The 57,076-nt window shown below is 68.8% G+C and carries 56 protein-coding genes (2 of these 56 cut by a window edge); 16 read left to right on the top strand and 40 right to left on the bottom strand.

All coding sequences use genetic code 11. The features are described 5' to 3' along the window. A protein-coding gene (gene lepA, locus LOK44_RS04660; protein WP_237568845.1) for a translation elongation factor 4 crosses the window boundary here: on the bottom strand, positions 1-580 show its 5' portion. 1,340 nt of this gene lie to the left of the window's left edge; 580 of the gene's 1,920 nt are visible here — the first part of the coding sequence; its start codon is at positions 578-580; the stop codon falls past the left edge of the window. A 49-nt stretch (positions 581-629) separates the two neighbouring features. On the opposite strand from lepA, the gene LOK44_RS04665 reads away from it, so the two are divergent. Beyond that, a complete protein-coding gene (locus LOK44_RS04665) occupies positions 630-1,235 on the top strand; it encodes a type II toxin-antitoxin system PemK/MazF family toxin (RefSeq protein ID WP_237568846.1) in 606 nt (201 codons plus the stop codon). A 72-nt stretch (positions 1,236-1,307) separates the two neighbouring features. Here LOK44_RS04665 and LOK44_RS04670 read toward each other — a convergent pair whose 3' ends face one another. After that, positions 1,308-1,913 (bottom strand): GNAT family N-acetyltransferase, encoded by a 606-nt coding sequence (locus LOK44_RS04670; RefSeq protein WP_237568847.1) that lies wholly within the window; start codon positions 1,911-1,913, stop codon positions 1,308-1,310. Between the two features lie 166 nt (positions 1,914-2,079). On the opposite strand from LOK44_RS04670, the gene LOK44_RS04675 reads away from it, so the two are divergent. From LOK44_RS04675 to LOK44_RS04690, 4 genes are read left to right on the top strand one after another with little or no spacing between them, the layout of a single operon-like run. Then, positions 2,080-3,081 carry a methionine ABC transporter ATP-binding protein gene (locus LOK44_RS04675; protein ID WP_237568848.1) on the top strand — a complete coding sequence of 334 codons (1,002 nt, stop codon included), beginning with the start codon at positions 2,080-2,082 and terminating at the stop codon, positions 3,079-3,081. After that, complete coding sequence (locus tag LOK44_RS04680) at positions 3,078-3,764, top strand: methionine ABC transporter permease (protein ID WP_237568849.1); 687 nt, start codon at positions 3,078-3,080, stop codon at positions 3,762-3,764. The genes LOK44_RS04675 and LOK44_RS04680 overlap by 4 nt, the downstream gene beginning before the upstream one ends. A gap of 34 nt (positions 3,765-3,798) precedes the next feature. Then, positions 3,799-4,728 (top strand): MetQ/NlpA family ABC transporter substrate-binding protein, encoded by a 930-nt coding sequence (locus LOK44_RS04685; protein WP_237568850.1) that lies wholly within the window; start codon positions 3,799-3,801, stop codon positions 4,726-4,728. Positions 4,729-4,760: 32 nt separating this feature from the next. Next, complete coding sequence (locus tag LOK44_RS04690) at positions 4,761-6,134, top strand: NtaA/DmoA family FMN-dependent monooxygenase (RefSeq protein WP_237568977.1); 1,374 nt, start codon at positions 4,761-4,763, stop codon at positions 6,132-6,134. On the opposite strand, the gene LOK44_RS04695 is transcribed toward LOK44_RS04690, so the two are convergent. After that, positions 6,121-6,549 (bottom strand): CBS domain-containing protein, encoded by a 429-nt coding sequence (locus LOK44_RS04695; RefSeq protein ID WP_237568851.1) that lies wholly within the window; start codon positions 6,547-6,549, stop codon positions 6,121-6,123. The genes LOK44_RS04690 and LOK44_RS04695 overlap by 14 nt on opposite strands. 149 nt (positions 6,550-6,698) lie before the next feature. Here LOK44_RS04695 and LOK44_RS04700 point away from each other — a divergent pair, with 149 nt between their 5' ends. Beyond that, complete coding sequence (locus tag LOK44_RS04700) at positions 6,699-7,577, top strand: ribonuclease Z (protein ID WP_237568852.1); 879 nt, start codon at positions 6,699-6,701, stop codon at positions 7,575-7,577. Here LOK44_RS04700 and LOK44_RS04705 read toward each other — a convergent pair. Genes LOK44_RS04705 through LOK44_RS04715 form a run of 3 tightly spaced genes read right to left on the bottom strand, consistent with a single transcriptional unit; the run spans position 7,561 to position 11,065 of the window. After that, positions 7,561-8,400 carry a transglutaminase family protein gene (locus LOK44_RS04705; protein WP_237568853.1) on the bottom strand — a complete coding sequence of 280 codons (840 nt, stop codon included), beginning with the start codon at positions 8,398-8,400 and terminating at the stop codon, positions 7,561-7,563. The genes LOK44_RS04700 and LOK44_RS04705 overlap by 17 nt on opposite strands. A 2-nt stretch (positions 8,401-8,402) precedes the next feature. Beyond that, positions 8,403-9,380 (bottom strand): alpha-E domain-containing protein, encoded by a 978-nt coding sequence (locus tag LOK44_RS04710; protein ID WP_237568854.1) that lies wholly within the window; start codon positions 9,378-9,380, stop codon positions 8,403-8,405. After that, complete coding sequence (locus tag LOK44_RS04715; RefSeq protein WP_237568855.1) at positions 9,380-11,065, bottom strand: circularly permuted type 2 ATP-grasp protein; 1,686 nt, start codon at positions 11,063-11,065, stop codon at positions 9,380-9,382. The genes LOK44_RS04710 and LOK44_RS04715 overlap by 1 nt, the downstream gene beginning before the upstream one ends. 139 nt (positions 11,066-11,204) lie before the next feature. On the opposite strand from LOK44_RS04715, the gene rpsT reads away from it, so the two are divergent. After that, a complete protein-coding gene (gene rpsT, locus LOK44_RS04720) occupies positions 11,205-11,465 on the top strand; it encodes a 30S ribosomal protein S20 (RefSeq protein WP_237568856.1) in 261 nt (86 codons plus the stop codon). Positions 11,466-11,488: 23 nt separating this feature from the next. On the opposite strand, the gene holA is transcribed toward rpsT, so the two are convergent. The 4 genes from holA to LOK44_RS04740 all read right to left on the bottom strand — a co-directional run bounded on the left by holA (position 11,489) and on the right by LOK44_RS04740 (position 15,315). Continuing rightward, on the bottom strand, positions 11,489-12,442 hold the full coding sequence (holA, locus tag LOK44_RS04725; protein WP_237568857.1) for a DNA polymerase III subunit delta: 954 nt from the start codon (positions 12,440-12,442) through the stop codon (positions 11,489-11,491). A gap of 12 nt (positions 12,443-12,454) precedes the next feature. Next, entirely contained in the window at positions 12,455-13,987 is a 1,533-nt protein-coding gene (locus LOK44_RS04730) for a ComEC/Rec2 family competence protein (protein WP_237568858.1), read from the bottom strand. An 11-nt stretch (positions 13,988-13,998) separates the two neighbouring features. After that, on the bottom strand, positions 13,999-14,802 hold the full coding sequence (locus LOK44_RS04735; RefSeq protein WP_237568859.1) for a ComEA family DNA-binding protein: 804 nt from the start codon (positions 14,800-14,802) through the stop codon (positions 13,999-14,001). A 111-nt stretch (positions 14,803-14,913) separates the two neighbouring features. Continuing rightward, a complete protein-coding gene (locus LOK44_RS04740; protein ID WP_237568860.1) occupies positions 14,914-15,315 on the bottom strand; it encodes a RidA family protein in 402 nt (133 codons plus the stop codon). 149 nt (positions 15,316-15,464) lie between these two features. On the opposite strand from LOK44_RS04740, the gene LOK44_RS04745 reads away from it, so the two are divergent. Further along, entirely contained in the window at positions 15,465-16,514 is a 1,050-nt protein-coding gene (locus LOK44_RS04745) for an NAD(P)H-dependent amine dehydrogenase family protein (RefSeq protein WP_237568861.1), read from the top strand. On the opposite strand, the gene LOK44_RS04750 is transcribed toward LOK44_RS04745, so the two are convergent. Genes LOK44_RS04750 through LOK44_RS04790 form a run of 9 tightly spaced genes read right to left on the bottom strand, consistent with a single transcriptional unit; the run spans position 16,511 to position 24,094 of the window. Beyond that, positions 16,511-17,119, bottom strand: coding sequence for a maleylpyruvate isomerase family mycothiol-dependent enzyme (locus tag LOK44_RS04750; RefSeq protein ID WP_237568978.1), 609 nt, complete (start codon positions 17,117-17,119; stop codon positions 16,511-16,513). The two genes, LOK44_RS04745 and LOK44_RS04750, sit on opposite strands and share 4 nt — an antisense overlap. An 18-nt stretch (positions 17,120-17,137) precedes the next feature. Further along, complete coding sequence (locus tag LOK44_RS04755; protein ID WP_237568862.1) at positions 17,138-17,974, bottom strand: DegV family protein; 837 nt, start codon at positions 17,972-17,974, stop codon at positions 17,138-17,140. Between the two features lie 2 nt (positions 17,975-17,976). Further along, a complete protein-coding gene (gene octT, locus LOK44_RS04760) occupies positions 17,977-18,759 on the bottom strand; it encodes a diglucosylglycerate octanoyltransferase (RefSeq protein ID WP_237568863.1) in 783 nt (260 codons plus the stop codon). Continuing rightward, the gene (gpgP, locus tag LOK44_RS04765; protein WP_237568864.1) at positions 18,749-19,417 is read right to left on the bottom strand and encodes a glucosyl-3-phosphoglycerate phosphatase; all 669 of its coding nucleotides are present in this window, start codon (positions 19,415-19,417) and stop codon (positions 18,749-18,751) included. Before gpgP ends, octT begins: the two co-directional genes overlap by 11 nt. After that, entirely contained in the window at positions 19,414-19,806 is a 393-nt protein-coding gene (rsfS, locus tag LOK44_RS04770; protein WP_237568865.1) for a ribosome silencing factor, read from the bottom strand. The genes gpgP and rsfS overlap by 4 nt, the downstream gene beginning before the upstream one ends. Beyond that, positions 19,803-20,438 (bottom strand): nicotinate-nucleotide adenylyltransferase, encoded by a 636-nt coding sequence (nadD, locus tag LOK44_RS04775; protein WP_308192708.1) that lies wholly within the window; start codon positions 20,436-20,438, stop codon positions 19,803-19,805. Before nadD ends, rsfS begins: the two co-directional genes overlap by 4 nt. Before the next feature lie 53 nt (positions 20,439-20,491). Next, positions 20,492-21,934, bottom strand: coding sequence for a vWA domain-containing protein (locus LOK44_RS04780; protein ID WP_237568866.1), 1,443 nt, complete (start codon positions 21,932-21,934; stop codon positions 20,492-20,494). Between the two features lie 11 nt (positions 21,935-21,945). Beyond that, positions 21,946-22,833 (bottom strand): AAA family ATPase, encoded by an 888-nt coding sequence (locus LOK44_RS04785; RefSeq protein ID WP_237568867.1) that lies wholly within the window; start codon positions 22,831-22,833, stop codon positions 21,946-21,948. Positions 22,834-22,846: 13 nt separating this feature from the next. Then, entirely contained in the window at positions 22,847-24,094 is a 1,248-nt protein-coding gene (locus tag LOK44_RS04790) for a glutamate-5-semialdehyde dehydrogenase (RefSeq protein ID WP_237568868.1), read from the bottom strand. 57 nt (positions 24,095-24,151) lie between these two features. On the opposite strand from LOK44_RS04790, the gene LOK44_RS04795 reads away from it, so the two are divergent. Both LOK44_RS04795 and LOK44_RS04800 read left to right on the top strand, forming a co-directional pair. Beyond that, positions 24,152-25,054 (top strand): ribokinase, encoded by a 903-nt coding sequence (locus tag LOK44_RS04795; protein WP_308192709.1) that lies wholly within the window; start codon positions 24,152-24,154, stop codon positions 25,052-25,054. Further along, entirely contained in the window at positions 25,051-25,878 is an 828-nt protein-coding gene (locus LOK44_RS04800) for an enoyl-CoA hydratase/isomerase family protein (protein ID WP_237568869.1), read from the top strand. Before LOK44_RS04795 ends, LOK44_RS04800 begins: the two co-directional genes overlap by 4 nt. A gap of 6 nt (positions 25,879-25,884) precedes the next feature. On the opposite strand, the gene LOK44_RS04805 is transcribed toward LOK44_RS04800, so the two are convergent. Both LOK44_RS04805 and LOK44_RS04810 read right to left on the bottom strand, forming a co-directional pair. Further along, positions 25,885-26,691 carry a GntR family transcriptional regulator gene (locus tag LOK44_RS04805; protein WP_237568870.1) on the bottom strand — a complete coding sequence of 269 codons (807 nt, stop codon included), beginning with the start codon at positions 26,689-26,691 and terminating at the stop codon, positions 25,885-25,887. Between the two features lie 19 nt (positions 26,692-26,710). After that, positions 26,711-28,753, bottom strand: a complete 2,043-nt coding sequence (locus LOK44_RS04810) for an NAD(+) synthase (protein WP_237568871.1) — start codon at positions 28,751-28,753, stop codon at positions 26,711-26,713. A 54-nt stretch (positions 28,754-28,807) separates the two neighbouring features. Here LOK44_RS04810 and LOK44_RS04815 point away from each other — a divergent pair, with 54 nt between their 5' ends. Next, on the top strand, positions 28,808-29,638 hold the full coding sequence (locus LOK44_RS04815) for an NAD-dependent protein deacetylase (RefSeq protein WP_237568872.1): 831 nt from the start codon (positions 28,808-28,810) through the stop codon (positions 29,636-29,638). Here the strand turns inward: LOK44_RS04815 and LOK44_RS04820 are convergent. Next, positions 29,635-30,900 carry a cytochrome P450 gene (locus LOK44_RS04820; RefSeq protein ID WP_237568873.1) on the bottom strand — a complete coding sequence of 422 codons (1,266 nt, stop codon included), beginning with the start codon at positions 30,898-30,900 and terminating at the stop codon, positions 29,635-29,637. The two genes, LOK44_RS04815 and LOK44_RS04820, sit on opposite strands and share 4 nt — an antisense overlap. Positions 30,901-30,966: 66 nt before the next feature. On the opposite strand from LOK44_RS04820, the gene LOK44_RS04825 reads away from it, so the two are divergent. After that, positions 30,967-31,596, top strand: coding sequence for a TetR/AcrR family transcriptional regulator (locus tag LOK44_RS04825; protein ID WP_237568874.1), 630 nt, complete (start codon positions 30,967-30,969; stop codon positions 31,594-31,596). Here LOK44_RS04825 and proB read toward each other — a convergent pair. The 11 genes from proB to LOK44_RS04880 form a co-directional block, all read right to left on the bottom strand. Beyond that, positions 31,593-32,726, bottom strand: a complete 1,134-nt coding sequence (gene proB / locus LOK44_RS04830) for a glutamate 5-kinase (RefSeq protein ID WP_237568981.1) — start codon at positions 32,724-32,726, stop codon at positions 31,593-31,595. The two genes, LOK44_RS04825 and proB, sit on opposite strands and share 4 nt — an antisense overlap. 5 nt (positions 32,727-32,731) lie before the next feature. Further along, complete coding sequence (gene obgE, locus LOK44_RS04835; protein ID WP_237568875.1) at positions 32,732-34,180, bottom strand: GTPase ObgE; 1,449 nt, start codon at positions 34,178-34,180, stop codon at positions 32,732-32,734. A gap of 93 nt (positions 34,181-34,273) precedes the next feature. After that, positions 34,274-34,564, bottom strand: a complete 291-nt coding sequence (gene rpmA, locus LOK44_RS04840) for a 50S ribosomal protein L27 (protein WP_237568876.1) — start codon at positions 34,562-34,564, stop codon at positions 34,274-34,276. Positions 34,565-34,611: 47 nt separating this feature from the next. Further along, positions 34,612-34,923, bottom strand: coding sequence for a 50S ribosomal protein L21 (gene rplU, locus LOK44_RS04845; protein ID WP_163924351.1), 312 nt, complete (start codon positions 34,921-34,923; stop codon positions 34,612-34,614). Positions 34,924-35,106: 183 nt separating this feature from the next. After that, positions 35,107-37,938, bottom strand: coding sequence for a ribonuclease E (rne, locus tag LOK44_RS04850; protein ID WP_237568877.1), 2,832 nt, complete (start codon positions 37,936-37,938; stop codon positions 35,107-35,109). A 305-nt stretch (positions 37,939-38,243) separates the two neighbouring features. Continuing rightward, positions 38,244-38,654, bottom strand: a complete 411-nt coding sequence (ndk, locus tag LOK44_RS04855) for a nucleoside-diphosphate kinase (protein WP_163924349.1) — start codon at positions 38,652-38,654, stop codon at positions 38,244-38,246. A gap of 16 nt (positions 38,655-38,670) precedes the next feature. Continuing rightward, the gene (locus LOK44_RS04860; protein ID WP_237568878.1) at positions 38,671-39,069 is read right to left on the bottom strand and encodes a DUF4233 domain-containing protein; all 399 of its coding nucleotides are present in this window, start codon (positions 39,067-39,069) and stop codon (positions 38,671-38,673) included. Continuing rightward, positions 39,066-40,487 (bottom strand): bifunctional tetrahydrofolate synthase/dihydrofolate synthase, encoded by a 1,422-nt coding sequence (gene folC, locus LOK44_RS04865; RefSeq protein ID WP_237568879.1) that lies wholly within the window; start codon positions 40,485-40,487, stop codon positions 39,066-39,068. The genes LOK44_RS04860 and folC overlap by 4 nt, the downstream gene beginning before the upstream one ends. Then, a complete protein-coding gene (locus tag LOK44_RS04870) occupies positions 40,484-43,150 on the bottom strand; it encodes a valine--tRNA ligase (protein WP_237568880.1) in 2,667 nt (888 codons plus the stop codon). Before LOK44_RS04870 ends, folC begins: the two co-directional genes overlap by 4 nt. A gap of 60 nt (positions 43,151-43,210) precedes the next feature. Continuing rightward, positions 43,211-44,467, bottom strand: coding sequence for a saccharopine dehydrogenase family protein (locus LOK44_RS04875; protein ID WP_237568881.1), 1,257 nt, complete (start codon positions 44,465-44,467; stop codon positions 43,211-43,213). Between the two features lie 45 nt (positions 44,468-44,512). After that, positions 44,513-46,525, bottom strand: coding sequence for a S9 family peptidase (locus tag LOK44_RS04880; protein WP_237568882.1), 2,013 nt, complete (start codon positions 46,523-46,525; stop codon positions 44,513-44,515). Positions 46,526-46,609: 84 nt separating this feature from the next. Here LOK44_RS04880 and LOK44_RS04885 point away from each other — a divergent pair, with 84 nt between their 5' ends. From LOK44_RS04885 to LOK44_RS04900, 4 genes are read left to right on the top strand one after another with little or no spacing between them, the layout of a single operon-like run. After that, a complete protein-coding gene (locus tag LOK44_RS04885; protein WP_237568883.1) occupies positions 46,610-46,987 on the top strand; it encodes a winged helix-turn-helix transcriptional regulator in 378 nt (125 codons plus the stop codon). Then, positions 46,984-47,514 (top strand): PaaI family thioesterase, encoded by a 531-nt coding sequence (locus LOK44_RS04890; protein WP_237568884.1) that lies wholly within the window; start codon positions 46,984-46,986, stop codon positions 47,512-47,514. Before LOK44_RS04885 ends, LOK44_RS04890 begins: the two co-directional genes overlap by 4 nt. A gap of 19 nt (positions 47,515-47,533) precedes the next feature. Next, on the top strand, positions 47,534-48,694 hold the full coding sequence (locus LOK44_RS04895; protein ID WP_237568885.1) for an FAD-dependent oxidoreductase: 1,161 nt from the start codon (positions 47,534-47,536) through the stop codon (positions 48,692-48,694). After that, positions 48,691-49,263: a VOC family protein gene (locus LOK44_RS04900; RefSeq protein ID WP_237568886.1), complete on the top strand. Its 573-nt coding sequence runs from the start codon at positions 48,691-48,693 to the stop codon at positions 49,261-49,263. The genes LOK44_RS04895 and LOK44_RS04900 overlap by 4 nt, the downstream gene beginning before the upstream one ends. On the opposite strand, the gene LOK44_RS04905 is transcribed toward LOK44_RS04900, so the two are convergent. The 7 genes from LOK44_RS04905 to LOK44_RS04935 form a co-directional block, all read right to left on the bottom strand. Then, positions 49,251-49,766 carry a transglycosylase family protein gene (locus LOK44_RS04905; RefSeq protein ID WP_237568887.1) on the bottom strand — a complete coding sequence of 172 codons (516 nt, stop codon included), beginning with the start codon at positions 49,764-49,766 and terminating at the stop codon, positions 49,251-49,253. The two genes, LOK44_RS04900 and LOK44_RS04905, sit on opposite strands and share 13 nt — an antisense overlap. Before the next feature lie 230 nt (positions 49,767-49,996). Next, on the bottom strand, positions 49,997-50,320 hold the full coding sequence (locus tag LOK44_RS04910) for a transglycosylase family protein (protein WP_237568982.1): 324 nt from the start codon (positions 50,318-50,320) through the stop codon (positions 49,997-49,999). Between the two features lie 1,057 nt (positions 50,321-51,377). Beyond that, the gene (gene mobA / locus LOK44_RS04915; protein WP_237568983.1) at positions 51,378-51,899 is read right to left on the bottom strand and encodes a molybdenum cofactor guanylyltransferase; all 522 of its coding nucleotides are present in this window, start codon (positions 51,897-51,899) and stop codon (positions 51,378-51,380) included. A 64-nt stretch (positions 51,900-51,963) separates the two neighbouring features. Then, positions 51,964-53,046, bottom strand: a complete 1,083-nt coding sequence (locus tag LOK44_RS04920; protein ID WP_237568888.1) for a 2-oxoacid:ferredoxin oxidoreductase subunit beta — start codon at positions 53,044-53,046, stop codon at positions 51,964-51,966. After that, positions 53,043-54,986, bottom strand: coding sequence for a 2-oxoacid:acceptor oxidoreductase subunit alpha (locus tag LOK44_RS04925; RefSeq protein WP_237568889.1), 1,944 nt, complete (start codon positions 54,984-54,986; stop codon positions 53,043-53,045). Before LOK44_RS04925 ends, LOK44_RS04920 begins: the two co-directional genes overlap by 4 nt. Before the next feature lie 327 nt (positions 54,987-55,313). Continuing rightward, complete coding sequence (locus LOK44_RS04930; RefSeq protein WP_372481172.1) at positions 55,314-56,162, bottom strand: PfkB family carbohydrate kinase; 849 nt, start codon at positions 56,160-56,162, stop codon at positions 55,314-55,316. 92 nt (positions 56,163-56,254) lie between these two features. Continuing rightward, positions 56,255-57,076 carry the 3' portion of a LacI family DNA-binding transcriptional regulator gene (locus LOK44_RS04935; protein WP_237568890.1) on the bottom strand. The gene runs 180 nt beyond the window's last position, so only the last 822 of its 1,002 coding nucleotides appear in the window; the start codon falls outside the window, past its right edge; its stop codon occupies positions 56,255-56,257.

The following is a 57,076-nucleotide window of genomic DNA, read 5'->3' on the forward strand; positions in this document are numbered from 1 at the left end:
CGTCCTCGGGCTCGCAGCCGATGATGTGGGCGATCTCGCCGGCGTAGCGGTCCGGGTCGGCGGCAGGCAGATCGATCTTGTTCAGCACCGGGATGATGGTCAGGCCTCGGTCCAGCGCCAGGTAGAGGTTCGCCAGCGTCTGCGCCTCGATGCCCTGCGCGGCGTCGACCAGCAGAACCGCTCCCTCGCAGGCCTCGAGCGCACGCGACACCTCGTAGGTGAAGTCGACGTGCCCCGGCGTGTCGATCAGGTGGAGGACGAACTCCTCGACTGATCCGTCCGCTCGGGTGACGGTCCACGGCAGCCGCACGTTCTGCGCCTTGATCGTGATGCCGCGCTCACGCTCGATGTCCATGCGGTCCAGGTACTGGGCCCGCATGTCGCGGTCGGCGACGACGCCGGTGATGCCCAGCATCCGGTCGGCCAGCGTGGACTTGCCGTGGTCGATGTGGGCGATGATGCAGAAGTTCCGGATCTGCGCCGGCGCAGTGAACGTCTTGTCGGCGAAACTGCTGATGGGAATCTCCTGGTGGCGGTACGTGCGCAGCACCTGCTGCGTCCCACCAGGGTATCGAGCCACCGCGCCATCGACACAATCGCGCCATTGGGAAGTCACCTATGCTCGTTTCATGGCGTCGCTCGGAAAGACGTTTCAGCGCATCGCGGAGCAATTGGTGTTCAGCGAGGCGCCGAAGCTCGTCCGTCAGTTGCAGAAGTCCGACAGCCTGCCGCGCAGCATTCAGCAGGGCATCAAGATGGGCGTCGACGCGGGTATCAGCGTTCTCGCGGCCAATCAGGCAGCCCGGACACAGCCGGCGCTGACCACCGGCCGCCCGGTGACCAAGAACAGCGTCCCGACCGCGCACCGGGCCCGCAGGGTGGTCTACGCCCCCAACCTCGACGGCCAGGCCGATCCCGGCGAGATCGTGTGGACGTGGGTCGCCTACGAGGAGGACCCGACGCGCGGCAAGGACCGGCCGGTGCTGGTCGTAGGTCGCGATCGGACGACGCTGCTCGGTCTGATGCTGTCCAGCCAGGACCGGCACGCCATCGACCGGGAGTGGATGGCGATCGGCACGGGCAGCTGGGACCCCGAGGGACGCGCCAGCTGGGTCCGCCTGGACCGGGTGCTCGACGTGCCCGAGGAAGGCATCCGCCGCGAGGGTGCCGTGCTCGACCGCGAGCGCTTCGACCTGGTCGCCACCCGCCTACGCGCCGAGTACTCCTGGTCCTGAGGGCTCACCTCCCCCGGCGAGCGTGCGTGTCTGCGGGCGACACGCCGCGGCCAGACCCGAGTTCACGCACGCTCAGCGCGGCCGACGCCACATCGGGATCAAGGTCGGGCCGTCGGGCAGCGTGATCTCGCCGGTCACCTCGAATCCGAATCGCTGGTAGTACGGCACGTTGTCGGGATTGCTCGACTCGAGGTAGGCCGGGGCGTACTCCGCATCGCAGCGGTCCAGGCGCGAGCGCATCAGCGCATTGCCGTAGCCCTTGCCGCGCACGGCGGGATCGCTACCGATGACCGCGAGATACCAGTGCGGCTCCTCCGGATGAGCCTTCATCATCAACTCCTCCGCCGCCATGCCTCGCGACATGGACGGACCGAACGCGAGCAGCAGGCTCGGCATCGCACGCAGCTGTTCGACGCGCGTCTGCCGCCACTGCCCCGGCGGATCCCACATCGCAGCACCGCCGATGCCGGAACCGTCCGACGCGACCTCCACACCGCCACGGGACAGGTGATGATGCTTGGTCAACGCAGCGAACAGCCGGTGCAACTTCCGCTTGCGGGCGTTGGCGTTCGGCAGCATCCACTGCATCACCGGGTCGTCGTAGAAGGCCTTGCCCAACGTCGTCGACAGCGCGGGAACGTCGGCCCGTGATGCCGGCCTCACCTTCGGTTCGGTCACGTACACACCATCCCACGACCCGCGCAGGGGCGACGGCTACTGACCGAAACAGGTTGTGGGATGGCGGCATAGCCTTCCTTCCGATCATCGCGATCCGTACCCTGTCGGCCCCGCCGGCGCGTGCGTAGGTTCAGCGTCTGAGTGACCGCCGAACCAGAAAGCCTTCATGATCGAGATAGAGAACCTGACCAAGCGGTTCGGTGAGCGAACGGTCCTCGACGACGTCTCACTGTCGGTACGCGCGGGCGAGATCCTCGCGGTCGTCGGCCCGAGCGGTGCAGGCAAGAGCACGCTGTCGCGCTGCGTCAGCTTCCTCGAGCGACCGACGAGCGGCACCGTGCGCGTGGACGGCAAGGACTTCACCCGACTCGAGCGCGACGAACTCGTCGCAGCACGCCGCAGCATCGGCGTCATCTTCCAGACGGCGCCGTTGCTCCGTCGCCGCACGGTCGCGGAGAACGTCGCGCTGCCCCTCCAATACCTCGGTGCGACAGAGCATTCCGCCACCCGTCGGGTGTCCGAACTCCTCGATCGCGTCGGCCTCGCCGACCGCAGCGCGGACTATCCGGCACGACTATCGGGCGGTCAGAAACAGCGGGTCGGCATCGCCCGCGCACTGGCACTGGGACCGTCGATCCTGCTCTCCGACGAAGCGACGTCGGGGCTGGACCCCGCGACCACGACGTCGATCCTGGGGCTGCTCGGGCATCTGCGCGACGAGTACGGCCTGTCGATCATCCTCATCACCCACGAGATGGAAGTGGTCCGCGAGATCGCCGACTCCGTCGCCCGCATCGAGGACGGCCGCATCATCGAGAGCGGTTCGGTCACCGACGTCATCCTCGACCCCACGTCGTCGCTCGCGCGCGAGCTGCTTCCGGACCGCCCCCGTGTCCCGACCGACGTGCCCGGCGAGATCTGGGAGGTGTCCTACGCCTCGCGTGACGTTCCGCTGGACTGGTTGACGTCGATCCACACCGTCCCCGGCATCGCGGACGCCCACGTCGACGTCCTGTCCGCGAGCGTGGAGGCGATCCGCGGTGTCGCCGTCGGCCGCGCCGTCCTGTCGATCTCGCCCGCCGCGCCTTCGGGTTTCGCGGAGCACCTCGCGCAGCGCGGCCTGTTCGTTAGCACCTCCGGACGCGCGACGACGGACGTGGCGGCGTGACCCCCGTGATTCTCGCGGAGGACTTCAGCACCCCGTGGACCAACGTGCCTGCGCTGCTGTTGCCCGCCTACGGAGAAACGTGGGCGATGGTCGCCATCTCGATGACCCTGGTGGTGCTTCTCGGCACGCCGCTGGGCGTCACGTTGCACAACACGTCCGAACTCGGCCTGTACCCCGATTCGAGGGTCTTCGCCGTGCTCAACACGATCGTCAACGTCGGGCGCTCGCTGCCGTTCCTGATCCTGATGGCGGCGATCATCCCGGTGACGCGGTTCCTCGTCGGCACCACGATCGGCATCCCCGCGGCGATCGTGCCGATGACGGTCGCGGGCGTGCCGTTCTTCGCCCGGCTCGTGCAGAACGCCCTGCGGGAGGTGCGCTCGGACGTGACCGACATGGGGCAGGTCTCCGGCGGCACCACCCTTCAGGTGATCAGGACCGTGCAGCTGTCCGAGGCGCTGCCTGCCCTGGCCGGCGCGCTGACGGTGAACGTCATCGCCATGATCGAGTACTCGGCCATCGCGGGATCGATCGGCGCCGGCGGGATCGGAAACCTCGCGATCACCTACGGCTACAACCGATTCGACCACAACATCATGATCGCCACGGTGCTCGTCCTCATCGTCACCATCCAGATCGTGCAGTTCGTCGGCGACCGCGTCGTCACCGCACTGACCCGCTGACCCCGTCCACACCATCCCACCTGAAGGAACACCCATGACCGACCCGACGAGTCAGCCTCACGGCCTAGACATCGAACTCAAGAAGAAGAAGCGGTGGCCGTGGATCGCCGCTGCCGTCGCCGTGGTGGTGGCCATCGCGGGCGGCGTCTCCTACGCCACTCTCGCCAATCAGGACAAGCCATTCGGCACCACGCTCGACGTCGCCACGTGGAGTACCGACATCGCCGCCGAGAACCTGCTGTCCTACATCGCCACCAACGTCGCCCCCGATCACGGCATCACCATCAACCCCGTGAAGATCGACAACCTGATCGAGATCAATCGCGCAGTCGACGCGGGCAACGTCGCAGGCAACTTCTTCGAGCATCAGCCGTTCCTCAACGACGCCATCGCCGCCAACGGGTTCGAGCTGACGCTGGCGGCCCCGACCTTCACGTGGGATCAGGCGACGTACTCCAACGAGTACGACAGCTGGAACGAGGTGCCCCGCGGCGCCAAGATCGCCCTGCGCGACGACCCGGCGGGACAGGCGATCGCCCTGCTCGACCTGGCGCACGACAAGCAGATCACGCTGAAGCCGGGCAAGGACACGTTGGAGGGCCTCCCCCAGCTCAGTGACATCGCCTCCAATCCCAAGGACTATCAGTTCGTTCAGGTTCCCATCGGTCAACTGGCGCGCAGCCTCGCCGACGTCGACGCGATCGTCGTGCACATCTCCGACGTCTACGCGGCCGGGTTGACCGAGGACCAGATCCTCGCCCGCGAACCCGCTCCCAAGGGCAGCGAAGGCGGCCTCGTCGTCAGCAACAAGCACCTCGACGACCCGAACGTGCAGAAGCTGATCGCCACGTTCCAGGACCCGAGGATCGCCGAGTACCTGCAGACCACGGACAACGCCCTCATTCGCGACACGCTCGGCCCCATCGACGCCGGGCCAGATGCCACGCAGGGGAACGCGCCGTGACCAAGCGCCCGCTCTACTACTCGGCGTTCGTCATGAACACCGCATCGCATGTCCTGCACGGTCTTTGGCGCGCGCCGGAGGCCCGGAACCACGACTTCAACTCGCTGCGGCACTGGACGTCACTGGCGGCGCAAGTCGACGCGGCCGGCTACGACCTGCTGTTCTTCGCCGACGTGTTCGGTCTACGTCAGACGTGGAACGGCAACTGGCGCAAGGCGGTCGAAGGCGGCATCCAGATCCCCGTCAACGACCCGTCCGTGCTCGCGTCTGCGCTGGCCGCCGCGACCGATCATCTGGGCATCGTGTTCACCAGCTCGATCGTGCAAGACCACCCGTTCGACTTCGCCCGGCGGATGTCCTCACTGGATCACTACACCGACGGCCGGCTCGGCTGGAACATCGTGACCAGCTTCAACCAGAACATGTTCCGCAGCTTCGGACACGAGGGCACGCTGGCCCACGACGAACGCTACGAATGGGCCAACGAATACGTCGACGTCGTCTACAAGCTCTGGGAGGGTTCCTGGGACGACGACGCACTCGTGCAGGACAAGGCCGCAGGCATCCACTCCGACCCGGCGAAGATCCACAAGATCAACCACGTCGGCAAGCGCTACAGCGTCGAGGGCCCGCACTTCTCGTCACCCTCCCCGCAACGGACCCCGGTGCTGTTCCAGGCCGGGTCCTCACCGGCAGGGCAGCTGTTCTCGGCGCGCAACGCCGAGGGCGTCTACATCAGCAGCCCCAACCCCGCCGCCGCATACGGACTGACCACGGAGACCAGGGCCCTGGCGGTCGCCAACGGCCGCAACTCCGAGGACATCACGTTCGCTCAGGGGTTGTCGTTCGTCATCGGTGACACGCACGCCGAGGCGGTCCGCCGCAACGACGAGCTCAAGCGGTATCTCGACCTCGAGGGCATAGCACTGCACGCGCTCGGCGACGCCGGGGTCGACGGCGGCAGCCTGTCGCTCGATACCCCGATCAGCGAACTCGGCGAGTTCACCGGCATCAAGAGCTTCATCCGCTGGGCGTCGGAATCGTCGGGCAACGACGAGCCGACGATCCGCGACATGGCCTGGGTGCTCGAGGGCGCCAACCGCGTGGTCGGGACCGCCAAGGAAATCGCCGACCAACTCGAGGAATGGCGCGAAGCCGGTGTCGACGGCATCAACGTCTACCACGCCACGGTGCCGGGCTCGTTCGCCGAGACCGCCGACCGCCTCTTCCCGACGCTGCGCGAACGCGGTCTCATCTCGACCGACAAGTCGGGCACACTTCGCCACAAACTGCTCGGTCGCGGCGACCGGCTCCCCGACACCCACCCCGCCGCCGCCTACCGCGGCGCGTTCACCGACAACGACCTGCTCAATGGCGTGGAGTCCCGGGTCCTCACCCCTGGGTGATGTACGCCTCGAGCTGCTCCTGCTGGGCCTCGAGTTCCTCCATCCGCGTCTTGACCACGTCGCCGATGCTGACGATGCCGGTCAGGTGGCCGCCGTCCATCACGGGAACGTGGCGCACCCGATTGTTGGTCATCAGCCCGCTGACACCGTCCACCGAATCGGTAGGCGTGCAGGTGATGACGTCGGTCGACATGATGTCGGCGACGGCATGCTCGAGCAGCTCCGCGCCGTGTGCGTGCAGGTTGCGCACCACGTCGCGTTCGGACACGATGCCGATCGGACCATCAGGTCCGACCACCACCATGGCACCGACGTTGCGCGTGGCGAGACCGGTCAGCAACTCGGCGACGGTCATCTCCGGCGACACGGTCAAGACCCCGGCGCCCTTGTTCCTCAGCACGTCTGCGATTCGCATTCGAACCTCCCAAGGTGACGTGGATCACATCAGGTTAGGTCTTTCGGGTCCGGCAGGAAACCCCCAGCTCGAATCGCACCGGAACCGGCGGTAGCCGGCACCCGAATATTGCCCTCGGCGCCTTCTTCCCGGGAGTAGTTTCGAGCTTCATGATCGAGGTCACGCTGCTCGGGACCGGTAGTCCCATCCCGGACGCCAGGCGGGCGGGCCCGGCCACACTGGTCCGCGCGGGCGGACAGACGTTCCTGACCGACTGCGGTCGGGGTGTCCAGCAGCGACTCGCGGCGGCGGGAAGTAGCGCCGGCGCGCTGACCGCGCTACTGCTCACGCACCTGCACAGTGACCACATCGCCGACCTCGGCGACCTCATCATCACGCGGTGGATCACCACGTTCGACCCGGATGCCCCACCGTTCCCCATCATCGGGCCGCCGGGCACCGCCGAGGTCGTCGACGCGACGCTGGCAGCCTTCGGGCACGACATCGGCTACCGCATCGCCCACCACGCCGACATCACCGGACCACCGCGCCTCGACGTCCGCGAACACACTGGCGGTGTGGTGTGGGAGCGCGACGACGTGGTGGTGCGGGCCGCTCCGACCGACCATAGGCCCGTCGCCCCGACGATCGGGTTCCGCATCGAGCACGGCGGCGCGTCGGTGGTACTCGCCGGCGACACCGTGCCATGTCCGAGCCTCGATGAATTGGCCTCCGGCGCAGGCGCACTCGTCCACACCGTGATCCGCAAGGACCTCATCGGCGCACTGCCACAGCAGCGCATACGCGATATCTGCGACTACCACTCGTCGGTGGAAGAGGCTGGGGCGACGGCAGCCCGCGCCGGTGTGGGCGTCCTGATACTGACGCACTACGTGCCCGGGATCGCTCCCGGACAGGAAGAGGACTGGCGCGCACTTGCGGCGACCACGTTCAGCAGACAGATCGAACTCGGCGACGACCTGCACCGCGTCGAAGTGCACCCCGGCGTCTGCGGGCCGCACCCCGCCGACGTCACGCCAGCCGGGTGATCTCCACGATGACGTCGAGGTCGGTGGACCCCTCACCGGAGTAGATGCCCTTGAGCGGACTGACGTCGGCGTAGTCACGGCCGACGCCGACGCTGACGTACTGCTCGTTGATGTGCTTGTCGTTGGTGGGGTCGTAGTTCCACCACCCACCGGTCCACGCCTGGATCCACGCGTGGCTCTCGCCCTCGATGGTCTCCCCCACCGCGGCTTCGCGGTTGGGATGCAGATAGCCCGATACGTAGCGCGCGGGTATCCCCATGCTGCGCAACAGGATCAGGGTCAGGTGCGTGTAGTCCTGGCACACGCCCTTGCCCTCCCGTAGCGCGTCGAGGCCCGAGGAGTGCACACCGGTGGTCCCTGGGACGTAGGCAAGTTCGCCGTGCACCCAGTTCGCCGCGGCGACCACAGCCTCCCGCGGTGCGTGCTCCTTGGCGATCTTCTGCCCCACCCGCGCCAGGCGCTTGCTGTCGGGCGTGTACTCGGTGCCGGTGAGGATCTCGTCGAACCGGTCGATCACCGCCTCGGTCTGCAGGTCCTCCCACGTCACGTCGTCCTCGGGCATGACGCCCTCCTCGGTCTCGACGACCGACGACGAGGTCACCTCGAGTTCGGTGTGCGGAGCGTGCAGGTCGAACGTCGTCACCGCAGTGCCCCAGTAGTCGACGTACCGGTAGGACCGCGTGGCCGGAACCGTCTCGACGCGGTTCAGGATGACGTTCTGCCGGGAGTCCGACCGCGGGGTCAGCCGGGCCTCGTTGAACGACGCCGTCACCGGCGACTTGTAGGCATACCCGGTGGAATGGACGACTCGAAGACGCCACATGTCTAGACCTCGCCCTCTTCGATGACCAGTGCGCCGTCACGGCCTGCATCGCTCCACGCCACCCACGGGGCGGAGTGAAAGTACTCCAGCGCCAACGCTTCTCCGATGTCGGCGCACGTCTGCTGCAGGTCGCCCAACCGGGTCTCCAGTGACTCGAGCAGGACCCCGGGGCGCAGGAACTCCAGTTCGCTACGGGCGCGGCCGAGCAGCCGCTGGGCCTCGGCGGTCGCACCGACGCGGTTGAGCCTGCGGTGGTGCAACTCGTCGAGGCTGTGTTCGGCCAGCCGCAGCGAGTACATGACCGAGCGCGGGAACAGGCGGTCGAGCATCATGAACTCGACGACGCGACCGGCGTCGAGCACGCCGCGGTAGGTGCGCAGATAGGTGTCGTGTGCGCCTGCCGAACGCAGCACCGTCACCCAGGCCGGTGACGACGCGCTGTCGCCGACACGCGACAGCAGCAGCCGCACGATCATGTCGACGCGTTCGATCGCGCGGCCGAGCACCATGAATCGATAGCCGTCGTCGCGGGACAACGTCGAGTCGGCGAGCCCGGCGAACTGCGCCGCGCGTCCCTCGATGTAGGAGAGGAACTCGTGCGGTCCGAGACGCTTGGCCGCACGCTCCCGCTCGGGCAGGGCGTTGTAGGTGGTGTTGAGGCACTCCCAGATTTCGGTGGACGTGACTTCGCGTGCGCCGCGGGCATTCTCACGTGCCGCCGAGATCGAGTCGACGATCGAGCAGCCACCGTGGGTGTCGCGACTGAATGCCACCAGGTCGGTCAGCGACCAGAGGTCGAGTTCGGTGTCTGGGGGCTCGATGCCCAGCACCTTGAGCAGCGTCCGCGAGGCCTGGTCGGGGTCGACGCTGGAATCCTCCAGCAGCTGATGCACGGTGACGTCGAGGATGCGGGCGGTGTCGTCGGCTCGCTCGACGTAGCGGCCGATCCAGTAGAGCGATTCTGCGTTGCGCGCCAACATCAGTGCATCACCTGCTGCTGTTGCTGCTGCTGTTGATCCTGGGTGCCCATCGTCATCGACTGCTGCTGCGGCGGTGAGCCGTCGCCGTTCTTGTCGCCCTTGCCTGCCCTGGGTAGCGCGCGCACGACTTCGGCGGCCGCCAGCTCGCGGTCGGCGGCCGAGGTCCGCGACGCGAGCACCCAGGTGTCCTTCGAACCGCCGCCCTGGCTGGAGTTCACTACCAGCGACCCCTCGGGCAGCGCCACGCGGGTCAGCCCGCCGGGCAGCACCCACACGTCATCGCCGTCGTTGACCGCGAACGGCCGCAGGTCGACGTGCCGCGGGGCCAGCTGGTCGTCGATCTGCGTCGGCACGGTGGACAGCTGCACCACCGGCTGAGCGATCCAGCCGCGCGGCTCGCTACGGATCTTCTTGCAGATCGTTGCCAGCTCCTTCTCGGAGGCGTCCGGCCCGAACACGATTCCGTAGCCACCCGACCCCTCGACGGGCTTGATCACCAACTCGGCGACCCGGTCGAGGACCTCCTCGCGCTCCTCGTCGAGCCAGCAGCGGAACGTGTCGACGTTGGCGAGCAACGGCTTCTCGCCGAGGTAGTACTCGATGATCGTCGGCACGTAGGTGTAGACCAGCTTGTCGTCGCCCACCCCGTTGCCCACGGCACTGGAGATCACGACGTTGCCTGCTCGCGCCGCGTTCAGGATGCCTGCGACGCCGAGCACGGAGTCCGGCTTGAAGTGCATCGGGTCGAGGAATTCGTCATCGATGCGCCGGTAGATCACGTCGACCTGACGCTCTCCCTCGGTGGTGCGCATGTAGACGGTGTTGTCCCGGCAGAACAGGTCGCGGCCCTCGACGAGCTCGACACCCATCTGCCTGGCGAGCAGCGAATGCTCGAAGTACGCGGAGTTGTAGACGCCGGGCGTGAGCACCACCACGGTCGGATCGGCCTCGTTGGACGCCGCGGCGTTGCGCAGCGCACGCAGCAGATGTGACGCGTAGTCGCCGACCGAGCGGACCCGGTGCGTGGCGAACAGGTTCGGGAAGACCCTGGCCATCGTGCGCCGGTTCTCCATCACGTACGACACGCCTGACGGCGACCGCAGGTTGTCTTCGAGCACCCGGAAGGTGCCCTGCGCGTCGCGGACCAGGTCGATGCCCGCTACGTGGATGCGCACGCCGTTGGGCGGGACGATGCCCGCGGCCTCCCGGTGGAAGTGCTCGCAGGAGGTGATCAGCCTGCGGGGAATGACCCCGTCGCGGAGGATCTCCTGATCGCCGTAGATGTCGCTCAGGTACATCTCGAGCGCCTTGACGCGCTGCTTGATGCCGCGCTCGAGCTTCGACCACTCGGCCGCCGAGATCACCCGGGGCACTAGGTCGAGAGGGAACGGGCGCTCCTGACCGGACAGCGAGAAGGTGATGCCCTGGTCGATGAATGCACGGCCGAGGGCTTCGGCGCGGGCAGCGAGCTCCGATGCGTCCGACGGCGCGAGTTCGGCGAAGATCCCCTTGTAGGGCCCCCGCACGTTGCCCTGTGCGTCGAACATCTCGTCGAACGCCTGTGAGTAGTTACCGACGCTGTTGTATCCGTCGAAGACGCCGTCGTAGCGTTTGGACGCGCGCGAGTTCGAGCGTGTCGACCGACCGGTGTCTGCTGGCAATGTTCGGAGACTCACAGGTGACATGCTGCCCCAACTGCCCCGTCTCGGCTGACCACGGCCTTCACTTTGGGCATTTACCCCGCGCGCTGGTAATCTGAACCGTCGCTGCCCCGCAGGGCGCCCATACTTGACCATCCCGATACGTAATTCGAAGGACTGACGCGTGGCCAATATCAAGTCGCAGGAAAAGCGCATCCGCACCAACGAGCGTGCTCGGCTGCGCAATCAGTCGGTGAAGTCTGAACTTCGCACGGCTGTCCGCGGGTTCCGCGAGGCCGTCGACGCAGGTGAGAAGGACAAGGCCGGCGAGCTGCTGGCGTTCGCAACGCGCAAGCTCGACAAGGCCGCCAGCAAGGGTGTCATCCACAAGAACCAGGCCGCCAACAAGAAGTCGGCGCTGGCGATTGCGTTCAACAAGATCTGATCGAGTAGCTCCGTCGCGGGCGCTCAGTTCCCGCCGGCCAGTTCGGCGACCTTGCGAACCGCAGCCTCGAGGGCGTAGTCGGCATCTGCCGCTGCGCCCTTGACGTCTGCATTGAGGGTTGCGACCAGCCGCATCGCCTCGGCCACCGAGTCCCGGTCCCACCGACGCGCCTGCCGCTGCACCTTTTGCACCCGCCACGGCGGCATGCCCACTTCACCGGCCACCTGGTGCTGGTTCCCCGACAGCGGCGCGATGCGGGCGATCGAGTGAACCGCCTCGGCCAGCGCGTCGGCGAGCACCACGTGCGCTTCACCGCCCATCACCGCCCACCGCAGGGCCTCGGCCGCTCCCTCGACGTCGCCGGTGACCGCCATGTCGGCGATCACGTAGCCCTTCACCTCGGCCTTGCCGTTGTGGTAGCGGCGGACCGCGGCGACGTCCACCTCGCCACCGGTGTCGGCGACGAGTTGTGAGCACGTGGCCGCGAGTTCGCGCAGGTCGGATCCGACGGCGTCGAGCAGTGCGGTCACCACGTCGTCACCGACCTTGACCCGGTGCGTACGGAATTCCCGCTTGACGAAGTCGGCGCGCTCGGAGGGCTTCGCGAGCTTCGCGCAGGGATGCACCTCGGCGCCGAGCTTCTTCAGCTGATCGGCAAGCGCTTTGGCGCGGCCGCCACCGGTGTGCACCACGACCAGCACGGTGCCCGGCGGGAGATCGGCTGCCGCCCCGCCGATGAGTGTCACCGCCTCCTTGCCCGCGTCGGCGGCCGACTCGAGCACCAGGACGCGTTCGTCGGCGAACAGCGACGGACTGAGCAACTCCGCCAGCTCGTTCGGGCTGATCTCGCCAGCCCGCATGCGGTTCACCGGGACGTCGTGGGTGCCCGCGTCCTTGCGCGCGATGCGGAGCACGTCCGACACCGCCCGTTCGACGAGCAGTTCTTCGTCACCGAGAACGAGGTGCAGTTGCGTCACGCCACGATGGTGTCACGCCCTGCCGACGTCGCCCGCCGCCGCCCACGCCGTCGCGCCGACGGCGCACCACAGCAGGATCACCCGGCCCCATCGCCATCGCCACAGCACGATCGACGCGACCACCGTCGCCGCCACGAACACCACGCCCGCCAGACCCGACGGCACCGGAAGTGCCGCGCCGGGAACCGATGCGGCCCTTTCCGCGACCCGCAGCAGCCACCACAGCTGCGGCCCGGTGAACCGGATCAGCAGCCCCGCCGCGTCGGGCCAGGCGCTGCAGATCGCCGCTGCTGCCGTTCCGAGGACGGTGATCGGGGCGATGACGACCGTGACCGCGAGGTTGGCGAACACGGCGACGATGCTGAAGGCACCCGAGATCCCGGCTACCAGGGGCGCGGTGATCAGTTGTGCCGCAACGGCTACGCACACCGCGTCGGCGAGCGGCTTCGGCCACCGCCGCGCCACGAGTGCGGCCGACCAGGCCGGAGCGACGAGGACCAGCGCGGCAGTGGCCGACACCGACAGCGCGAAGCCGACGTCGACGGCCATCTCCGGCCAGCCGATCAGCACCACCAGGATGGTCGCTGCCAGCGCCGGAATCGCCTGCCGCCTGCGGTGCGAGACCACGGCCAGCAGCGTGACGGCGCCCATGATCGCCGCGCGCAGCACGCTGGCCGTGGGCTGCACCACCACGACGAAGGCCACCAGGGCGATCGAAGCCAAGGCGACGGCGATGCGCGGCCCCACCACCATGGCCGACAGCAGCACCGTGCCGCAGACGATGGTGACGTTGGCACCCGACACCGCGGTCAGGTGGGCGAGACCGGCGGTGCGGAAGTCGGCGACGGTCGTCTGCGCGACGGCCGAGGTGTCGCCGAGCGCCAACGCCGGCAACATGGCCGCCTGCTCGGGCGGCAGGACCGCGCGAGCCGTCTCGGCGAAGTCACGTCGCACCGCCGCGGCGATGCGGTGTACCGCACCGGCCTCGCCCAGGTGCGCCTCGCCGGTGGCCGACAGCACGGCCACGGTGAGGTCGCGACGGGCCGGCTTGCCGACGCGGGCACGGAAGTCGGCCGGGCGGCCCGCGGTCACGTCGCCGTAGCCGACCACCGAGGCGAACACCAGGACGCGGCCGGCTTGGGCATGGCCGTCGACGGCACGCAGCACCGCCCGGAACATCAACCGCGAACCCGCGACCACCCGGGGCGTCTCGACCGGTACCGCGGTCACCGAGACCGTGTCGCCGATCCGGTCCGCGATCGGGTGGTGCTCGACGTCGTCCACGCGCAGCGCGACCGAACAGGCGAATGCCGCGCCGATCACTCCGACCGCCGCCACGGCGGGCCACCAGGGGCGGGCCCGCTCGTCGGCGCTGTCGCGCAGGCGGATCGACGCCGACGCCGCCGCCGTCGTCGCGATCACCACGACGGCGGCCGCAGCCGCAACGTGCCACAAGATTCCCGTCGCCGTGGCCGCCCAGGCGGTCAGGGCCGCCGGTACCAGCCGGAGGTCGACCCCGGCCGCCACCACCCCGGGGCCAGTCACGATCGACGAGGTCACACATGGACCAGGTCACGCAGCTTCTCCAGCCGCGCCGGGCCGATGCCGTCGACCTCTCCGAGTTGCTCGATGCCCGTGAAGGGCCCGTTCGCGTCGCGCCAGGCGATGATCGCTGACGCCGTCACCGGCCCGACGCCGGGGAGTTCGTCGAGCTGCTCGACGGTTGCGGTGTTGAGGTTCACCGGACCGGGCGCGGCCTCGGGACCGCCCGCGGCCGCCGGGTCGGCGTCGCCCGGCGCGGACGCGATCGAGCTACCCATCGCCGGTGGCGCACCGGGCAGGCCCGCGATGCCGACGACGATCTGCTCGCCATCGGCCACCCGGCGCGCGACGTTCAGACCGAGGAGGTCCGCGCCGTCGAGAACGCCGCCCGCCGCGGCCAGCGCGTCGTCGACCCGGGCACCTGCGGTGAGCGTCACCAGCCCGGGCCGGTGCACCAGCCCGACCACGCTGACCACGACGGGTTGCTCCGCGGACGGCGACGACGGTGAGGCGGGTGCCGTCGAAACCATCTGCACGGGTGGAAGATTCGCCGACACGACCGGCGGCGGGTCGTTGCCTGCCAGCGTCAGCACCGTGACCACCACGGCGACGACGCCGACCACGGACAGACCGATGACACCGGTCCGCCCCGGATCGGCCCGCAGCGCGGTCAGCCACTGCGCTCGCCCGGTCGGCGGGGTGTCGGGCAGCCACCGCGCGAGCGACGTGTCTGGCGCGTCGTCCTCGGAGTCGTCGATGGACCCGTCGGTGCCGGACAGGCGGCGCTGCGCCCTGTCGGTGGGCTGTTCGGTACGCATGGCGTGACCGTAGGCGGGCCGCGCGACGCATCCCGGTCGTCAGAACCCGGAGAACGGGCCGCTCGTGGATGAACTCGGCACTGGGGACGAACCGTGGTTCTCCGAGGTCGGCTACCAGCCGTCGGACCGCCAGCACGTCCAGTCGATCTCGACGAGCGCGCCGACCGCGAGACCCGTGACGCCAACGCACGTGCGGGAGGGCAGCCTGTCCGGGAACCACGGCGCGTACGCGTCGTTGAACGCGGCATAGTCCGACCAGTCGAGCAGGTAGGCGCGGACCGAGACCACGTCGGACGCCGAGCCGCCGCACAATTCGGTCACGCGGAACAGATTGCGCATCACCTGGTCGGTCTGTGTCGCGACGTCCGATCCGACCACGGCGCCCGTGGAATCGGTGGGCATCTGCCCGGTGACGTAGAGGGTCTGGCCGGCGGCCGTGGCGTGGGCGAACGGCGCGACACCGGGCGGGACACCCTGATCGGGCGTGAAGGCGAACGAGCGGATAGCGGTCACGCCGCCGAACCCCGTCGCGGCAGGAAGTGCTGCATCGCACAGATCATGCCAGGGTGGCGGTCCCACGGTCGCGGGAACGTCGCTGGCGTATACATATTCACCGAGGTGTCTACTGAGCCGCCGTCGCCCGATCACCCGAGGAGTCGCGAATGTCCACCGACCGACCGCTGAAGGTGATCCAGTGGACCACCGGCAACATCGGCAGACGCTCCCTGCACGCAATCATCGGGCGCTCCGACATGGAACTGGTCGGCGTGTTCGCGCACGGCGCCGACAAGGTGGGCGTCGACGCCGCTGAACTGGCCGGGTGGCCGGAGCCGACGGGCGTGACGGCCACCAACGACGTCGACGCACTCCTCGCCCTCGGAGCCGACGCCTGCTGCTACAACCCGCTGTGGCCCAGCGTCGACGAGCTGGTCCGGCTCCTCGAGGCCGGGGTGAACGTGTGCTCGAGCGCGGCCTGGATCACCGGCGGCAAGCAGTCACCCGAGGATCTCGAACGCATCCGAAAGGCCTGCGAGACTGGGCGTTCCACGATATTCGGCAGCGGGGCGCATCCCGGCATGACGAACATGGTCGGCATGGTGCTCTCGGGGGCGTGCGAGGCCGTGGAGCACATCCGCATCACCGAGTCGGTGGACTGCTCGACCTACGAATCGGCAGGCACCCAGTCGGCGATGGGGTTCGGGCAGGATCCCGAGACGCCCGGCCTTGCCGAGAACGTGCGCCGCGAGAGCGAGGTGTTCGCCGAGTCCGCGGCCATGATGGCCGATGCGATCGGCGCCACGCTCGACCGCATCACCTTCGACGTGGAGTTCACCGCCGCCACCGGTGACAGCGACCTGGGCTTCATGCAGATCCCGGCGGGCACCGTCGGAGGCGTGTACGGCTACCACCGCGGATGGGTGGGCGAGAAGAACGTCGTCAGCGTCGGATTCAACTGGATCATGGGTGGCCACGTCACTCCGCCCAAGCCGCTCGAGCACGGCCACGTCATTCAGGTCTACGGCACGCCCAATATGCGTACCGTCCTGCACTGCCTGCCGCCCAAGGGCTGGACCGAGCCCGGCTTCATGGGCCTCGGCATGATCTACACCGCGCTGCCGGTGACCAACGCGGTCCCGGCCGTGGTGGCCGCGGCACCCGGCATCGTCACGCTCAAGGACCTGCCGCCGGTCACCGGTCGTTTCGTCGGCTAGAAGCGCGTCGACAGCGTCGACAGCCCGGCGCCGTCCAGGTCGCCTAGACCGTCGGCCCGTCCCGCCATCGTCATCAGCAGCGCCTCGCCAGGGCCATGAACCTCGGGGCCCTTGCCCGCGGCCCAGTCCAGGTCGGTGGCGACGAGTCGCACGCCCCTGGCGCGCCACGCGCCACGGATCAGCGGCGCGGTGCGCGCGAAGTCCAGTGCGACGCTCAGGCGATCGGCGGCGATGCCGCGCGGCATCCCGAGTGGACGCCGAATGTCCTGCTGGTGAATCATGTTGTCCGTCAATGCGATCCGCCCACCAAAGCCCGCACCCAGGCCGGATGGCGTGGCGTATCGGCGCACCATGGCGACCAGGTCGTCGGTCGAGCGGTCGGACAGGTGCGCAACGGCCAGTGCGTTGATGCGATCGACGACCAGGAGCCCGCGCAGGAACCGCGTCACCAGGGCCGCGGTGGACAGCCCCTCGTAGCTCATCGTGTGCGCGACCACGTCGCGCACCCGCCAATCCGGGCACAGGGTCGGCGCAAGCCACTGCTCGGCGGTCAGGCCGCCGAGGAAGTCGGCGAACTCCAGCCGCTCGTCGCGGGCCAGGCTCAGCGCGTCCACGGACGTCGCCTACCCGTCCACCGTCACGCACACGCCGACGGCGCCGCCGCCGACGTGCACGGCAAGGACCGGTCCCATGTCGGTGACGGTGAGCGACTCCACCTGCGGCAACCGGTCGGTCAGTGCCGCGCCGATGACGTCCGCGTCATCGTGGTTGTCGACGTGGTGCACGACGATCGACGCGCTGCGCTCCCCCACCACGTCGGCGACCGCGTCGACCAGCGCGGCGTGGGCCTTCGAGGTCGTGCGAATCCGTTGCAGAAGAACCAATCTGCCGTCGACGTCGAGATGAAGCAGCGGTTTGAGCGACAGTGCGGTCCCTAGCCAGGACGTGGCGGTGCCGATGCGGCCGCTGCGGCGGAGGTTGTCGAGACGGTGCACCACGATGAACGCGTGACCCCGGGGAACCGCTGAACGGGCGGCTTCCTCGACGGCGTCCAGGTTCGCACCGGTTCCGGCCGCCCGGGCCGCCGCCACCGCCACGAACCCGACGCACGCCGCAGCCGAACGCGAGTTCACCACGCGCACGGCCGATCCGAACTCGCGGGCGACGGTGCGCGCGGTGCTAAAGGTGCTCGACAGCGCAGCCGAGAGGTGCACGGCGACGACGCCGTCGCCCCCACTGGCGGCCAGCGCCTCCCGATAGGTCTCGGCGAGGTCCGCCGGAGATGCGCCCGACGTCGTCACGTGGCTGCGGTCGTGGATGTCGTTCGGAACCGGGTCGACGTCGTCGCGCATGTCGTCGCCGTCGAGCAGGACGTGCAGCGGCACCCGACGAATACCCCAGCGCTCCAGAACGTCTGGACCCATGCGAGCCGACGAATCGGTCACCACCACGACGGCCATGGTCAGTTCGCGCCCGCGACGGGCACACCGGCGTCCGCGAGTGCCTTCATCATGAGGTCGGCGACGTTGCGGTGGGCCTCGAAGTTCCAGTGGATGCCGTCGGGATTCCCGCGACCGCTCATCACCTCGTCGCCCACGGCGGCCTTGAGGTCTACCACCGGCACGTCGTGCTCGGCGGCCCACCCGGTGATCGCCGCGACCGTGCCGTCACGCCACCTGTGCGAGTTGCCGTAGGTCTCGGCGACGTGCACCGACGGAATGCACGCGACGAACGGTATTCCGGGGCGGTTGAAGTCGATCGCCGCGCGGGTCTGTTCGAGGTACTCGACGGACAGCTTCGGCGGCAGGGCCGGTCGTGCGACCGGGGAGAACCTCGGCTGCGCCCACCCGTAACCGTCTCGCACCCACCGCCGCAGCAGCGGTGGTCGGACGTAGCGGATCATCTCCCGCAGCGCCGTAGGAAGCGGGGACGGCAGCGAGTCCATGCCGCAGGTCGCGAAGATCACGGCACCGGCCCGCGGCAGCGCCGCCCACGACCGTGGGTCCTGAATCGCTGCCCACCACACGTCGCGGCAGGTCCAGCCGATGCGACCGATCAGCTCGACGTCCCAATCGAGTTGATCAGCAACGATGTTCGGCCAGATGCGCGGATCGTCGGAGGGCAGCCCGCCGGTCGGGCCGTAGTAGGACAGCGAGTCGCAGAACACGAGCAGGGTTGCCCGGCGGGCAGGAGCGGAGCGACCCGGGGAATCGTTCCGGGCTCCATCGGCCGGCTCAGAGGACATCGCTGGCGACCTGCGCCGAGGCGTTCCACACGTCGAGGCGCCAACGGACGTCCTCGAGCGGGGCGTCGTCGGAGGAGTGGCCGGACAGCTGTACCCAGCTCGCGTTGCCCATCCCACCCAGCACGGGCCAGTTGTCGACGGGCAGGCCGAGTATCGCCCCGGTGAGCGCCGCGATCAGGCCGCCGTGTGCCACCAGGACGACCGGTCGGTCGGGTTGGTCGACGCCCCACTCCGCCTGTCCGGCAGTGAGTTCGGCGATCAACGGCATGCTCCGCGCTGCCACGTCGACGCGGCTCTCGCCGCCGTGCGGGGCCCACCGCGCGTCGTCTCGCCACGCCAGCCGGGCGCCGGGAGCGATGGCGTCGACCTCGAGGTGGGTCATGCCCTGCCAGTCACCCAGGTGGGTCTCGCGCAGCCGGACGTCGGTGCTGACCGGCAATCCCGCTTGTTCACCGAGTGCGACCGCGGTGTCGAGAGCCCGCCGCAGGTCAGACGAGACGATCAGTAGGGGTTCGCGTTTGGCGAGCAGCTCGGCCGCGGCGACGGCCTGGGCGCGGCCCAGCTCGGAGAGATCGGTGTCGAGCTGGCCCTGCATGCGGCTGCCCGCGTTGTACTCGGTCTGGCCGTGGCGCAGCATGACCAGCCTGCGGACTCTCACTCCCGGTCCTCGGGCAGGGAGTCGCCGTGGCCGTCGAGGTCCACGGGAACCAGCGGGCAGTCACGCCACAACCGGTCCAGGGCGTAGAAGTTCCGCTCGTCCTGATGCTGGATGTGCACCACGATGTCGACGTAGTCCAGCAGCACCCACCGACCTTCGCGCGTGCCCTCGCGGCGGGCCGGCTTGAATCCGGCGGCGCGCATCTTCTCCTCGACCTCGTCGACGATGGCGTTGACCTGCCGATCGTTGGAGGCCGAGCCGATGACGAAGACGTCGGTGATGACGAGCTGTCCCGACACGTCGATGACGACGACGTCGTCGGCCAATTTGGACGACGCCGCCTGGGCGGCAACGGTGGCCATTTCGACGGCCTCGACAGACGCACTCACGATGGGGTCCTTCCAACAAGGGTGGGGGTTCGGTACAGGCCGCGTTTGGAGACGTACTGAACGACGCCGTCGGGCACCAGGTACCAGATGGGCCTGCCGGTCATCGCGCGGTCGCGGCACTCGCTCGACGAGATGGCCAGCGCAGGTACCTCGACGAGGTTCAGCGCCTCGCGCGGCAGCTCCTTCATCGCCGCCTCGATGTGCTCGCCGTCCAGGGTGTAGCCGGGGCGGCTGACGCCGACGAAGCGGGCCAGGGAGAACAGGTCCTCCCAGTTCTGCCAACTCAGGATCGAGCCGAGCGCGTCGGCGCCGGTGATGAAGTACAGGTCGGTGTCCGGGTGGGCCGCGGCCAGGTCGCGCAGCGTGTCCTTGGTGTAGGTCGGGCCGCCGCGGTCGATGTCGACCCGGCTGACCGAGAAACGGGGATTGGCTGCCGTTGCGATCACCGTCATGAGGTAGCGGTCCTCCGCGGCGGTGACCGAGCGGTCGCGCTTCTGCCACGGCTGCCCGGTCGGCACGAACACCACCTCGTCGAGGTCGAACAGATCGGCGACCTCGCTGGCCGCGACGAGGTGACCGTGGTGGATCGGGTCGAAGGTCCCGCCCATCACTCCCAGCCTGCGTCGAGTCACGAATAAGCAGCTTACGGGAGGCGCGGCGGGCGCCGCGGGTTCGGGCGAACGGCCTAGACGGGCAGCAGCTGGTCGATCACGCCGGCGAGCTGCTTGGCCGACCGGCACTCGTGCATCGTGATGACGCCCTCGTAGCGCGGCACCGCCGAGTCCCCGCTGCCCCACAGGTGCTTGGGCTCGGGGTTGAGCCAGTGGGCGTGCCTGCTGGCAGTCACCATGTGGGTCAGCAGGTCGACCTCCGGGTTGCGGTAGTTGTTGCGGCCGTCGCCGAGCACGAGCAGCGAGCTGCGCGGCGAGAGCACGTTCGGGTACTTGTCGAGGAACGATACGAACGCGTGGCCGTAGTCGGAGTGGCCGTCGCGGGTGTAGACGCCGGCCTCGCGGGTGATCCGCTGTACGGCCACTGCCAGGTCGGCCTCCGGGCCGAACAGTTCGGTGACCTCGTCGGTCGTGTCGATGAACGCGAAGACCCGCACGCGGGAGAACTGCTGGCGCAGCGCGCTGACGAGCATGAGCGTGAAGTGGCTGAACCCGGCGACCGAACCGGACACGTCGCACAGGACGACCAGTTCGGGGCGGGCGGGGCGCGGCTTCTTCAGCACGACGTCGATGGGCACGCCACCGGTCGACATCGACTTGCGCAGCGTCTTGCGCATGTCGATCTCGCCGGCGCGGGCACGACGCCGACGCGCGGCCAGCCGGCTGGCGAGCGTGCGTGCCAGCGGTGCGACCACTCGCCGCATCTGGCGCAGCTGCTCGCCGGACGCTCGGAGGAACTCCACGTTCTCGCTGAGCTGCGGGATGCCGTACATCTGGACGTGTTCGCGGCCCAGTTGTTCCGCCGTGCGACGCTTGGTCTCACCCTCCACCATGCGCCGCAGCTGCGAAACGCGCTTGGCGGCAAGGGCTTTGGCGATCTCCTGCTGTGTGGGCGTCGGGTCGTCGCCGTATCCCGCCAGCAAGCCGGCGAGCAGCCTGCCCTCGAGTTCGTCGAGCGCCATCGCCTTGAGCGCCTGGTACGACGAGTAGGACGGGCCGCGACTGGAGTTGTAGCGGCCGAACGACTCCACGATCTGCGCGATCATCGCGGCGAGGCGGTCGTCGACGTTGGCCAGATCGGGGTTGTCGGTGAGCATCTGCACCAGCGCGTCGCGCAGGCCCTCGATGTCCTGCGGCGGCGGGCCGTCCGACTCGTCGTCGGAGTCCTCGTCGTCGACCACCGTCCTGGCGCCCAACGCCGCGGGGAACCAGAGGTCGAACATCGCGTCGTAGGTCTCGCGGTGCTCCGCCCGCCGCATCACCGCGCACGCCAGCCCCTCCCGCAGCACCTCGCGGTCAACGAGGCCGAGCGTCGCCATCACGCGACCGGCGTCGACGGTCTCCGACGGCCCGACCGCAATGCCGACCCCGCGCAGCGCCTCGACGAACTCGACGAGGTGACCCGGAATGCCATGCGGGGCAAGCGGTTGTGGTGGTCGGGTGCGACGGGCGGCCATCGGGGCACTCCTCAGTTCAGCCGGAGTTCGCCGGATGCACGCTGTTGGTCGGACTGGTGTTTGAGGATGACGCCGAGCGTGGCGGCGATCATCGCATCGTCGATGGTGTCCATGCCAAGGGCGAGCACGGTGCGACCCCAGTCGATGGTCTCGGCGACCGACGGCACCTTCTTGAGCTGCATGCCGCGCAGTACGCCGATGATGCGCACCAGTTCCTCGGCGAGGCGCTCCGGCAGCTCGGGCACCCGGGACAGCAGGATGCGGCGTTCGAGGTCCGGGTCGGGGAAGTCGATGTGCAGGAACAGGCAGCGCCGCTTGAGCGCCTCGGAGAGTTCACGGGTGGCGTTGGACGTGAGAAGCACGAACGGCGGCCGCTCGGCCTTGATGGTGCCCAGCTCGGGCACCGTGACCGCGAAGTCCGACAACACCTCGAGAAGCAGGCCCTCGATCTCGATGTCCGCCTTGTCGGTCTCGTCGATCAGCAGCACGGTCGGATCGGTGCGCTTGATCGCCGTGAGCAGCGGACGGGTCAGCAGGAATTCCTCGCTGAACACGTCCATCTTGGTCTGGTCCCAATCACCCTGGCCGCCGGCGTTGCCCGCCTGGATGCGCAGGATCTGCTTGGCGTGGTTCCACTCGTACAGTGCGCGGGCCTCGTCGACGCCCTCGTAGCACTGCAGGCGAACGAGTTCCGAGCCCGTGCAGGCCGCCACCGCGCGGGCGAGTTCGGTCTTGCCGACACCCGCCGGGCCCTCGACGAGCAGCGGCTTGCCGAGCCGGTCGGCGAGGAAGACGGCCGTCGCCGTCGCCGTGTCGGGCAGGTACCCGGTCTCGGCGAGGCGGGTCGCCACGTCGTCGATGTCGGTGAACATCGGGACCGGTTGGGCAGAGGTGCTCATGTAGCTCCGTTCTTCAGGCGGGGCGGATGTGGCCGTCTCCCCACACCACCCACTTGGTCGAGGTCAGTTCTGGCAGGCCCATGGGCCCGCGGGCGTGCAGCTTCTGAGTGGAGATGCCGATCTCCGCGCCGAAGCCGAACTGCTCGCCATCGGTGAACGAGGTCGCCGCGTTGACCATCACGGCCGCGGCGTCGACCTCCCCGGTGAACCGTTCTGCCGCAGCGAGATCGGTCGTCACGATGGCCTCGGTGTGCCCGGTCCCGTATTCGTTGACGTGGGTGATGGCCGCGTCGATGCCGTCCACGACGGCGACCGCGATGTCCATCGACAGGAACTCGGCCCGCAGGTCGTCCTCGCTGGGGTCGTCGTGCACGGTGACGCCCGCGTTCCGGAGTGCGTCGAGCAGCCTTGGCACCGCGCGGTCGGCGATCGCGGCGTCGACGAGCAGCGTCTCGGCGGCATTGCACACGCTGGGCCTGCGGGTCTTGGAGTTCAACAGGATGCGCTCGGCGACGTCGAGGTCGGCCGCCGCGTGGACGTACACGTGGCAGTTCCCGACACCGGTCTCGATGGTCGGGACCAGCGCGTCGCGGACGACGGCGTCGATCAGTCCCGCGCCTCCGCGGGGGATGACGACGTCGACCAGGCCGCGGGCCTGAATGAGGTGGGTGACGGTGGCGCGGTCCTCGCTGGGCAGCAGCGCGACGGCGTCGGCGGGCAGACCCTCGGCCACCAGCGCGGCGCGCAGCGCGGTGACGAGCGCCTCGTTCGAGTGCCGAGCCGACGAACTGCCGCGCAGCAGAGCAGCATTGCCGGACTTCAGCGTGAGCCCAAACGCGTCGACGGTGACGTTCGGCCTGCCCTCGTAGACCATGCCGACGACGCCGAGGGGCACGCGCTGCTGGCGGATCCGCAGCCCGTTGGGCAGCGTGCGACCGCGCAGGACCTCCCCGACGGGATCGGGCAGTCCGGCCACCTGGCGCAGACCGGCCGCGATGCCGTCGACGCGCTGCGAGTTCAGTGCCAGCCGGTCCAGGATCGCCGCCGGAGTGCCTGCGGCGCGCGCGACGTCCAGATCGACCTCGTTGGCGGCGAGCACCTCGCCCACCGAAGCCAGCACCGAGTCCGCCGCGGCGTGCAGCGCCCGATCCTTGATCTCCGACGTCAGGGTGCCGAGGGTGCGCGCGGCGACTCTGGCGCGGCGCGCCGCGTCGTGGACCTGCTGGCGCAGGTCAGTGTCGGCGGGGGCATGCACGCTCATCAAGCCAGCGTATCGAGGTAACGCGGGTCCGGCCCGGTCGGGGTTACGGTATGGCCCGTGACAACGTCCGGCAACCGAGTGTGCGTGGTGGGCAGCGTCAACCTCGACCAGTCGATGCGCGTTCAGTCGCTGCCACGCCCCGGGGAGACCGTGCTGGCGGCGTCGACGACCTGGTCGCCGGGCGGCAAGGGCGGCAACCAGGCCGTCGCGGCGGCGCGCGCGGGCGCGTCCGTGGAGTTGGTCGCCGCGCTCGGCGACGACGACGCCGCAGACAAGCTGCGGGCCCACCTCAGCGGCAACGACGTGGGACTGGACGGCGTGCTCACCTTGCCGGGCGCCAGTGGTACCGCCGTGATCGTCGTCGACGACGGTGCCGAGAACCTGATCGTCGTCGCCCCCGGCGCCAACGCCCACCTGCACCTGTCCTCTCCTGCCGTCCGCGACGCGATCACCGCATCCGACGTGGTGCTGCTGTCGCTGGAGATCCCGGTGGACACCGTCCTGGCGGCGGCGCGGGTGGGCCGGGCAGGGGGCGCGGCGGTGATGGTCAACGCGTCGCCCGTCGGTGCACCGGCCGATCTCGAACGGTTGGCCTCCACCGTGGACGTCGTCATCGTCAACGACGCGGAGTCACGTGAGTGGCGCTGGCCCGTCGATCATCTCGTCGTGACGCGGGGAGCCGACGGCGCCGAGTACCGCACAACCCAGGCCCGCGTCACCGTTGCAGCACCCCAGGTCGAGGCGATCGACACCACGGGCGCCGGTGACGTCTTCGCCGGCGTGCTCGCCGCCGGCTGGCACCTCGGGCCGGAGGCGGCGCTGCGCCGGGCATGCGCTGCCGGCGCGCTCGCCACGCTGGTGCCAGGCGCTGGCGACTGCGCGCCGACCGAGGAGGCCATCGACGACGTGCTCGACAACACCGATCCCGAACCGCACGGCCCCGAACGAGGAGGAGCATGACCACCACCGACAACGCCCCCCGCCCGCCGGACGGCGACTGGCTGGGCACCCCCTTCCTGCGCTTCGAGAGGGATGGCCCGTTCGGGGTGGTGACGCTCGACCGGCCCGAGGCGCGCAACGCCATGACGCCTGCGATGTACTTCGGCATCCGCTACGCGGTCACCCACGTCGAGAACGACCCGGATCTGGCGGGCCTGCTGATCACTGGCACCGGCGACGTGTTCGCCCCCGGCGGCGACCTCGGCGGCGGTGACGGTGTCGACGACTGGATGTCCTTCGGACCGGCACTGTCGATGGACGTCACGCCGTTCGAGACGCTGCGGCAGTCGGTGAAGCCCGTGGTGTCGGCGGTCAACGGACTGTGCCAGGGCGGCGGCCTGCAGATCGCGATGTGCAGCGACATGGCGGTGGTGAGCGATCGGGCGACGTTCCGCGTACCGGAGCTCTACCGCGGGATCGCCGACACGTACTACAGCCAGATGCTGGCCCGGATGATCGGCCCGGTGCGTACCCGCGATCTGATGTTCACCGGTCGCACGCTCGACGCTCGCGAAGCAGTCGACTGGGGCATGGTGGCGCGGGTGGTGCCGCACGACGACCTGGGTGCTGCCGCGCGGGACGTCCTCGCGCAGTGCTGCCGAACGGCGCCCAAGGCGCGTCTGGTGGTGAAGTCGAGCCTGGACAACTACATGGGCCTGTTCGACCGGATCGGCATGAAGGCCTCCTACAGCGGACCGGAGGCCGTCGAGGGCTTCGTGGCGTTCAAGCAGCGCCGCGCCCCCGAGTGGGTGCACCCCGACCTGCGCACCGACGGCAGGCTGTAGCCCCGCTCAGACCCTTGGTCTGCGCACGTCGTGGGCGATCGCCATCCCGATGCCGGACTCGAAGTCGGCGGCGGACTGACTGAGCAGCACGCGACTCCGGTTGGGCGACAACGCGATCGACAGGAAGTGGTGCGGCCTTCCGGTCGCGTGCGCCACGGAGTTCACCCGAATGACCGCAGCGCCGATCGCGGTGTCGAGCAGCGTGGCGATCCTCGGTCCCGCCACCTCGGCGGTCAGTTCGTGGTCGACCCCGTCGACGCCCACGCCTGCGGCGTAGAGCAGTTGGTAGAGCGGCGCCCCGGCCAGAGCCGGCTCGGTCAGCGTCTCGGCGAGATGTTCCGGCAGCCACACCTCGGTGACCATGCACGGTTCCTGCGTAATGCGCTCACGGCGCAGCCGCAGCACCTGCAGCAGGCGGTCGGGTCCGCCGAGCCGCTCGGCGACGGCGGTGGGCGCCGCGCGGACACCGAACTCGAGGACTTCCACCTCGGTCTCGAACTCGATCTGCCGCAGCCCGTCCATGTACGAAGCCGCCGGATCGTGCGCGCGCGCCGTCGCGTTGTCCGCGACGAACGAACCGACGCCGTGCCTGCGTTCGATCAGACCCGCCTCGGCGAGGTCGGCCAGTGCCCGACGCACCGTGATCCGCGAGACACCGAATTGATTGCACAGCGACTGCTCGGTGGGCAGCGCCTCTCCCGACCCCACGGCGCCGCGAGCGATCTCGTCGTGCAACACCAGGTAGAGCTGGCGGTGTAGGGGCACGCCTGCAGACGCGCTGACGCGCGCCTCACCATTCCCGCCCCGACCCATCGCCGTGATCTTCGCATGCTCAGTGCTCGGGCACCTCGCGTTCGATCTCGTCGAGCCAGATCTTCGCCGACATGTCCGACGGGGCCCGCCAGTCGCCGCGCGGCGACAGCGATCCACCGGCGGACACCTTGGGGCCGTTCGGCAGCGCGGAGCGCTTGAACTGGCTGAACGAGTAGAACCGCTGCGCGAACACCTGCAGCCACCGCCGGATCTCCGAGAGCGGGTACTCGGGACGGTCGTCCTCGGGGTAACCGGCCGGCCAGTCACCGTGGTTCGCGTCGCTCCAGGCATGCCAGGCGAGGAAGGCGACCTTCGACGGCCGGAACCCGTAGCGCAGCACTTGGAACAGTGAAAAGTCCTGCAGGACATACGGTCCCACCTTGGCTTCGCTGCTCTGAATCTCCTCGTCCTCGCCAGCGGGCACCAGTTCGGGCGTGATCTCGGTGTCCAGCACGGACCGCAGCACGGCGTTCACCCGGTCGTCGAACTGGCCGGAGCTGCTCACCCACCGGATCAGGTGCTGGATCAGGGTCTTCGGCACGCCGCCGTTGACGTTGTAGTGGGACATCTGGTCGCCAACCCCGTAGGTGGACCAGCCCAGCGCCAGCTCGGAGAGGTCACCGGTGCCCAGCACGATGCCGCCGCGCTGGTTGGCCAACCGGAACAGGTAGTCGGTGCGCAAGCCAGCCTGGACGTTCTCGAACGTCACGTCGTAGACCTTCTCGCCCCTGGCGAACGGGTGGTCCATCTCGGTCAGCATCCGGGTGGCGGTCTCGCGGATGTCGATCTCGGCGAACGTCACCCCGAGCGCCTCGCTGAGTTCGATGGCATTGCCCTTGGTGCGATCGCCCGTCGCGAAGCCGGGCAGCGTGAACGCGAGGATGTCACTGCGCGGGCGACCCTCGCGGTCCATCGCCCTGGCCGCCACGATCAGGGCATGGGTCGAGTCGAGTCCGCCGGACACGCCGATCACGATCTTCGGGAAGTTCAGCGCCCGCAGCCGCTGCTCCAGACCGGCGACCTGAATGTTGTAGCCCTCGTAGCAATCCCGTTCCAGCCGTTCGGGATTCGACGGCACGAACGGGAACCGCTCCACGTCGCGGCGCAGACCGATGTCGCCGGTCGGCGGGTCGAGCACGAATTCGACCTTCCGGAACGCGTCGATCCGTGCACCGTGGTGGCGCCGGTTGTCGTCGAACGTCCCCATCCGCTGTCGCTCGGCCCGCAGCAGGTCGACGTCCACGTCCGCCACCGACCGCCGCACGTCCTTCGGGAACCGTTCGGATTCGGCGAGCAGCGTCCCGTTCTCGTAGATCATGGTCTGGCCGTCCCACGCCAGATCGGTGGTCGACTCGCCCTCCCCCGCCGCCGCGTACACGTAGGCCGCCAGACACCGCGACGACGCCGATTGGGCGTACATCTTGCGGTCGTCGGCCCGTCCGATGGTGATGGGGCTGCCCGACAGGTTCGCCAGCACCGTGGCCCCGGCCAGCGCAGCGTCGGCGCTCGGGGGAATCGGCACCCACATGTCCTCGCAGATCTCGACGTGCAGGACGAAGTTCGGCAGGTCGGCGGCGGCGAACAGCAGGTCGGGGCCGAACGGTACGTCGACGCCCGCCAACCGGATCACGTCGCTGACGTCGTCACCGGGCGCGAGTTGCCTGCGCTCGTAGAACTCGCGGTAGGTGGGCAGGTAGGACTTGGGCACCACGCCCAGCACCGTGCCGCGGTGGATGACGACGGCGGTGTTGTAGATGCGGTTGCGGTAGCGCAGTGGAGCCCCCACGACGAGTACGGGGAGCAACTCCGCCGAGCCTGCGACGATCTCCTGAATTGCCGCCTCGGCTGCGTCGAGGAGTGCCTGCTGCATCACGATGTCCTCGATCGAGTACCCGCACAGCGTCAACTCCGGGAACACGGCCAGACCCACGCCGTCCCCGTGACACTCACGCGCGATGCGCAGCACGGACTCGGCGTTGGCCGAGGGGTCGGCGATCGTCGTGTGATGGGTGCACGCGGCGACCCGCACGAACCCGTGACGGTAAGCGGAGTAGAAGCTCATGCCTCATTGTTGCCCGCGAACCGACGGAATCATGCACGGCCTATCCTGGACGGGGTGGAAGGCCCCGAACTGATCAGCCTGCTCGCGGGCCGACGCGTCGCCGTGCTCACCGGTGCCGGAATGTCCACCGACTCCGGCATCCCGGACTACCGTGGCCCCGATTCACCGCCGAGCAACCCGATGACCATCCGGCAGTTCACCTCCGACGCGGAGTTCCGGCAGCGGTACTGGGCGCGCAACCACATCGGGTGGCGGCACATGGCGGAGACGCTGCCCAATGCCGGTCACCGGGCCCTGGCGGAACTGGAGCGGGCGGGTGTCGTCTCCGGCGTCATCACTCAGAACGTCGACCTGCTGCACACCAAGGCAGGCAGCCGCAACGTGATCGACCTGCACGGCACCTACGCGCAGGTGGTGTGCCTCGCGTGCGGCTGCACGCTGTCGCGCGCCGACCTCGCCGAGCAGTTGGAGGCGCTCAACCCGGGCTTCATCGAACGAGCCGAACGGGTGGGCGGAATCGCCGTGGCGCCCGACGCCGACGCATTCGTCGACGACACGGCGTCGTTCCGGTTCGTCGACTGTCCCCGGTGCGGCGGCATGCTCAAACCCGACATCGTCTACTTCGGCGAGAGCGTGCCCAAACCCCGTGTCACGCGCGCGTACTCGATCGTCGATGACGCCGAGGCACTCCTGGTGGCAGGTTCCTCGCTGACCGTGTTCTCGGGATTGCGGTTCGTCCGGCATGCAGCCGCGGCAGGGAAGCCGATCGCCATCCTGAACCGGGGAGCGACCCGTGGTGACGCACTCGCCTCGGTGAAGGTCGAGGGCGGTTGCTCGGAGTTGCTCGCGCTGCTGTCCGACGAGCTGGTGACCGCCGCGCGTTAGAACGTGACCGGCATTGACCGGATCCCGTGAATGAAGTTGCCCTGCAGGTAGTCCGGCGCACCGGCGGCGATGGTGGGCAGCTGGGTGATCAGTTCGTGAAGCAGCGCTCGCAACTGCGCGCGGGCGACGTGTGCGCCGAGGCAGAAATGCCGTCCGCCGCCGCCGAAGCCGAGATGCGGGTTGGGCTTGCGGCCGAGGTTCAGCACATCGGGTGCGTCGAAGACCTCTGTGTCGAAGTTGCCCGAGGCGTAGAACATCACGACCTTCTCCCCCGCCGCGATCTGCCGGCCGCCCAGCTCGACGTCCACCCCGGCCGTGCGCCGGAAGGTCATCACCGGGGTCGCCCACCGGACGAACTCCTCGACGGCGCTGCCGATCCTGTCGTCGAAGTCCGCTGCCAGCCAAGTCCGTTGGTCGTCGAACTCGGTCAGCGCGCGTACGGCGTGACTGGCCGTCTGACGCGTGGTGTCGTTGCCTGCGACCGCGAGCAGGACGAAGAAGGCAGCCACCTCGGCGTCGGTGAGCCGATCGCCATCGACCTCGCTGTGGACAAGGGCACTGATCAGATCGTCGCCGGGGTTCGCGCGGCGATCGGCGGCCAGCGCACCCGCCACCTGATGCAGGTACATCTGAGCGCCGATCAGCACCTCGAGTGGGTTGCGCCCGGCGAGGTACACCGGGTCACCCCAGGAGACCATCGCGTCGGCGGCCTCTGCCACCTGAGCGCGTTCGGATTCCGGTATCCCGACCATGTCCGAGAGCGTGCGGATCGGAAGTTCCCTCGCGCAGTGTTCGACGAAGTCGGCGCCCGTGCCTGCGGCGCGCAGTTCGCCGACGACTGCCCGCGCGTTGTCGCCTATCGACTCCTCGATGCGCCGCACCTGACGCGGGGTGAACGCGGCGTGCACGACCTTGCGCAGCATGGTGTGCCGCGGCGCGTCCATGGCGAGGAAGGACTGCGAGGCCTCGAGCAGTTCCTCCGGCACGTTCTCGAACAGCACGCCCCTACCGGACAGGAACGCCTCGCTGTCGCGGCTGACGGTGACGATGTCGGCGTGCCGCGTGACGGCCCAGTAGCCAGGGTCGGCGGGATCGTGCATCAGCGCGTCCTCGACCGGCGGATGCCAGCTCACCGGGCGGTCGGTGCGCAGCACGGCGAAGGCCTTCTCGCGGTCGGCGGCGGTGGTCGACCAGAACGCCCGCGAGGACAGATCGATCGGGTCGTACGCGCGGGTAGGAGATGTGAGCGGCGACACAATCATGAGTCAGACAATAAGTCTGGACACTATGTCCAGTCGAGGTGTGGATGCCTCCGTTAACCTGGGGCGATGCCGTCCGTCACCCGCAAACCGCAGGCGAAGAGGCAGGAGCGACGCGAGCGCATCGAGCGTCAGCTGCTCGACGCCACCGACCGTTTGATGGGCAGCGGGGCGAGCTTCACCGAGCTGAGCGTCGACCGGCTGGCCACCGAGGCGGGCATCTCCCGCGCCAGCTTCTACGTCTACTTCGAGGACAAGGGGCACCTGCTGCGCCGGCTGGCGGATCACGTGTTCGGCGACCTCGCCGCGGGTGCCGCCCGCTGGTGGAGCGTGGCGCAGCGCCACGACCCCGCCGACGCCCGCGCCGCGATGACGGCGATCATCGCGGCCTTCCGCCAACACCAACCGCTACTCTTCGCGCTCAACGAGATGTCCGCCTACGACCCGCAGGTGGGCGCCACGTACACCGATCTCATCACCCAGATCGCCGATCGGCTCGCCGAGGTCATCGAATCGGGCCGTGCGGACGGCACCATTCGCGCCGACCTGGAACCCGAGCCGACCGCGACCACGCTGACGTGGATGGTCGAGCGGGCGTGTCAACAGACCCTGCCGGGCCGACCGGCGACCTACGACGCCGAACTGGCCAACACGCTGACCCAAATCCTGTGGAGCACGCTGTATCTCGAGGCGCCCTAGACGGCGACGAGGTCGTCGGCGTGCACGGCCGGCCTGCGCATCTCAGCGGGTAGATCCGAGGTCGACCTGCCGACCATGCCCGAGAGTTCGCCGGCGTCGTACGCCACGACGCCACGCGCCACCGTCACCTCGTCGGTGCCGCGCAACTCGACGACGTCGCCGCCGTGGAAGCGGCCCGAGACCGCGACGATGCCCGCGGGCAGCAGCGACCGGCGCCGGTCGAGCACGGCGCGCACCGCACCGTCGTCGAGGGTCAGCACACCGGCCGATTCCGCGGCGTACCGGACCCAGAAGCGCCGGGCCGTCATCCTTTCCGACCGCGGGGCGAAGACCGTGCCCACCGAGGCATCGGCCAACGCCGTCGCCGCGTCGGCGGCAGCGGCCAACAGCACGGGCACGCCCGCGTCGGCTGCCAACAGCGCCGAGGACAACTTCGACGCCATGCCGCCGGTACCGAGTCTGCTCCCCCCACCCGCGACGACACCGTCCAGATCGTCGGGCGCAGCCACCTCGGGGATGAAGCGCGCCGGATCGTCGGCAGGCGCCTTGCGGGGATCACCGTCGTACAACCCGTCGATGTCCGAGAGCAGGATCAGCGCATCGGCACCGACGAGGTGCGCCACCAGAGCCGAGAGCCTGTCGTTGTCGCCGAATCTGATCTCGTTGGTGGCCACCGTGTCGTTCTCGTTCACGATGGCCACGGCGTGCAGCGCACGAAGCCGATCAAGTGTGCGCTGAGCGTTGTTGTGCTGCACGCGCATCGCGATGTCGTGCGCCGTCAGCAGCACCTGGCCGACGGTGCGGCGGTACCGGCCGAATGCCGAACTCCACGCGTTGACCAGCGCGACCTGCCCGACGCTGGCCGCCGCCTGCTTCGTCGCGAGGTCGGTGGGTCGCTTCGTCAGCCGCAGCGGTTCCATGCCCGCGGCGATGGCGCCGGAGGAGACGATCACGACGTCGGACCCGGCCTGCATCCGCGACTCGATGGCATCGGCGAGGTCGGCGAGCCTGCCCGCGTCGAACACGCCCGACGGGGTGGTCAGTGCGGTGGTGCCCACCTTGACCACGACGCTGCGCGCGGTGCGGATGGCCTCCCGGTGCGCCGAGCGCGCCGGATCGCCGGAGTGCACGCTCGTCACTCGTCGTCGCTGCCGGGCTTGCGGCGCTCCCGCCGCGCGATCTTGCGTTCCGCCGCACCGATGCGGTCACTCTGGTCGATGCGGATGTCGGTGCCGCGCCCCGTCATCGTGATGTCGACGCCTGCCGGTGTCTGCGGCTCCCAGTCGAAGGTCATGGCGCCGATGGTCACGGCGCATCCGGGACGGGCGCCGAGCTTGAGCAGTTCGTCCTCGACGCCGAGCCGGGCCAGCCTGTCGCCGAGATAACCCACGGCCTCGTCGTTGGTGAAGTCGGTTTGGCTGATCCAGCGCTCCGGCCGGGTGCCGCGCACCACGAAACCGCCGTCGCCGTCCGAGCTGACGGTGAAGCCGCTCTCGTCGATGGCGACGGGCCTGATGACGGGACGGCGCGGCGCGACCACGGGCTGCGCGGCGCGATAGGCCGCCACCATGTCCCACAGCGCGAAGATCAACGGCCGCAGCCCGTCTCGGCTCACGGCGGACACCTCGAAGACCGGCCAGCCGTAGCGTTCGGCGATCTCACCGCGGATGAAGTCCGCCATCTCGCGCGCGTCGGGCACGTCGATCTTGTTCAGCACCACGGCGCGGGGCCGCTCGGCCAAGTCGCCCAGGGTCTGATCGCCCTGGAGCGTCGGCACGTAGGCGGCGAGTTCGGCCTCCAGTGCGTCGATGTCCGAGATCGGATCACGACCGGGTTCCATGGTCGCGCAGTCGACGACGTGCACCAGGACTGCGCAGCGTTCGATGTGCCGAAGGAAGTCGAGGCCGAGACCTCGGCCCTGCGACGCTCCCGGAATCAGGCCGGGCACGTCGGCGACGGTGAAGGTGTGATCGCCCGCCGACACGACGCCCAGGTTCGGCGTCAGCGTGGTGAACGGGTAGTCCGCGATCTTCGGCTTGGCCGCCGAGATCACCGAGACGAGCGATGACTTGCCCGCCGAGGGGAAGCCGACGAGACCGACGTCGGCGACGGTCTTGAGTTCGAGGGTGAGGTCGCGGGTCTGGCCTTCTTCGCCCAGCAGCGCGAAGCCCGGCGCCTTGCGCGCCCGGGACGCCAGGGAGGCGTTGCCGAGGCCACCGCGTCCGCCGGTGGCTGCGTCGAACCGGGTTCCCTCGCCGACCAGATCGGCGAGCAAGCGCCCTTGCTCGTCGAGGACGACGGTGCCGTCGGGAACCCGCACCTCGAGATCGGCACCGGCCGCGCCATCTCGGTTGCTACCAGCGCCCTGCTTGCCCGACGGGGCGACGACGTGCGGATGGAAGTGGAAGTCGAGCAGGGTGTGCACCTGCGGATCGACGACGAGCACGACACTGCCGCCGCGACCACCGTTACCGCCGTCGGGACCACCTAGCGGCTTGAACTTCTCGCGGTGCACCGAGGCGCAGCCGTGACCGCCGTTGCCTGCTCGCGCATGAATGACGACGCGATCGACGAAACGGGGCATCGGGGTTCCTTTCCAAGACGAAATCTACGTTCTGCAGTCCGACTGCGAGAGCCGCACTGCAGAACGTCGACGTCGACGTTGGAAGTGCGAGCCCTAGGCGTTCGAGGTGGCGGCGACGTCAGACCCCGGTCGCGCGATGCGAACGATGTTGACGGTCTTGCGTCCGCGCTTCTCACCGAACTGCACGGCGCCGGGAGCGGTCGCGAAGAGGGTGTCGTCACCGCCGCGTCCGACGTTCACGCCGGGGTGAAAGTGCGTGCCGCGCTGGCGGACGATGATCTCGCCGGCCTTGACGACCTGGCCGCCGAAGCGCTTGACGCCGAGGCGCTGCGAATTCGAGTCACGACCGTTGCGCGAGCTGGAAGCGCCCTTCTTGTGTGCCATGTGGTTGCTCCCCTACTAGTAGTCGGTGTTGTCTGCGTGGACGAACATCAGGCGATGTCGGTGACCTTGACGACCGTCAGCTTCTGACGGTGGCCCTGCCGCTTGTGGTAGCCGGTCTTGTTCTTGAACTTGTGGATCCGGATCTTCGGGCCCTTGGTGTGCTCGAGCACCTCGGCCGTCACGGCGACCTTCTCCAGGTCGCTCGCGTCGGTCGTGACGTTCGCGCCGTCGACGACGAGCGCCACGGGCAGCGACACGGAAGCGCCGGCTTCGAGTTCCAGCTTCTCGACCTTGACTATGTCTCCGACCGCGACCTTGTACTGCTTGCCGCCGGTCTTGACGATTGCGTACGTCGCCATCGTGTCGTCATCCTCTACGTCTGTGTTGCGGGCGCGCGCTGCCCGAAAGCTGCTCGCGTGGTCTGGGGGTGCGGGTTCCAAGCCCCGCTGTCACCGGCTCGGATCATCGCAAAGCCGACGGACAACTGCTCAAGATTACGTGACCAGCGGGTAAGGGGTCAAACCGCCTCACCGCCGACCGCTTCACCCATCCTGACTCGGCGGTCCGGCAGGTCGCGCGGCTGCGCGACGTCGACGAGGGCGACTGGTCGCAACCAGCACGGGCTCGTCGTCGTCCTCATCCTCATCGTCGTCGTCCTCATCGTCGTCATCCGAGTCGTCGTCCTCGTCATCCGAGTCGTCGTCGTCCTCGTCGTCGTCGTCGTCGTCGGAGATGACCTCGATGTCGTCGTCGTCCTCGTCATCGTCGTCTTCGTCGTCATCGAGGTCGTCATCGTCGGAGTCGTCCTCCTCGTCGGTGTCGTCCTCGACGTCTTCTTCCACGACCTCGCCGACGACGCCTTCCGCGGCGACGTCATCGCCCTCGAGTTCGACGGCGTCCTCATCCGTCTCGTCGGTCTCGTCCTCACCGCGGCCATTCGCCGCCGCCATGGCCTTGAACATCGGGTGCTCGCCGACGGAATGCGGGGGCACCTTCGCGACCGGCACTTCCTCGGTGCGTCCGCCCTTCTTGCCCCGCTTGCCTCGCCGGCCTGCGCCGGGCTCGGACTTGCGTTGCTGGCTCGACGGAGCGCCGGAGTCGACCGGATCACCGTGCAGCATGATTCCGCGGCCGGCACAGTGCGAGCAGGTCGTGGAGAACGCCTCGATGAGGCCGGTACCCAGCTTCTTTCGGGTCAGCTGCACCAGGCCCAGCGAGGTCACCTCGGACACCTGGTGGCGCGTGCGGTCCCGCGAGAGCGCCTCGGTGAGGCGGCGCAGCACCAGATCCCGGTTGGACTCCAGCACCATGTCGATGAAGTCGATGACGATGATTCCGCCGATGTCACGCAGCCGCAGCTGGCGGACGGTTTCCTCGGCGGCCTCGAGGTTGTTGCGCGTCACGGTCTGCTCGAGGTTTCCACCGGAGCCGGTGAACTTGCCGGTGTTGACGTCGACGACGGTCATCGCCTCGGTGCGATCGATGACCAGTGTGCCGCCCGACGGCAGCCACACCTTGCGGTCCATCGCCTTGACCAACTGTTCGTCGATGCGGTGCACGGCGAAGACGTCAGGACCGTCGGGCTGGGCCGGCTCGTAGCGCGTCATCCGCGGCAGGAGTTCCGGCGCAACCGAGGTCACGTAGTCGTTGATCGTGTTCCACGCGTCGTCACCGGAGACGATCAGCCCGGAGAAGTCCTCGTTGAACAGGTCGCGGATGACCTTGACCAGGACGTCAGGCTCCTCGTAGAGCGCGACCGCGGCACCGGCGGCCTTGCCGGTGATCTCGGTGGCCTTCGCCTCGATCTGCTTCCAGCGCTCCTGCAACCGATCGACGTCGGAGCGGATGTCCTCTTCCTTCACGCCCTCGGACGCCGTGCGGATGATGACGCCCGCGTCTGAGGGCACCACCTCGCGCAGGATCTCCTTCAGGCGCTGCCGCTCGGTGTCGGGAAGCTTGCGGCTGATGCCGGTGGACGACGCCCCCGGCACGTAGACCAGGTAGCGGCCGGCCAGCGACAGCTGAGTCGTGAGGCGGGCGCCCTTGTGTCCGACGGGATCCTTGCTCACCTGAACCACGACGTAGTCGCCCGGCTTCAGTGCCTGCTCGATCTTGCGCTGCGCACCGCCGAGGCCCGCGGCCTCCCAGTTCACCTCACCGGCGTAGAGCACGCCGTTGCGGCCGCGACCGATGTCGACGAATGCCGCCTCCATCGAGGGCAAGACGTTCTGCACGATGCCGAGGTACACGTTGCCGACGAGCGACGCGGAACCGGCTGAGGTCACGAAGTGCTCGACCACCACGCCGTCCTCGAGGACTGCGATCTGCGTGTAGCGGGCACCTTCGTGCGGCGGTTCGGTCCGGACCTTGTCGCGGACGACCATCACTCGTTCGACGGCCTCGCGGCGGGCGAGGAATTCCGCCTCGCTCAGGATCGGCGGACGACGTCGACCCGCGTCGCGGCCGTCGCGCCGGCGCTGACGCTTGGCCTCGAGCCGCGTGGAGCCGCTGATGCCCTGGATCTCGTCCGACTTGTTCGACTTCTCCGGGCGCTCCGACCGTTCCCGCGGTGCTCGTTCGTGCACGACGGTGTTCGGCGGGTCGTCGGTCGAGGTGGCGTCGTCGCCGTCGCCTGCCCCCGACTTGCGCCTGCGGCGGCGCCGCCTGCGACGGGTAGCGCCATCGCCGCCGGCGTTGTCGTCGTCGGCGCCGTCCTCGTCGTCGGAGTCGTCGTCGGAGTCACCATCGTCGGTCGACTCCTCGTCGGTGTCGTCGCCTGCGTCGTCGCTGCTCTGCTCACCGCGCCCACGGCCGCGGCCACGGCGTCCGCGCCGACGGCGGCGGTTGGCGGGCCGGTCGGCCGAATCGTCGTCGGTATCGGCGTCGGCGTCGACGGCCGCATCGCCGGAGTCGGTGTCGTCGTCGTCATCGTCGGACTCGTCGACGTCGTCATCGTCGTCGTCCACGGGTTGGGCCGGTCGCGGCGCCACGAACAGCGGTGGCGCGACGAACAGCGGGCGATAGTCGACGGCCTGGGCGCCGGCGTCCGGCGTGGCGCGCGGCAGTTCCGGTTCCGGCTCCTCCACGTAGGAGAACGGCGAGAGGACACCGCGCCGCGCCGGTGCAGGCTCGGGCTCGGCTTCGGGTTCGGCGGCTTCGGGCTCGGCAGCGGCCGGCTCGGCCACTGCTTCGGGCTCAGCAGCTACGGGGGCTTCGTCACCCTCGACCGCTTCGGCATCACCGGTGCGATCCGGGTCTGCGTCGGCGACGGCAGCAGTGTCGTCGCCGGGACCGGCGTCGGTCAGCGGCGCAGGCGGCTGCTGGTCCTGCTGGATGTCTTCTGGCTGGTCTTGGGTAGGCGCATCCTGGGCCACGTATTCTCCTCAGCCCCCGGGCGCGTCGTATCGACGCGGCCACGCGAGGGCTTCCGCTATGGGCTCGAGGGGAACCCCCGAGCTTGTATGGTCTCGCTCCGAGCAACTCCGGGTGGAGCCCTCGGTGCCTGGCTGAATGATGGCTGGACGGTCGGCGCCGCACGTGACCTTCGGGGTCACGTGGTCGCGCACGTCTAAGTCTTCATCCGGGCTTCCGCTTCTGGTATGAAGCCGGTCACCCGAGGCCAGTATCCCACACCATCGCGGTGTTCCCGACGAGGTGCCGTCGGCGGGGGGCCAGACAGCTAACGCCCGGGGAACCAGAGTTCGATTTCGCGGGCCGCCGATTCGGGCGAATCCGAGCCGTGGACCAGGTTGTCCTGGGTGACCAAGGCCAAGTCACCGCGGATCGTTCCCGGGGCAGCCTTCTCGACCGGATCGGTGCCACCCGCGATCTGCCGGAACGCGGCAACGGCGCGGGGGCCCTCGACGATGGCGGCCACGACCGGGCCCGAGGTGATGAATTCGAGAAGCGACGGGAAGAACGGCTTGTCCTCGTGCTCCGCGTAGTGCGCCCTGGCCAATGCGTCGTCGACCGTCTTGAGTTCGAGGGCCGCGAGCGTCAGTCCCTTGCGCTCGATCCTGCTCAGAATCTCGCCGACGAGCAGTCGCTTGACGCCATCGGGCTTCACCAAGATCAGAGTCTGTTCAGTCACGGCGACAGCGTACCGGTCACCCGGGTGGATCCTGCTGCCCAGGCAGCTGGCCCCGGTCCTGTCGACGCTTGACCTCGGCGCGCAGGTAGGCGATCAACGCCCACACCGCTGCGAACACGACGCCGATGAAACCGACTGCGGGGTGAACGAGGGCGCCCGCGATCACCACCACCTGCACGGCCAGGTTCACCTTCAGCGCCCACGGCTTGCCCTGCACGCCCGCCAGCAGGATGAGCACGACGCTGAGGCCGATGAGGTAGCCCCCGGACGTCCACGTCAGACCGCCGTTGGCCACGCTCACGACGGGCAGCGCGAGCAGCACGACGATCGCCTCGAGGATGAGGGTGCCGGCCATCACCCCGCGGAAGCTCTTCCACGGGTCAGGCGGGGCCGGCGGCGGTTCGATTGACGTCATCGCGGATCCCGTCCGAACAGCGTGCGGGCGGCACCGGCGGTGACCACCGAGCCGGTGATGACCATGCCCGCTCCGGAGAACCCTGCGCCGTCGTCGCTGGCGCCGGCGTCCTCGACCATGGCCGTCGCCGTCTCGATGGCGTCCGGCAGCGTGGATGCGATCACGACCCGCTCCTGACCGAACCGCTCCTCGGCGCGCATCGCCAATGCCTCGACTTCCATGGCCCGCCGCGATCCGTTGTGGGTCACGATCAGCACGTCGAATGCGGGCTCGAGCGCGGCGAGGATGCCGTCGACGTCCTTGTCGGCCATCACCGAGACCACGCCGACGAGGTACCGGAAGTCGAACTCCTGCTCGAGGGCCGCCGTCAGGGCGGCCGCGCCCGCGGGATTGTGAGCGGCGTCGATGAAGACCGTCGGCGCACTGCGCATCCGTTCCAGACGGCCGGGGCTGGTCGCGTTCGCGAAGCCCGCGCGCACCGTGTCGACGTCGAGCTGGCGGCCTGCGCCCGCGCCGAAGAACGCCTCGACGGCCGCGAGTGCGACCACCGCGTTGTGGGCCTGGTGCTCACCGTGCAGCGGCAGGAAGATCTCGGAGTAGACGCCACCGAGACCCTGTAGCTCCAGGACCTGTCCCCCGACCGCGACCTCGCGACTGAGCACGGCGAATTCGGAGTCCTCGCGCGCCACGGCGGCGTCGGTCCGAACTGCTTGAGCGAGTAAGACTTCCATCGCCTCGGGTACCTGCTGGCCGATCACCGCGACGGTGCTCAGATCAACCTCCAGCGGAACGGGCTCCTCCTCCGCCTTGACGATGATTCCGGCCTTCTCCGCGGCGATCTCCGCGATCGTGTCGCCGAGATAGTCCGCGTGGTCGATGCCGATCGGGGTGATGACGGCGACCGGCGCGTCGACCACGTTGGTCGCGTCCCAGCGTCCGCCAAGGCCGACCTCGACGACGGCGACGTCGACCGGTGCGTCGGCGAAGGCGCTGAACGCCATCGCGGTCAGCACCTCGAACTTGCTCATCCGCGGGCCTCCGTCGGCCTCGGACTGCCGGTCGACCAGTTCCACGAAGGGCTCGATCTCGCGGTAGGTCTCGACGTAGGCCGCCGGCGAGAGCGGCTCACCGTCGATCGCGATGCGCTCGACCGCGGACTGCAGGTGCGGGCTGGTGGTGCGGCCCGTCCTGCGGTGCAGCGCCATCAGCAGTGCGTCGATGAGCCGCACCACCGAGGTCTTGCCGTTCGTGCCCGCCACGTGGATGCTCGGGTACGCCCGCTGCGGCGAACCGAGCAGTTCGAGCAGCGCGGTGATCCGCCCGAGGCTGGGCTCGATCTTCGTCTCCGGCCAGCGTTGATCGAGCAGGTGCTCGACCTGCAGCAGCGATGCGATCTCGTCGGGCGTCGGCTCGCTCATCGCAGACCGTCGAGGCGACCCGAGATGCGTTCGACCTCTTCTGCGGCGAATTGTCTACGCGCGCGGATCTTCTCGACGACGGGCTCGGGCGCCTTGGCCAGGAAGGCCTCGTTGCCGAGTTTCGCCGTCGTCTGTGCCAGTTCCTTCTCCGCGGCCGCCAGGTCCTTCTCCAGCCTGCGTCGCTCGGCGGCGACGTCGACGGTGCCGGAGGTGTCGAGTTCGACGGCCACCGTGCCGCGGGTGAGACGGACCTCGACCGATGCCGACGGCGTGAACCCGTCCTCGGGTTCGGTCAGCCAAGCCAGCGCGGCGACGGCGGGCACCTGGGTGTCCAGATCGGCATCGCCGATGCCGACGAGCCGGGCGGGCACCCGCTGGCGGTCGTTGAGCCCCTGGTCGCTGCGGAACCGGCGCACCTCGGTCACCAACTTCTGCATGTCGGCGATCCGTTGCGCGGCAACCGGATCGAGCACCACACCCGATGCGCTGGGCCAGTCGGCGATCACCAGCGACTCACCGCCGGTCAGCGTCTTCCACAGCGCCTCGGTCACGAAGGGCATCACCGGATGCAGCAGCTTGAGCAGGACGTCGAGCACAGCCGCCAGCACGGCGTTCGTCGGGCCGCCGGGAGCGGAGGCGAGCTGCACCTTCGCCAGCTCGAGGTACCAGTCGCAGAACTCGTCCCACGCGAAGTGGTACAGCGACTCGCACGCCCTGCTGAACTCGTAGACGTCGAACGCCGAGTCCACTTCCGCGCGAACCTCTTCCAGGCGCCCGAGAATCCAGCGGTCGGCGTCGGTGAGCGCCTCCACGGGCGGCAGCGGGGCGGGGCTGGCGCCGTTCATCAACGCGAACTTCGTGGCGTTGAACAGCTTGGTCGCGAAGTTCCGCGACGCGCGGGCGGCGTCCTCGCCGATCGACAGGTCGCCACCCGGGCTGGCGCCGCGGGCCAGCGTGAACCGCAACGCATCGGCGCCGAAGGTCTCGACCCAGTCCAGGGGATCGATGCCGTTGCCCTTGGACTTGCTCATCTTCCGGCCGAACTCGTCGCGTATCAGGCCGTGCAGGAACACGTTCTCGAACGGCACCTGCGGGTCCCGCGATCCGTCGCCGGTGATGGTGGCGTCGTCGCCGACGAAGGTGCCGAACATCATCATGCGCGCGACCCAGAAGAACAGGATGTCGTAGCCGGTGACCAGCACGCTGGTGGGATAGAACTTCTCGAGTTCGGGCGTGGCGTCGGGCCATCCCATCGTGGAGAACGGCCACAGCGCCGAGGAGAACCACGTGTCGAGCACGTCAGGGTCCTGCTCCCAACCCTCGGGTGGGGTCTCGTCCGGCCCGACGCACACCTTCTCGCCGTTGGGGCCGTGCCAAATCGGGATGCGGTGCCCCCACCACAGCTGACGCGAGATGCACCAGTCGTGCATGTCGTCGACCCACGCGAACCAGCGCGGCTCCAGACTCTTGGGGTGAATCACGGTGTCGCCGTTGCGCACTGCGTCACCGGCGGCCTTGGCCAGCGACTCGACCTTCACCCACCACTGCAGCGACAGCCGCGGCTCAATCGGTTCGCCGCTTCGTTCGGAGTGCCCGACGCTGTGCACGTACGGCCGCTTCTCGGCGACGATGCGGCCCTCGGCGGCGAGCGCCTCGCGGACGGCGACCCGCGCGTCGAAACGGTCCATGCCGTCGAACCGCGTTCCGGTGTCGACGATCCGGCCCTTGGTGTCGAGGATCGACGGCATGGGCAGGCCGTGCCGCACGCCGATCTCGAAGTCGTTCGGGTCGTGGGCGGGCGTGACCTTCACTGCGCCCGTGCCGAACTCGGGATCGACGTGCGCGTCGGCGACGATCACGACGTCCCGGTCGAGGAACGGGTGCGGCAGCGTCGAGCCGACCAGTGCGCGGTAGCGGTCGTCGTCGGGATGCACCGCGATCGCGGTGTCGCCGAGCATCGTCTCCAGACGCGTGGTGGCGACGACGATGTGGGGTTCGTCGTCGTTCATCGAGCCGTAGCGGAACGACACCAGCTCGCCTTCGACGTCGTCGTACTTGACCTCGAGGTCGGAGATGGCGGTCTCGAGCACCGGTGACCAGTTGACCAGTCGTTCGGCCTGATAGATCAGGCCAGCGTCGTAGAGCCTCTTGAAGATGGTGCGCACGGCCCGCGACAGTCCGTCGTCCATGGTGAACCGGTCACGGCTCCAGTCGACGCCGTCACCGATCCGGCGCATCTGGGCGCCGATGGTGCCACCGGACTCGCGCTTCCAGTCCCAGACCTTGTCGACGAACAGCTCGCGGCCGAAGTCCTCCTTGGTCTTGCCGTCGATGGCGAGCTGCTTCTCGACGACGCTCTGGGTCGCGATGCCCGCGTGGTCCATGCCGGGCAGCCACAGCACCTCGTAACCCTGCATCCGCTTGCGGCGCGTCAGGACGTCCATGAGCGTGTGGTCGAGCGCGTGACCCATGTGCAGGCTGCCGGTGACGTTGGGCGGGGGCAGCACGATGGAGTAGGGCGGCTTGGTACTCGACGGATCGGCCGTGAAGTATCCCGCGTCGACCCAGCCCTGGTAAAGGTCGCTCTCCACCTCGCCCGGGTCCCACGATTTCGGCAGGGCCGATGCCCCGGGGTTGTCGGCAGGCGCAGAGGAGGCGGTCACCTCGACATTCTAGGAACCACCGACCGGTGGCCGATCAAGCCCCCGACACGCTCCCCCGGGTCAGGCCAGTCGTTCGGTCTCCAGGGAGACGCCTGCGGCCGGGAATCGCGCCAGTAGTGCGTCACCCAGCGCTGCGGCGGGAGTGAGCACGCCGTGCAGATCCGACAGCGCGTCGCGGTCCAGGGCCAGCGCAAGGCCGCACTCACCAAGGAGAACCGACGTCGCCTTGTAGCCGGGGTCACCCTGCTGCGACATCGTGGCGCGGTAGCGCGCGCCGGTGGTCGTGGTGGTGTACGTCTCGACGGTGTAGTGACCGTTCTCACGGGCCTTCTCGCTGGGACCGGTGCCCGGCTTGGGCAGGACTCGCTCGATCAGCCCGCGTGGGAGCTTGTTGAAGTACCTGCCGCCGAGACCGAGCATCGCGACGTTCGCGGCGGTGTCGAGCGCCGCTGCCACGGGCGCGACGACCGAGGAACCCATGCTCATGGTCTCGGCGTAGCGGAACGTGCGGCCGTAGGACCAGTCGAGCAGCGCATTGGACCGCCGCACGATTCGGGAGTTCGGCGCCCCCATGGCGAACGCACCGGTCCAGACGCCGTCGAGTTCCGGCGCGATCTCCCGGCCGCGCCGCCACGGCGTGTCCGACTGATGTCCCAGTTCGGGTTCGGCCGACCGGTCGGTGCTCAGGGTGTACGGGTCGTTCATCTGCCGACGCGCCTCGGGGTCGGACGACGACGTGTCGAGCACCTCGAGCATGGAGGCGAGGGTGCCGCCCGAGATGCCGCCGGCGAAGCGCCGCACCACGAGGGTGGTCTCGCCCAACTGCCCGGTGCCGTCCTCGGCCGCTCGCCTGTGCAGCGCGTAGACGCTGAGATCCGACGGGATGGAGTCGAATCCGCACGCGTGGACGATGCGGGCGCCGTTGTCCGCGGCCTGCTTGTGATAGGTGTCGATGCTGTCTCGGACGAACATGGTCTCGCCGGTCAGGTCGGCGTAGTCGGTGCCCGCGGCAGCGCACGCGGCGACCAGCGGCAGGCCGTACTTGGTGTAGGGACCCACGGTCGTCACGACCACGCGGGTACGCGCGGCCATGTCGTTGAGGGAGGACGGCTGTGACGCGTCGGCCTCGATGAGAGGCCAGTCGCTCGCCGCGGGACCGAGCGAATCGCGGACGTCCCGCAGCTTCGTCGCCGAGCGGCCTGCCAGCGCGATGCGCGCACCGCTTCCTGCTCTTGTGAGGTAGTCCGCGGTCAACTTCCCTACGAACCCCGTCGCGCCGTACACCACTACGTCGAATTCACGCTGCTCTGCGGTCATGACCCCAACCTACCGAGGGCCGCAGCAGGTGTCGGGCGCGTCCCGTCAGCCGAGGGTCTCGGGCGGCCCCTCCTGGCGGCCGAGCACGTGTGTGGCCAGGAAGGACGTCACTACCTGGTACCAGATCTTGGCGTGCTGCGGCTTGGCGATCCAGTGCCCCTCGTCGGGGAAGTAGAGGAAGCGGTGCGGGCTGGTGCCGTCGTCGGCCGCGGGCAGCGCCGAACTCGAGAGCAGCTCGTACCAGAGCCGAAGGCCCTCGCCGATCGGTACCCGGTAGTCCTTGTCCCCGTGGATCACCAGCATCGGCGTGCTGATGCGGTCGACGTGGCGGTGCGGTGAGTTCGCATCCGTCATCTCGGTGGTCATCTCCCGCGCCCACCAGTAGGAGCCGTCGGTGGTGTGCCCGAACTGGTCGAGCGCCCACAGGCTGGCGTGGGTGACGATGGCGTCGAAGCGGTCGGTCATTCCGGCGATCCAGTTGGCCATGTACCCGCCGAACGAGCCGCCCATCGCCGCTGTGCGGTTCCCATCCACCCCGGGGTGTGCGCAGGCGGCATCGGTTGCGGCGATCAGATCCGTGTACGGCGCGGCCCCCCAAGCGCCCCAGCCGCGCTGGACGAAGTCCTGGCCGTATCCCGTCGACAGCGCAGGATCGGGCAGCAGTACGGCGTAACCCCGAGCCGCGAGCAGCCACGGGCACCAGCGCCAGTGCCAGGCGTTCCAACTGGCGAGCGGGCCACCGTGGATCCACAGCAGCAGAGGTGCGGGATCCGTGGTGTTGGGCAGGATCAACCAGGACCGCACCGGCGTGCCGTCCGCCGCGGTTGCGGTGAGTTCCGATAGCTCTCCTGGTAGGTCGGGAGCGTCTACGCACGTCAACTCCGTGACACCGCCCTCGGCGCTGACCCGGACGGGATGCGGCGGTCTGGCGTAGGAACTGCGCATGGCGAAGAACTCACCACCGGCGACGGGGTGCACGTCGGTGTAGGTGAAGTCGTCGTCGGTACGACGTTCGACACTCGAGTCGGACGGGTCGATCACGAAGACGGGCCCGCGACCGTCCTCGTCCGCGGTGACCACCAGTGCCGAGCCGTCGTCCGACCACGCCACCGACGTGGGCCATCGGTCCCACCCGGCGGCGACCTGGGTGGTCGCACCGTCGAACGTCGCGAGCCACAGTGTGATTCGCGGCGCCTCGGTGGGCGTGCTGAACGTCTCGCGCAGGTATGCGACGCGCGTCCCGTCTGGCGCCAGCGCGGGCCCGAACAGGTCGGCGCCCGGATCGTCGACGATGACGGTCCGTTCCGCGGTATCGAGGTCGACGCGCACCAGCCTGCTGCGGGTCGCCGCCCCGGGGGCGGGCGCCTGCCACGTCGTGACCGCGAAGCGGCCGTCGCGGCTCAGGTCCACGCCTGCCTCCCGCAGCGCGTGCCCCGGATCCGGTGTGACGTCCCGGCCGTCGTCGACGGTGAGCAGGTGCGGTTGAGCGGGGCCGATGTCGTGATCCCAGTACCGCACCGGATAGCCGGCGTGCAGCACCGCCGATACCTTGCCGTCCTTGCGCAGTGCACGCAGTCGCCGGTCGTCGTCGAGGGTGTGCGCCGAGGGCAGCAGTGCCGTCTTGACCACGACGACGTCGGCATCACGGGCGGCCAGCACGGCGTCGACTCCACCCGGCGCCTCGAACGCCGAGATCGCTTCCCCGCCCGAGGCCGGCAACCGCCACAGCGTGGCGGGCGACTGGTCGTCCTGGTCACCGGGCTTGGGCCGCGCGGAGAGGAACAGTAGGTCCCCGGTGCTGGTGAACGCCGGCGCCGACTCACCCTTGGGTCCGTGGGTGAGGCGGCGGGCGGCCGCACCTCTGGTGGGGTCGAGTTCCCATATGGCCGTGCGATATTCGGTTCCCGACTCGTCGAGTTCGCTGATCGTGGTGACGACACGCGATCCGTCGGGCGTGACGGCAAGGCCGGCGACGCGAGGGATTCGCAGGTAGTCGTCGAGGTCGGCGAACGGCGCCGTGGGCAGGGCGGGCGGCGCGGGCCGTGAAACGGAGGACACGATCGTTGGTACCACGGGCCCGACGATCCGGCCCACCGATATTTCTAGTTTGAAAGTCAAACCAATCGGTGGCATGCTTCGTCCATGGCCGCCATCGCGTTGACCGACCTGCCGGGGCGGCCGTGCCCGATCGCAGCAGCGCTCGAAGTCGTCGGCGAGCGGTGGGCGCTGCTCGTGGTTCGCGAGATCACCCTGGGCGCAACTCGTTTCACCGACATCGTGCGCGGCACGGGGGCGCCACGCGACCGGATCGCGGCCCGCCTCAAGACGCTCGAGGCCGAGGGCATCGTCATGCGGGTGCCGCGCACGCCGCATCGCGACGAATACGCACTGACCGACGCCGGCCGAGCCCTTCGCCCCGTGCTGGCCGCGCTACTGGCGTGGGGCGCCCAGCACGCGGTGGCCGCCGACGAAGCCGCTCCACCGCACGACCACGACCGCACGACCGAGGAGTCACGTTGACCGCAGAACTCACTGCCGACCAGCACCGCGCCGAGTGGGGCAACCGCCGCACGAAGGTGGTCGCCTGGCACGACCCCGCACCGACGACCGCCAAGGGTCTGTCGATGTCGGGCATCGACTACCTGCGCGCAATGGTCGACGGCGTCCTTCCGCCGCCTCCGATCTCCGGCCTGATGGATTTCGGGATGGTGTCGGCCGAACCCGGGCGCGTCGTGTTCAGCTGCCAGCCCGACGAGTCGGCATACAACCCGATCGGCGCCATCCACGGCGGATTGGTCTGCACGCTGCTGGACTCGGTTGCGGGCTGCGCCCTGCACAGCACGCTTCCGCAAGGCAAGGGCTACACCTCGATCGAGATCAAGGTGAACTACCTCAAGGCGGTCCGGCCGACCAGTGGACCGCTGCTCGCCACGGGCACCGTGGTCAAGGCCGGCTCGCGCGTCGGCTTCACCGAGGGCGTCGTGACGGACGCCAACGGCTCGGTCGTCGCGACCGCAACGAGCACGCTGCTGGTGTTCGACCTCTGATCCGCCCTATTTTCATGGCGTGACGCAACGCATCCTCGTCATCGGCGCCGGCATCGCCGGCTTGGCAACGGCAAACGCGCTGCAACGACGCGGCCACGACGTCGCGATCGTCGAGGAACGCACCGACACGTCGTCGGGCGCGGGCATCAGCATCTGGCCCAACGCGCTGGCCGCCCTCGACGCGATCGGACTCGGCGACGCCGTGCGGGACTCCGGCGGGCGGGTGACCGCGGGCGCGATGCGGTGGAGCAACGGCGCGTGGTTGCGCCACCCATCACCCGAACGCATCACCAAGGCGCTCGGCGAGCCGCTCGTCGTGGTCCGTCGGTCCGTCCTCGCCAGGGTGCTGACCGATGCGCTGTCCCCCGGCACGGTTCAGACCGGCCTGGCGGCAACGTCTTTCGACGACACCGGAGCCCGGGTGGCAGTGACGATGAGCGACGGCAGCGTCCGGGAGGCGGCCGCGGTGATCGGTGCGGACGGGGTCGGGTCGGCGGTTGCACGCCACCTCAACGGCCCGCTGCGGCACCGCTACGCCGGCTACACCGCGTGGCGCGCGATCGCGCGGTGCGCCATCCATCCCGACCTCGCAGGCGAGACCATGGGGACCGGGACCGAATTCGGGCACGTTCCGCTGGACGCCGACCACACCTATTGGTTCGGCACCGAACGCTGTGGCGAGGGCGCGACCGCACCCGGCGGGGAGCTGTCCCATCTGCGCTCGAAGTACTCGCACTGGGCCGACCCAGTGCCTGCGCTGCTCGCGGCGACCGAGGAGACCGACGTGTTGCGCAACGACCTCTACGACCGCGAACCGGCGAAAACGTGGTCGCGGGGACGCATGGTGCTGGTCGGCGACGCTGCGCACCCGATGCGTCCACATCTCGGTCAGGGCGGTTGTCAGGCACTCGAGGACGCCGCGGTCCTGGCCCACTGCATCGGCCGGGGCGACGACCTGCCCGGTGCCTTCACCCAATTCGCCGCCGCCCGTCGTCCCCGGGTGCGTCGGCTGATGCGCGAATCGCGCGTGATCGGCGAGGTGGTCAATCTGCGGCCGGCCGTCGCGGGGGCTGCGCTGGTGCGGGCGTCCGCGGTGGTGCCGGAGGCGGTGCTGACCCGGCACCTGTCCAGCATCGCGGCGCGGTCGGCGTTCGCCCTTCCCGCGGCGGGGTCGCGATGACGGCGTCGCTCGGTCGGCTGCTCGTCGACGCGGACGACCCGGCGGCAGTCCGCGGGTTCTGGGAGACCGCGCTCGGCCCGGATGCGTGTGCGCGGCTGTTGGAGGTGGTGCCGCAGGAACGACCCAAGGTCGTCAAGAACCGCGTCCACCTCGACGTCTACGTGCGCGACGTCGACGTCCTGCTGGCGATGGGTGCCCGGGTGCTCGACGCCTACCCTCCGCTGCGCGCCACCCTCGCCGACGTGGAGGGCAACGAGTTCTGCGCGTTCGTCGATCCGAATCTCGAGGGCGACGTTCCTGCCCGCGCCTTCGCGGTATGCACCGACAGCGAGCGACCGGCCGACATCGCGCAGTGGTGGGCTCCGCGGGTCGGCGCCCGGATCGGTCCGGGGCCGGACGGCACGCCACGCTATCTATCCGAATGCGCCGGGTGGCCGGAGCTGGTCTGGAAGTTCGTGCCGGTGCCCGATGCCCGCGTCACGCCGAATCGTTGGCGATGGAGTGTTCAGGGTGGCACCTTCGACGGCCCGGTGGATCCGGACGGGAACGAGTTCGTTCAGCGGGGCTGAGTGAAGGCGGCCAACGGCGCGAGGAACGTCGAGCACATCTTGCGCAGATCGACGACGCCGAGGATGCCGCCCTGGCGGATGGCGTCGCAGCCGGTCCCGGTGGCGGGCGCCGACGGGGCGGCCGGGGTGCGCCATACGGCAGGCGTTCCCCCGAGGGGACCGCACTTGGGCCAAGCCTTCACGCCCTGGGTGCGCAGGACGTTCTCCGCAACGCGGATCTGCTCGGCGCGCGACGCGTAGGCCGGCGATCCGGTGCCGCCGTTCGAACTCCACGTGGCGGGCTTGAACTGCAGGCCGCCGAAGTGGCCGTTGCCGGTGTTGGCCTTCCAATTGCCGCCGGACTCGCATTCGGCAACGGCGTCCCAGTTCATGGTGTCGGCCCGTGCCGACGCGCCGGACAACGCAGTGGTGATGGCGCCGATGGCCAGGGCGAGGGCGCCGATGAGGACCACGAAGCGCAGGACCCTGACGGTGGTGTCGCGAAGTGCGGTGTTGATGATCATGTTGCGGTCCTTCCCCGACCGGTTGACACGAGGACCGCTGGGGCGTGTCGCTCAGCTCGCCTGGCGCAGTCATGTGGTAAGTCGTGTGACCCACTTCACGCGTTACAGAAGAGGTAGAGGTTCTTTACCGGGGTGTGATGGACAGCAGAGAAAACTGAGGTAGTAGAGACGGAGGAGGCGGCAGCCGATGAAACCGGCTGCCGCCCTCCTCGGCTCGAACGACGTGGGGGTTAGCCTCGCCCGCCGCACGTCGGCCATGCGCCGATGCCCTGCGTCTGTAGGACGTTGTTGGCCACCCGGATCTGCTCCTCACGGCTGGCCTGATGCGGCGAACCGCTGCCGCCGTTGGATCGCCACGTGCTCATCGAGAACTGCAGGCCGCCGTAGTAGCCGTTGCCGGTCGCGGTGGACCAGTTGCCACCCGACTCGCACGCTGCGACGGCGTCCCAGTTCACGCCTTCCGCATTCGCGGTGCCGGCGCCCAGCGCCATCGGAGCCACGGTGAGTGCCCCAGCAATGGTGGCCAGCCCAAACGTCTTGCGGATGTTCTTCAATTCGATCCCTTTCGCCACGCGCGCGCCATCCACGCGTCCGCGCAGCACGCGGACGGGAGTGCCTGGTCCAGCCAGGCCGGGAGACATGGGCCGCACCGTCTCGGTTAGGTACGACAGCGGGAGGTCGTTAGCGCCTCGCCGGATGACTCATCCGGCCGCCACGGCGTGACGTCGGAACCCTGATCCCGACCCACCGCAGCCCCACTCACACGCAGGTTCGTGATGTGTACTTGTTTGCTCCGTTTGGAGACGTTTGGGACCGTACTAAACGTCGGATCGCAAAGTCATGTCGACACGAATGCGATTCACGGCATGATCACGGTTTGATCACGGTGCGACGACGGTGCGATAAATGCAGGTCAACGGTGACATCCGCCGCTTTCCGCGGACTTCCGTCGAACCGTGAAATCGTGATGCACGTCACGGCGATATTGTGAGCTCGCACACAACCGAGTCGCAACAAGAGCACCATGAGCCACTCGATTGGGTTCTGCCACAGCGATTTCGCGTTCGACGCTCACTTCGCGTCGATGCGGTTCGCTGTGACGGAGATCCGTCGAGGACGACGATCCGCCTCTCAATGTTCTGCGCCACAACGGTTTCCGTATGCACCAGCCAGTAGACGTGACGCGGCCGAGATGCGGGGCGGTTCAGTCTCATCGACGCGAAAGACATTGCACGGTAACATCATTGGCAAACGAACGTCTGAATCGTCCGCCGTAGTACCGCGCGGTGATACGGCACCACCTTCGCAGAACCGGCCCAGGGCAGTACCAACAGGAAAGAAGGGAGTTCATTGTGACGGCGACTCATGCCGCGAGAAGGCCTTGGAAGTGCCAACCGTTGCTCGACAGTCGGTCGCGGTGCCACCGAAAAGTCATGCGTTGCAATGTCCTTGGGCCGCCACATCCGCCGGCCGCGTGTCAGATCGCCGATCAGCCCGAGGCAATTGGATCGTCAATCACACGCTCGGAACCCATTTCCATCATTGAATTCGGTTGTCGGCAATTAATTCAGGCAGGATGCCGTTCTAATTCGGCAATTTGCTGGACACGTATCACCCGAGATCGGCAGGGGTGTTGACGTTGGTCAACGACCGCTGCTCGGGCATTACGACCCGCTGGGTGTCGACGGCGTGCACCAGCGCGCGCATGCTCCGCTCCCCCGCCTCGACCAGCTGATCGGCGAGCGTCGCCAACGTAGTGCGATAGACACCCGCCAGGTAGTGGGTCCGACCGTCCCACGGCAGGACCACGTCGGCATCGAGCCGCCGGGCGGGGCCGAGCAGTTCGTCGATGATCGACGCGTCGAGGTAGGGCATGTCGACGGCGGAGACGAAGGCGAATTCGGCGCCGGCCGCCGCAGCGGCCCGCAGCCCGCGCGCGGTGGCCAGCAGCGGTCCCACCCCACGGGCCTCGTCGCGCAGCACCGTCGCGTTCAGCTCGGGCAGCGGCTGACCCGGGGCCGCCATCACGAAGATCGGCGAGCAGCGGGTGTTCAGCGTCCGGACGACCTGCTCGACCATGGTCGTCTCGCCGTCGGGAGCCGAGAACGGCAGCGTGGCCTTGTCCCGGCCCATGCGCCGAGACGCACCGCCCGCCAGCACGATCGCGGCGGGCGGAGTGAGAACGTCGGCTCCCGCGTTACTCGACGGTCCAGGTGTCTTTTCCACGCAGCAAGGATTGCAGAGCCGCGGTGTCGTGGGGCTTGGAATCCATCGCGGATGTGACCTGGTTCCGCGCCATCTCGTCATACGTCGGGCGCTGAACCTGGCGGAAGATCCCCATCACCGTGTGATCGAGGTTCTGCTCGGACAGACGCGACAGTGCGAAGGCGTACGCGGGATCGTCGATCTCGGCGTTGTGCACGGCGATGTCGGACGCCGCGACGTCGGCGGTCTTGGCGACCTCGAGTCCATAGCCGGACTTCACGACGCAGTACTCGCCCTCGGCGCCGAAGGTGATCGGCTGGCCGTGCGCGACGCGGATGAGACGCTCCTCGGCGCCTTCCTTGCGGAGCGCGTCGAACGAGCCGTCGTTGAAGATCGGGCAGTCCTGCATGATCTCGACCAGCGCAGCGCCGCGATGGGAAGCGGCAGCGCGCAGCACCTCGGTCAGGCCCTTGCGGTCGGAGTCCAGCGCCCGGCCCACGAACGTCGCCTCGGCACCCAGTGCCAGCGACACCGGGTTGAAGGGATAGTCCAGCGAGCCCATCGGCGTCGACTTGGTGACCTTGCCGACCTCTGACGTCGGCGAGTACTGGCCCTTCGTGAGGCCGTAGATCCGGTTGTTGAACAGCAGGATCGTGAGGTTCACGTTGCGGCGCAGCGCATGGATCAGGTGGTTGCCACCGATCGACAGGGCGTCGCCGTCACCGGTGACGACCCACACCGACAGGTCCTCGCGGGCCAGCGCCAAGCCGGTCGCGATGGTCGGCGCACGCCCGTGGATCGAGTGCAGACCGTAGGTCTCCAGGTAGTACGGGAAGCGGCTCGAGCAGCCGATGCCGCTGACGAACACCATGTTCTCGCGCCGCAGCCCGAGCTCGGGCAGGAAGTTGCGGATGGTGTTGAGGATGACGTAGTCACCGCAACCGGGGCACCAGCGGACCTCCTGGTCACTGGTGAAGTCCTTGGCCTTCTGCGGCTGGTCGGTGGTCGGCACCCCGCTGGTCTTGGTCAACCCAGAGGCGGTCAATCCGAGGTCGGATCCGATCAGGTCAGTCATGCATCCACTCCCACACCAGCGCTCACGGTGGCGGCTGCCAACCGTGCGAACTTGCTCTTGTCGGTTTCCTTCTCGCGCAACGTGCCGTCCAGCGCGGCATCGATGATGCCCTCGACCTCGTCGGCCAGGAACGCCATGCCCTCCATCTTCGTCACCGACTGCACGTCGACGAGGAACTTGGCGCGCAGCAGCATCGCGAGTTGGCCGAGGTTCATCTCCGGTAGGACGACCTGCTGGTACCGGCTGAGTACCTCGCCGAGGTTCGCGGGAAACGGGTTCAAGTGACGGATGTGCGCATGGGCGATCTTGATGCCCTTGCGGCGGGCGCGTCGGCAGGCCTCGCCGATCGGGCCGTACGAGCTGCCCCAGCCGATGAGCAGGATCTCGGCGTCCCCTGTCGGGTCGTCGACCTCGAGGTCGGGCACCGAGATGCCGTCGACCTTCGCCTGGCGGACGCGCGACATCAGGTCGTGGTTGCCGGGCTCGTAGGAGATGTTGCCCGAGCCGTTGGCCTTCTCGAGGCCGCCGATCCGGTGCTCGAGACCGGGGGTGCCCGGCACCGCGAACTGGCGTGCAAGCGTCTCCGGGTCGCGGGCGTAGGGCTCGAACGGCTCGCCGGCCTTGGCGAACGTGTGGTCGATGGGTTCGTAGGCCGAGACGTCGGGGATGCGCCACGGCTCCGATCCGTTGGCGATCGCGCCGTCGGACAGGATGATGACCGGCGTGCGGTACGTCAGCGCGATGCGCGACGCCTCGACCGCGATGTCGAAGCAGTCCGAGGGTGAGCGCGGCGCCAGAACGGCGACCGGCGACTCGCCGTTGCGGCCGTAGAGCGCCTGCAGCAGGTCGGCCTGCTCGGTCTTGGTGGGCAGACCGGTGGACGGACCGCCGCGCTGCACGTCGACGACGAGCAGCGGCAGCTCCATCATCACGCCGAGCCCGATGGCCTCGGACTTGAGCGCGACACCGGGACCGGACGTGCTCGTCACGCCGAGCGCACCGCCGTAGGAGGCGCCCAGCGCGGCGCCGATGCCCGCGATCTCGTCCTCGGCCTGGAAGGTCAGGACGTTGAAGTTCTTGTGCTTGGACAGCTCGTGCAGGATGTCCGACGCGGGCGTGATCGGGTAGGTGCCGAGCACCACCTGGGTGTTGGCCAGCTGCCCGGCCGTCACGATGCCGTAGGCCAGCGCCGTGTTGCCCGAGATCTGGCGGTAGTCGCCGGACTTCAGCTTGGCGGGCGACACCTCGTAGGTGGTGGCGAACGCCTCGGTGGTCTCGCCGTAGTTCCAGCCGGCCTTCAGCGCGAGGACGTTGGCCTCGGCCACCTCGGGCTTCTTGGCGAACTTCTCGCGGATGAAGACTTCGCTCTGGTGCAGTTCGCGGCCGTACATCCACGACAGCAGCCCGAGGGCGAACATGTTCTTGGCGCGCTGGCCGTCCTTCTTGGTGGCACCGATCGACTCGACGGCGCCGAGCGTGAGCGTCGTCATCGCGACGGCCTGCACGACGAAGTCGGACAGCTCGTCGGACTCCAGCGGGTTGGCCTCGTAGCCGACCTTGGCCAGGTTGCGCTTGGTGAACTCGTCGGAGTTGGCGATGATCAGCCCGCCGCGCGGCAGGTCGGCGACGTTGGCCTTGAGCGCCGCGGGATTCATGGCGACGAGGACGTCGGGACGGTCACCGGCGGTGAGGATGTCGTAGTCCGCGATCTGAATCTGGAACGACGACACACCCGGCAGGGTGCCCTGTGGTGCGCGGATCTCGGCGGGGTAGTTCGGTTGCGTCGCAAGGTCGTTGCCGAACAGCGCGGCTTCGGAGGTGAACCGGTCACCCGTGAGCTGCATGCCGTCGCCGGAGTCGCCTGCGAAGCGGATGACAACCTTTTCGAGCTTCTGCCGCGGGGATCCGCCGTTGCTGGTGCCGTTGCCGTCTTGACTCACGACCCCTGCCTTTCACGATTGGTCAGGTCGCGCCATTTCGGGTCGCGATCGAGGTCTTCGAGAAGGCCAAGTTGCGCGATGCGCCGCCGAGATGACGTCCACCCAGTTTTCTGTCACTGGCAGTCACGATTATTGCACTTCTCTTAGGCTGGGCTACACCGGACTCGCCGGTTACCTGCAGGTAAAGCTATGTGAACGGCGCAGGTCAGAGGCGTGAATGGCGGCGCGACGCCGCGGATTTGTGGTCTTCGTCACTTTTTGAGAACGTCGTTCTCTAAGGCCGTGGTTACCGACCGGTAGAGCCGGTGGCATCCCTACGACCTGCTGCTACACGAGGTCGGCGTGACCCACCTTGAGACGCTTGTCGAGTTCCCGCGCGACGAGTTCGCTGGCGAGCTGGGCCGATGGCACCGGTCCGTCGCCTGCAGCGCGATGCGCGACGTAGCAGGCGGTGAACATGTCACCGGCCCCCGTCGTCTGGACGCCGTCCACCCGCCAGGCGGCAGGTACTCGCACCACGTCGCCGTCGGTGTAGATGTCGCAGCCCTCGGAACCGAAGGTGACGACGATCTCGGGGACGCCGAGCCGCTTGGCGGTGGCCGCGTCGAAGTCGCCGTCGGCGACGACCACCGCTTCGTCCTCCGCGAGCTTGAGCATGTCGAGGTGCTCGAGCAGATCCGGCGAGAAGTGCCGGTCCTCGACGAGGGGTCCGACGCGGTCGGCGCGGACCAAGCCCTGACCGTCGTACGCGACCAGGTGCCCCCGCGCGGACAGCAGAGCCAGCGTCTCGGCGGGGAAGTCGGTGCGCAGCAGCGGGGCCAGGTGGACCCAGGTGGTGTCCGGATCGGCGGCCTCCACCTCGGCTGCACCCCATACGGGCCCGATCGCGTCCACGGACATCCGGCGGTGGTCGACGTCGACGTAGTCGAGCCGGAAACCGCTGGTCACCTCCGACGGCAGGATGCGGACCAGGGAGCCGAAGCGTGCCACCAGCGGATCGAACAAGGCGTGGTCTCGCGGTGCGCCGAGGGCCGCGATGTGGCCGTGGCCTCCGACGGCCTCCAACGCCACACCCGCGAACGACGCACATCCGCCCGGGCTCGGCGGCGCGCCGTCGATGACGTCGATCGCCAGATTGCCCAGCACGGTCACGCCCTTGACGAGCCCTTGCTGCACCGCTGTTCTCCCTAGTTCGAACCCCGGCTGCGCTCGTCGGGGGATGCGGCGAAGCGTAGTCGGCGTAGCCCGGGATAACGATTCGCGGTGCATCAGGGCAGGTTGTACGGCGTCACGACCTGTATCGGGGTGGTGCGGACGGGTTCGATCGGCAGCGCGCCGTGTTGCTGCAGCAGCACCCGGATCGCAAGACGGGCGTCGTCGCGAAGGTCGTTGTGCAGCACCACCGAGATGCGGCCGTCGCGCAGCAGCCTGCGGTTGTCGGCGTCCAGGTCGTGTGCGACGAAGACGCGGCAGTTCCGCTCGAGCCGCTCGAAGGCGGCGACGGTGGCCGTGTTGCCGCCGCCCGCGGAGTACACGGCCTCGATCCCGGGATTGCGTTCCAGCGCGTCGAGCACCAGGCGCTCGTTGGTGGCGTCGATGCCGTCGCTGTCACTCACCTCGACGACGGCACGGCCCGATCGTCGTAGACCCGACCGGAACCCGACCTCGCGCTCCCCCTCCCCGCGGAAGACCGTGCGGCTCAACGTGATCAGCACGTCGGACGGCCCACGCCCTAGCCACTGATCCATCAGATATGCCGCGGTCATCCCGGCGCCGTGATTGTCGATCCCGACGTATGCGCACCTGGAACTCGAGGGGACGTCGGTGGAGTAGGTGACCACCGGCACCCCACCGGCGACCAGGCGGTCGACGACCTCGACGACCTCCGGTTCGTCCTGCGCCTTGAGCACGACGCCGTGGCTGCCGCGGATGCGCGACAACGCGTCGACCGTCTGCGCGGTTGCGCCCGCCTCCCAAAGGTGGAACCGGGCGCGCACCATCGCGGGGGCGAATGCCGGCAGCTCGGCCTCGATCGCCACTCGGAACGCATCCGAGAAGCGCCGTGGCGTCTGCATGACGACGTCGATCAG

This window comes from Mycolicibacterium lacusdiani (assembly GCF_021916785.1).
Lineage (GTDB): Bacteria > Actinomycetota > Actinomycetes > Mycobacteriales > Mycobacteriaceae > Mycobacterium > Mycobacterium lacusdiani.

Coding starts and splice junctions, on each gene's coding strand:
- LOK44_RS04885 (WP_237568883.1), top strand. CDS start 46,610: ATGGCCGCCATCGCGTTGACCGACCTGCCGGGGCGGCCGTGCCCGATC.
- LOK44_RS04820 (WP_237568873.1), bottom strand. CDS start 30,900: ATGATTGTGTCGCCGCTCACATCTCCTACCCGCGCGTACGACCCGATC.
- LOK44_RS04745 (WP_237568861.1), top strand. CDS start 15,465: ATGTCCACCGACCGACCGCTGAAGGTGATCCAGTGGACCACCGGCAAC.
- LOK44_RS04905 (WP_237568887.1), bottom strand. CDS start 49,766: ATGATCATCAACACCGCACTTCGCGACACCACCGTCAGGGTCCTGCGC.
- LOK44_RS04875 (WP_237568881.1), bottom strand. CDS start 44,467: ATGACCGCAGAGCAGCGTGAATTCGACGTAGTGGTGTACGGCGCGACG.
- mobA (WP_237568983.1), bottom strand. CDS start 51,899: ATGGGCCGGGACAAGGCCACGCTGCCGTTCTCGGCTCCCGACGGCGAG.
- LOK44_RS04685 (WP_237568850.1), top strand. CDS start 3,799: ATGACCGACCCGACGAGTCAGCCTCACGGCCTAGACATCGAACTCAAG.
- obgE (WP_237568875.1), bottom strand. CDS start 34,180: ATGCCCCGTTTCGTCGATCGCGTCGTCATTCATGCGCGAGCAGGCAAC.
- LOK44_RS04860 (WP_237568878.1), bottom strand. CDS start 39,069: ATGACGTCAATCGAACCGCCGCCGGCCCCGCCTGACCCGTGGAAGAGC.
- LOK44_RS04695 (WP_237568851.1), bottom strand. CDS start 6,549: ATGCGAATCGCAGACGTGCTGAGGAACAAGGGCGCCGGGGTCTTGACC.
- LOK44_RS04780 (WP_237568866.1), bottom strand. CDS start 21,934: ATGGCCGCCCGTCGCACCCGACCACCACAACCGCTTGCCCCGCATGGC.
- LOK44_RS04810 (WP_237568871.1), bottom strand. CDS start 28,753: ATGAGCTTCTACTCCGCTTACCGTCACGGGTTCGTGCGGGTCGCCGCG.
- LOK44_RS04700 (WP_237568852.1), top strand. CDS start 6,699: ATGATCGAGGTCACGCTGCTCGGGACCGGTAGTCCCATCCCGGACGCC.
- folC (WP_237568879.1), bottom strand. CDS start 40,487: ATGAGCGAGCCGACGCCCGACGAGATCGCATCGCTGCTGCAGGTCGAG.
- LOK44_RS04785 (WP_237568867.1), bottom strand. CDS start 22,833: ATGAGCACCTCTGCCCAACCGGTCCCGATGTTCACCGACATCGACGAC.
- LOK44_RS04825 (WP_237568874.1), top strand. CDS start 30,967: ATGCCGTCCGTCACCCGCAAACCGCAGGCGAAGAGGCAGGAGCGACGC.
- rplU (WP_163924351.1), bottom strand. CDS start 34,923: ATGGCGACGTACGCAATCGTCAAGACCGGCGGCAAGCAGTACAAGGTC.
- LOK44_RS04920 (WP_237568888.1), bottom strand. CDS start 53,046: ATGACTGACCTGATCGGATCCGACCTCGGATTGACCGCCTCTGGGTTG.
- LOK44_RS04705 (WP_237568853.1), bottom strand. CDS start 8,400: ATGTGGCGTCTTCGAGTCGTCCATTCCACCGGGTATGCCTACAAGTCG.
- LOK44_RS04690 (WP_237568977.1), top strand. CDS start 4,761: ATGAACACCGCATCGCATGTCCTGCACGGTCTTTGGCGCGCGCCGGAG.
- octT (WP_237568863.1), bottom strand. CDS start 18,759: ATGTCCTCTGAGCCGGCCGATGGAGCCCGGAACGATTCCCCGGGTCGC.
- rpmA (WP_237568876.1), bottom strand. CDS start 34,564: ATGGCACACAAGAAGGGCGCTTCCAGCTCGCGCAACGGTCGTGACTCG.
- LOK44_RS04790 (WP_237568868.1), bottom strand. CDS start 24,094: ATGAGCGTGCATGCCCCCGCCGACACTGACCTGCGCCAGCAGGTCCAC.
- LOK44_RS04710 (WP_237568854.1), bottom strand. CDS start 9,380: ATGTTGGCGCGCAACGCAGAATCGCTCTACTGGATCGGCCGCTACGTC.
- LOK44_RS04800 (WP_237568869.1), top strand. CDS start 25,051: ATGACCACCACCGACAACGCCCCCCGCCCGCCGGACGGCGACTGGCTG.
- LOK44_RS04900 (WP_237568886.1), top strand. CDS start 48,691: ATGACGGCGTCGCTCGGTCGGCTGCTCGTCGACGCGGACGACCCGGCG.
- LOK44_RS04735 (WP_237568859.1), bottom strand. CDS start 14,802: ATGCGTACCGAACAGCCCACCGACAGGGCGCAGCGCCGCCTGTCCGGC.
- LOK44_RS04755 (WP_237568862.1), bottom strand. CDS start 17,974: ATGGCCGTCGTGGTGGTGACCGATTCGTCGGCTCGCATGGGTCCAGAC.
- LOK44_RS04715 (WP_237568855.1), bottom strand. CDS start 11,065: ATGTCACCTGTGAGTCTCCGAACATTGCCAGCAGACACCGGTCGGTCG.
- LOK44_RS04805 (WP_237568870.1), bottom strand. CDS start 26,691: ATGGGTCGGGGCGGGAATGGTGAGGCGCGCGTCAGCGCGTCTGCAGGC.
- LOK44_RS04675 (WP_237568848.1), top strand. CDS start 2,080: ATGATCGAGATAGAGAACCTGACCAAGCGGTTCGGTGAGCGAACGGTC.
- LOK44_RS04665 (WP_237568846.1), top strand. CDS start 630: ATGGCGTCGCTCGGAAAGACGTTTCAGCGCATCGCGGAGCAATTGGTG.